This window comes from Kitasatospora sp. NPDC059160 (assembly GCF_042755465.1).
GTDB lineage: Bacteria > Actinomycetota > Actinomycetes > Streptomycetales > Streptomycetaceae > Kitasatospora.
The window spans coordinates 1-42397 of sequence record NZ_JBHZCN010000084.1; the positions used below are offsets into that span (position 1 = coordinate 1).

General features: G+C 73.4%; 49 protein-coding genes and 1 riboswitch. Of the genes, 25 read left to right on the plus strand and 24 right to left on the minus strand.

The window, feature by feature from the left end; genetic code table 11:
- The first annotated feature begins 210 nt into the window (after positions 1-210).
- Entirely contained in the window at positions 211-1050 is an 840-nt protein-coding gene (otsB, locus tag ACFXOZ_RS30225; protein ID WP_380593363.1) for a trehalose-phosphatase, read from the plus strand.
- Here otsB and ACFXOZ_RS30230 read toward each other — a convergent pair.
- A complete protein-coding gene (locus tag ACFXOZ_RS30230) occupies positions 1037-2503 on the minus strand; it encodes a trehalose-6-phosphate synthase (RefSeq protein ID WP_380593364.1) in 1467 nt (488 codons plus the stop codon). The two genes, otsB and ACFXOZ_RS30230, sit on opposite strands and share 14 nt — an antisense overlap.
- Positions 2504-2541: 38 nt before the next feature.
- Positions 2542-3546 carry a glucosyl-3-phosphoglycerate synthase gene (locus ACFXOZ_RS30235; protein WP_380593365.1) on the minus strand — a complete coding sequence of 335 codons (1005 nt, stop codon included), beginning with the start codon at positions 3544-3546 and terminating at the stop codon, positions 2542-2544.
- A 149-nt stretch (positions 3547-3695) separates the two neighbouring features.
- Positions 3696-3831, plus strand: a riboswitch (SAM riboswitch).
- A gap of 17 nt (positions 3832-3848) precedes the next feature.
- Between ACFXOZ_RS30235 and thrC the strand changes: the two genes are divergently transcribed.
- The 5 genes from thrC to ACFXOZ_RS30260 all read left to right on the plus strand — a co-directional run bounded on the left by thrC (position 3849) and on the right by ACFXOZ_RS30260 (position 8684).
- A complete protein-coding gene (thrC, locus tag ACFXOZ_RS30240; RefSeq protein WP_380530517.1) occupies positions 3849-5129 on the plus strand; it encodes a threonine synthase in 1281 nt (426 codons plus the stop codon).
- 27 nt (positions 5130-5156) lie between these two features.
- Positions 5157-5435: a MoaD/ThiS family protein gene (locus tag ACFXOZ_RS30245; RefSeq protein WP_375888691.1), complete on the plus strand. Its 279-nt coding sequence runs from the start codon at positions 5157-5159 to the stop codon at positions 5433-5435.
- A gap of 547 nt (positions 5436-5982) precedes the next feature.
- Positions 5983-6186: a cold-shock protein gene (locus ACFXOZ_RS30250; protein ID WP_030289665.1), complete on the plus strand. Its 204-nt coding sequence runs from the start codon at positions 5983-5985 to the stop codon at positions 6184-6186.
- Positions 6187-6542: 356 nt separating this feature from the next.
- Positions 6543-8165: a chaperonin GroEL gene (groL, locus tag ACFXOZ_RS30255; RefSeq protein WP_375888688.1), complete on the plus strand. Its 1623-nt coding sequence runs from the start codon at positions 6543-6545 to the stop codon at positions 8163-8165.
- A 162-nt stretch (positions 8166-8327) separates the two neighbouring features.
- Positions 8328-8684: a hypothetical protein gene (locus tag ACFXOZ_RS30260; RefSeq protein WP_380530512.1), complete on the plus strand. Its 357-nt coding sequence runs from the start codon at positions 8328-8330 to the stop codon at positions 8682-8684.
- 160 nt (positions 8685-8844) lie between these two features.
- Here the strand turns inward: ACFXOZ_RS30260 and ACFXOZ_RS30265 are convergent, their stop codons facing one another.
- Complete coding sequence (locus ACFXOZ_RS30265; protein WP_380526327.1) at positions 8845-9477, minus strand: hypothetical protein; 633 nt, start codon at positions 9475-9477, stop codon at positions 8845-8847.
- 106 nt (positions 9478-9583) lie between these two features.
- Between ACFXOZ_RS30265 and ACFXOZ_RS30270 the strand changes: the two genes are divergently transcribed.
- The 3 genes from ACFXOZ_RS30270 to ACFXOZ_RS30280 all read left to right on the plus strand — a co-directional run bounded on the left by ACFXOZ_RS30270 (position 9584) and on the right by ACFXOZ_RS30280 (position 11727).
- The gene (locus ACFXOZ_RS30270) at positions 9584-9961 is read left to right on the plus strand and encodes a PadR family transcriptional regulator (protein WP_375888681.1); all 378 of its coding nucleotides are present in this window, start codon (positions 9584-9586) and stop codon (positions 9959-9961) included.
- Positions 9958-10917 carry a hypothetical protein gene (locus tag ACFXOZ_RS30275; protein ID WP_375888679.1) on the plus strand — a complete coding sequence of 320 codons (960 nt, stop codon included), beginning with the start codon at positions 9958-9960 and terminating at the stop codon, positions 10915-10917. The genes ACFXOZ_RS30270 and ACFXOZ_RS30275 overlap by 4 nt, the downstream gene beginning before the upstream one ends.
- Before the next feature lie 123 nt (positions 10918-11040).
- Positions 11041-11727: a copper homeostasis protein CutC gene (locus tag ACFXOZ_RS30280; RefSeq protein ID WP_375888678.1), complete on the plus strand. Its 687-nt coding sequence runs from the start codon at positions 11041-11043 to the stop codon at positions 11725-11727.
- 62 nt (positions 11728-11789) lie between these two features.
- On the opposite strand, the gene ACFXOZ_RS30285 is transcribed toward ACFXOZ_RS30280, so the two are convergent.
- Positions 11790-13847, minus strand: a complete 2058-nt coding sequence (locus tag ACFXOZ_RS30285) for a HelD family protein (RefSeq protein WP_375888675.1) — start codon at positions 13845-13847, stop codon at positions 11790-11792.
- A 301-nt stretch (positions 13848-14148) separates the two neighbouring features.
- Between ACFXOZ_RS30285 and ACFXOZ_RS30290 the strand changes: the two genes are divergently transcribed.
- The gene (locus ACFXOZ_RS30290; RefSeq protein ID WP_375888673.1) at positions 14149-14310 is read left to right on the plus strand and encodes a hypothetical protein; all 162 of its coding nucleotides are present in this window, start codon (positions 14149-14151) and stop codon (positions 14308-14310) included.
- Positions 14311-14316: 6 nt separating this feature from the next.
- On the opposite strand, the gene ACFXOZ_RS30295 is transcribed toward ACFXOZ_RS30290, so the two are convergent.
- Both ACFXOZ_RS30295 and ACFXOZ_RS30300 read right to left on the minus strand, forming a co-directional pair.
- On the minus strand, positions 14317-15954 hold the full coding sequence (locus tag ACFXOZ_RS30295; RefSeq protein ID WP_375888672.1) for a DNA repair helicase XPB: 1638 nt from the start codon (positions 15952-15954) through the stop codon (positions 14317-14319).
- A gap of 91 nt (positions 15955-16045) precedes the next feature.
- On the minus strand, positions 16046-16447 hold the full coding sequence (locus ACFXOZ_RS30300; protein WP_375888670.1) for a hypothetical protein: 402 nt from the start codon (positions 16445-16447) through the stop codon (positions 16046-16048).
- 108 nt (positions 16448-16555) lie between these two features.
- On the opposite strand from ACFXOZ_RS30300, the gene ACFXOZ_RS30305 reads away from it, so the two are divergent.
- Positions 16556-16807 (plus strand): hypothetical protein, encoded by a 252-nt coding sequence (locus ACFXOZ_RS30305; protein ID WP_375888668.1) that lies wholly within the window; start codon positions 16556-16558, stop codon positions 16805-16807.
- Between the two features lie 33 nt (positions 16808-16840).
- On the opposite strand, the gene ACFXOZ_RS30310 is transcribed toward ACFXOZ_RS30305, so the two are convergent.
- Positions 16841-19342, minus strand: coding sequence for a helicase C-terminal domain-containing protein (locus ACFXOZ_RS30310; protein ID WP_380593366.1), 2502 nt, complete (start codon positions 19340-19342; stop codon positions 16841-16843).
- A 427-nt stretch (positions 19343-19769) separates the two neighbouring features.
- Here ACFXOZ_RS30310 and ACFXOZ_RS30315 point away from each other — a divergent pair, with 427 nt between their 5' ends.
- Positions 19770-20474: a hypothetical protein gene (locus tag ACFXOZ_RS30315; protein WP_380593367.1), complete on the plus strand. Its 705-nt coding sequence runs from the start codon at positions 19770-19772 to the stop codon at positions 20472-20474.
- 76 nt (positions 20475-20550) lie between these two features.
- Here the strand turns inward: ACFXOZ_RS30315 and ACFXOZ_RS30320 are convergent, their stop codons facing one another.
- Entirely contained in the window at positions 20551-21177 is a 627-nt protein-coding gene (locus tag ACFXOZ_RS30320; RefSeq protein WP_375888658.1) for a TetR/AcrR family transcriptional regulator, read from the minus strand.
- A 111-nt stretch (positions 21178-21288) separates the two neighbouring features.
- Between ACFXOZ_RS30320 and ACFXOZ_RS30325 the strand changes: the two genes are divergently transcribed.
- A complete protein-coding gene (locus ACFXOZ_RS30325; protein ID WP_375888656.1) occupies positions 21289-21966 on the plus strand; it encodes a hypothetical protein in 678 nt (225 codons plus the stop codon).
- 88 nt (positions 21967-22054) lie between these two features.
- A complete protein-coding gene (locus ACFXOZ_RS30330; RefSeq protein ID WP_380526315.1) occupies positions 22055-22561 on the plus strand; it encodes a hypothetical protein in 507 nt (168 codons plus the stop codon).
- Here the strand turns inward: ACFXOZ_RS30330 and ACFXOZ_RS30335 are convergent.
- A complete protein-coding gene (locus ACFXOZ_RS30335; protein ID WP_380526313.1) occupies positions 22554-23426 on the minus strand; it encodes an alpha/beta fold hydrolase in 873 nt (290 codons plus the stop codon). The genes ACFXOZ_RS30330 and ACFXOZ_RS30335 overlap by 8 nt on opposite strands.
- Positions 23427-23492: 66 nt before the next feature.
- Between ACFXOZ_RS30335 and ACFXOZ_RS30340 the strand changes: the two genes are divergently transcribed.
- Together ACFXOZ_RS30340 and ACFXOZ_RS30345 are read left to right on the plus strand one after the other, a co-directional pair.
- A complete protein-coding gene (locus ACFXOZ_RS30340; RefSeq protein WP_375888650.1) occupies positions 23493-24095 on the plus strand; it encodes a TetR/AcrR family transcriptional regulator in 603 nt (200 codons plus the stop codon).
- A gap of 124 nt (positions 24096-24219) precedes the next feature.
- Positions 24220-25287, plus strand: a complete 1068-nt coding sequence (locus ACFXOZ_RS30345; protein ID WP_380526309.1) for a fatty acid desaturase family protein — start codon at positions 24220-24222, stop codon at positions 25285-25287.
- Positions 25288-25364: 77 nt separating this feature from the next.
- Here the strand turns inward: ACFXOZ_RS30345 and ACFXOZ_RS30350 are convergent, their stop codons facing one another.
- Positions 25365-25820, minus strand: coding sequence for a hypothetical protein (locus ACFXOZ_RS30350; protein WP_380593368.1), 456 nt, complete (start codon positions 25818-25820; stop codon positions 25365-25367).
- Positions 25821-26030: 210 nt separating this feature from the next.
- Positions 26031-26738 carry a carbon-nitrogen hydrolase family protein gene (locus ACFXOZ_RS30355; protein ID WP_380593369.1) on the minus strand — a complete coding sequence of 236 codons (708 nt, stop codon included), beginning with the start codon at positions 26736-26738 and terminating at the stop codon, positions 26031-26033.
- A gap of 226 nt (positions 26739-26964) precedes the next feature.
- Here ACFXOZ_RS30355 and ACFXOZ_RS30360 point away from each other — a divergent pair, with 226 nt between their 5' ends.
- Both ACFXOZ_RS30360 and ACFXOZ_RS30365 read left to right on the plus strand, forming a co-directional pair.
- Entirely contained in the window at positions 26965-27447 is a 483-nt protein-coding gene (locus ACFXOZ_RS30360) for a hypothetical protein (RefSeq protein WP_380593370.1), read from the plus strand.
- 95 nt (positions 27448-27542) lie between these two features.
- Positions 27543-28349 carry a VanZ family protein gene (locus ACFXOZ_RS30365; RefSeq protein WP_380593371.1) on the plus strand — a complete coding sequence of 269 codons (807 nt, stop codon included), beginning with the start codon at positions 27543-27545 and terminating at the stop codon, positions 28347-28349.
- Positions 28350-28352: 3 nt separating this feature from the next.
- On the opposite strand, the gene ACFXOZ_RS30370 is transcribed toward ACFXOZ_RS30365, so the two are convergent.
- Genes ACFXOZ_RS30370 through ACFXOZ_RS30380 form a run of 3 tightly spaced genes read right to left on the minus strand, consistent with a single transcriptional unit; the run spans position 28353 to position 29740 of the window.
- Positions 28353-28634: a DUF397 domain-containing protein gene (locus tag ACFXOZ_RS30370; protein ID WP_380593372.1), complete on the minus strand. Its 282-nt coding sequence runs from the start codon at positions 28632-28634 to the stop codon at positions 28353-28355.
- Between the two features lie 58 nt (positions 28635-28692).
- On the minus strand, positions 28693-28902 hold the full coding sequence (locus ACFXOZ_RS30375) for a DUF397 domain-containing protein (RefSeq protein ID WP_380593373.1): 210 nt from the start codon (positions 28900-28902) through the stop codon (positions 28693-28695).
- A complete protein-coding gene (locus ACFXOZ_RS30380; RefSeq protein WP_380593374.1) occupies positions 28877-29740 on the minus strand; it encodes a helix-turn-helix domain-containing protein in 864 nt (287 codons plus the stop codon). The genes ACFXOZ_RS30375 and ACFXOZ_RS30380 overlap by 26 nt, the downstream gene beginning before the upstream one ends.
- A 235-nt stretch (positions 29741-29975) precedes the next feature.
- Here ACFXOZ_RS30380 and ACFXOZ_RS30385 point away from each other — a divergent pair, with 235 nt between their 5' ends.
- Together ACFXOZ_RS30385 and ACFXOZ_RS30390 are read left to right on the plus strand one after the other, a co-directional pair.
- On the plus strand, positions 29976-30341 hold the full coding sequence (locus ACFXOZ_RS30385; RefSeq protein ID WP_380526294.1) for an ATP-binding protein: 366 nt from the start codon (positions 29976-29978) through the stop codon (positions 30339-30341).
- An 11-nt stretch (positions 30342-30352) separates the two neighbouring features.
- Positions 30353-30610 carry a hypothetical protein gene (locus ACFXOZ_RS30390; RefSeq protein WP_380526292.1) on the plus strand — a complete coding sequence of 86 codons (258 nt, stop codon included), beginning with the start codon at positions 30353-30355 and terminating at the stop codon, positions 30608-30610.
- A 177-nt stretch (positions 30611-30787) separates the two neighbouring features.
- Here ACFXOZ_RS30390 and ACFXOZ_RS30395 read toward each other — a convergent pair whose 3' ends face one another.
- Positions 30788-31156, minus strand: coding sequence for a nuclear transport factor 2 family protein (locus tag ACFXOZ_RS30395; protein ID WP_380593375.1), 369 nt, complete (start codon positions 31154-31156; stop codon positions 30788-30790).
- Positions 31157-31226: 70 nt separating this feature from the next.
- Here ACFXOZ_RS30395 and ACFXOZ_RS30400 point away from each other — a divergent pair, with 70 nt between their 5' ends.
- Complete coding sequence (locus ACFXOZ_RS30400) at positions 31227-32102, plus strand: LysR family transcriptional regulator (RefSeq protein ID WP_380593376.1); 876 nt, start codon at positions 31227-31229, stop codon at positions 32100-32102.
- 25 nt (positions 32103-32127) lie between these two features.
- Positions 32128-32583: a nuclear transport factor 2 family protein gene (locus ACFXOZ_RS30405; protein WP_380593377.1), complete on the plus strand. Its 456-nt coding sequence runs from the start codon at positions 32128-32130 to the stop codon at positions 32581-32583.
- Positions 32584-32650: 67 nt separating this feature from the next.
- Here ACFXOZ_RS30405 and ACFXOZ_RS30410 read toward each other — a convergent pair whose 3' ends face one another.
- Positions 32651-33238, minus strand: a complete 588-nt coding sequence (locus ACFXOZ_RS30410; RefSeq protein WP_375888610.1) for a TIGR03086 family metal-binding protein — start codon at positions 33236-33238, stop codon at positions 32651-32653.
- A gap of 64 nt (positions 33239-33302) precedes the next feature.
- Between ACFXOZ_RS30410 and ACFXOZ_RS30415 the strand changes: the two genes are divergently transcribed.
- Complete coding sequence (locus ACFXOZ_RS30415) at positions 33303-34094, plus strand: DUF6597 domain-containing transcriptional factor (RefSeq protein WP_380526285.1); 792 nt, start codon at positions 33303-33305, stop codon at positions 34092-34094.
- A gap of 12 nt (positions 34095-34106) precedes the next feature.
- Here ACFXOZ_RS30415 and ACFXOZ_RS30420 read toward each other — a convergent pair whose 3' ends face one another.
- From ACFXOZ_RS30420 to ACFXOZ_RS30440, 5 genes are all read right to left on the minus strand, one after another.
- A complete protein-coding gene (locus ACFXOZ_RS30420; RefSeq protein ID WP_375888604.1) occupies positions 34107-34802 on the minus strand; it encodes a VC0807 family protein in 696 nt (231 codons plus the stop codon).
- Between the two features lie 162 nt (positions 34803-34964).
- Positions 34965-35954: an ABC transporter substrate-binding protein gene (locus ACFXOZ_RS30425; RefSeq protein ID WP_380526282.1), complete on the minus strand. Its 990-nt coding sequence runs from the start codon at positions 35952-35954 to the stop codon at positions 34965-34967.
- Positions 35955-36024: 70 nt separating this feature from the next.
- The gene (locus tag ACFXOZ_RS30430; RefSeq protein WP_375888600.1) at positions 36025-36876 is read right to left on the minus strand and encodes an ABC transporter ATP-binding protein; all 852 of its coding nucleotides are present in this window, start codon (positions 36874-36876) and stop codon (positions 36025-36027) included.
- Positions 36873-37922 (minus strand): FecCD family ABC transporter permease, encoded by a 1050-nt coding sequence (locus ACFXOZ_RS30435; RefSeq protein ID WP_380593378.1) that lies wholly within the window; start codon positions 37920-37922, stop codon positions 36873-36875. The genes ACFXOZ_RS30430 and ACFXOZ_RS30435 overlap by 4 nt, the downstream gene beginning before the upstream one ends.
- Positions 37923-37995: 73 nt before the next feature.
- A complete protein-coding gene (locus tag ACFXOZ_RS30440) occupies positions 37996-39048 on the minus strand; it encodes a FecCD family ABC transporter permease (protein WP_375888596.1) in 1053 nt (350 codons plus the stop codon).
- A 99-nt stretch (positions 39049-39147) separates the two neighbouring features.
- Between ACFXOZ_RS30440 and ACFXOZ_RS30445 the strand changes: the two genes are divergently transcribed.
- Positions 39148-39807 carry an HAD family hydrolase gene (locus ACFXOZ_RS30445; RefSeq protein ID WP_380593379.1) on the plus strand — a complete coding sequence of 220 codons (660 nt, stop codon included), beginning with the start codon at positions 39148-39150 and terminating at the stop codon, positions 39805-39807.
- Here the strand turns inward: ACFXOZ_RS30445 and ACFXOZ_RS30450 are convergent.
- Positions 39804-40043, minus strand: coding sequence for a hypothetical protein (locus ACFXOZ_RS30450; RefSeq protein ID WP_380399235.1), 240 nt, complete (start codon positions 40041-40043; stop codon positions 39804-39806). The two genes, ACFXOZ_RS30445 and ACFXOZ_RS30450, sit on opposite strands and share 4 nt — an antisense overlap.
- Before the next feature lie 498 nt (positions 40044-40541).
- Between ACFXOZ_RS30450 and ACFXOZ_RS30455 the strand changes: the two genes are divergently transcribed.
- A complete protein-coding gene (locus ACFXOZ_RS30455; RefSeq protein ID WP_350504961.1) occupies positions 40542-40925 on the plus strand; it encodes a cold-shock protein in 384 nt (127 codons plus the stop codon).
- A 13-nt stretch (positions 40926-40938) separates the two neighbouring features.
- Here ACFXOZ_RS30455 and ACFXOZ_RS30460 read toward each other — a convergent pair whose 3' ends face one another.
- Positions 40939-41790 (minus strand): menaquinone biosynthesis family protein, encoded by an 852-nt coding sequence (locus ACFXOZ_RS30460; RefSeq protein WP_380593380.1) that lies wholly within the window; start codon positions 41788-41790, stop codon positions 40939-40941.
- Complete coding sequence (locus tag ACFXOZ_RS30465; RefSeq protein WP_380593381.1) at positions 41783-42394, minus strand: futalosine hydrolase; 612 nt, start codon at positions 42392-42394, stop codon at positions 41783-41785. Before ACFXOZ_RS30465 ends, ACFXOZ_RS30460 begins: the two co-directional genes overlap by 8 nt.
- Positions 42395-42397 lie beyond the last annotated feature (3 nt).

Here is a 42397-nt window from a genome sequence, read left to right on the forward strand (position 1 = left end):
CGCCGACCCTCATCGAGGGGGGTTGAGACCGTTGGCGGTCTGAAAATCACCCGCAACGCCCCTCTCCGCACCCACCCCCTCCACCGCCCCCTCCCGCAGCGCGTCCCTCTCGCCTCGGTCGGGTGGGGAGGTGGGTGGGGGGTGGGTGTTGGTGGGGGCGCGGGTGTTGGTGGGTGGGTGCGTCCTTGGGGGCGGGGTATGGGTGTCGGTATGGGTCTTGACGAGATGGTGGTGCCGGCGAGCGAGGCCGGGCGGGACGGGTTGCGGGCGGTGCTGGCGGCGCCCGGTGAGGCGGTGGTCGCCCTGGACTTCGACGGGACGTTGGCGCCGATCGTGGCGGATCCCTCGCGGGCGCGGGCGCATCCGGGCGTGGTGGGGGCGTTGCGGGGGTTGGCGGCGGTGGTGGGGGCCGTCGTGGTCGTGACCGGGCGGCCGGCGGGGTTGGCGGCGGAGTACGGGGGGTTCGCCGGGGTGCCGGGGCTGGTGGTGCTGGGGCACTACGGGGCCGAGCGGTGGGAGGCGGGTGAGCTCTCGGCGCCGGAGGTGCATCCGGGGGTGGCGGGGGTGCGGGGCGCGTTGCCGGGGGTGTTGGAGCGGGTGGGGGCGCCCGAGGGGACGTGGGTGGAGGACAAGGGGCGCTCGGTGGCGGTGCACACGCGGCGTACGGCGGAGCCGGAGCGGGCGCTGGAGTCGTTGCGCGGGCCGGTGGGGGAGTTGGCGGCCGAGTACGGGCTGGTGGTGGAGCCCGGGCGGCTGGTGCTGGAGTTGCGGCCGCCGGGGGTGGACAAGGGGGCGGCGCTGACCGGGTTCCTGCGCGAGCGCGGGGCGCGGGCGGTGCTGTACGCGGGGGACGACCTGGGGGACGTGGCGGCGTTCCGGGCGGTGGAGGAGTTGCGGGGGCAGGGGCTGGCCGGGCTGTTGGTGTGTGCCGGCGCGGTGGGGGACGCGCCGGTGCGGGAGCTCGCCGACCTGGCGGACGTGGTGGTCGACGGGCCCGACGGGGTGGTGGAGCTGTTGGGGGCGCTGGGGGAGGCCCTCAGAGGGCGTTGAGCTGGTCGAGGAACCACTGCTGCGGGGGGAGCGCGGTGGCCGCGGCGGCCAGGCGCTTGGTGCGGTCGGCGCGTTCCCCGGGGCTCATGGTGAGGCCGGTGTGCAGGGCCTCGGCGGTGGCGATGACGTCGTACGGGTTGACGGTGAGGGCGTCGTCGCCGAGTTCGGCGTGGGCGCCGGCCTCGCGGGACAGGACGAGGGCGCAGCCGTGGTCGGAGACCACCGGGACCTCCTTGGCGACCAGGTTCATGCCGTCCCGGATCGGGTTGACGAGGGCCACGTCGGCGAGGCGGTAGGCGGCGAGGCTGCGCGGGAAGTCGTCGTTGACGTGCAGGATCAGGGGCTGCCAGGCGGGGGTGGCGAACTCGGCGTTGATGGCGGTCGCGAGGCGTTCGACGGCGGCGGTGTAGTCGCGGTACTCGGCGAGGTCGGTCCGGGACGGGTAGGCGAAGGCGATGTGGACCACCCGGTCGTGCCACTCGGGGCGGGTGCGGAGCAGGTGCCGGTAGGCCTGGAGGCCGCGGACGATGTTCTTGCTCAGCTCGGTGCGGTCGACCCGGACGATGGTGCGGCGGTCGCCGACGGCGGCCCGGAGGGCGGCGAGGCGTTCGTCGACGTCGGGGCGGTGGGCGCGTTCGCGCAGGAAGTCGGCGTCGGCGCCCAGGGCGTGCACACCCAGGTGGGTGGTGCGGCCCTCGTGGGTGACGGTGAGGGCGGCAGGGTCGAAGGCGGCGCCGAGCAGGTCCTCGCAGCAGGCGGCGAAGGCGCGGGCCCAGCGTTCGGTGAGGAAGCCGGCCCGGTCGGCGCCGAGGATGCCGGTCAGGACGGCCCGGGCGACGTCGTCGGGGAGCAGCCGGTAGTACTCGGGCGGCGCCCACGGGGTGTGGGAGAAGTGGCCGATCCGCAGGTCGGGGCGGGCTTCGCGGAGCAGCGCCGGGGTGAGGGAGAGGTGGTAGTCCTGGACCAGGACGGCGGCTCCCGGGGCGGCCTCGGCGGCGAGGGCGTCGGCGAAGGCGGCGTTGTACGCCCGGTAGGCGGCCCACTCGGTGCGGAAGCCGGCGTCGAAGGAGGGCGCGGTGGGGGTCGCGTAGAGCAGGTGGTGGACGAACCAGAGGGTGGAGTTGGCGACGCCGTTGTAGGCGCGGGCGAAGGTCTCCGGGTCGATGTCGAGCATCCGTACGGCCTGTCCGCCGACCTCGTGCCCGGCGAGGTCGAGGCGGCCGGCGGGGGCCTCCCGGGCGGCTCTGCGGTCGGCGTCGCTTAGCGCGGCGCAGACCCAGACGGCGGTGGGGTCGTCGATCGCGGACAGGCCGGAGACCAGGCCCCCGCCGCCGCGGCGCAGGGTCAGCGTGCCGTCGTCGGCGGTGCCGAAGGACACCGGTCCCCGGTTGGAGGCCACCAGGACGGGGGCGGTTCCGGTCGCACTCGAACGTTCGGTCGTGAGATCGCCCATGGTTGGGATGTTGCCGGGGGGTCGGGGCGGCAAACCCGTCAGCGGCGGGTGGCGTATTCCGGGACGGTGTGCATCGGGGGGCGTTCCAGGGCCGTCACGGGGTGGGTGTGGGCGGTGAAGGCGCGGGTGTGGGGGTCGCGGGTGAACTGGGTGAGGTGGGGGTGGACGAGGTCGGCGGAGGCCTTGAGGCGGTGGGAGCGGTCGAGGCGTTCCAGGGCGGTGCGGTAGATGGTGGCGGCCATCCGGCCGAGGGCCTGGCCGTCCTGGTGGCGGTGGTGCCGCACGCCGACGTCGACCTGGGCCAGCGCGTCGAGGCCGACCTGGTCCAGGGCGTCGACCAGGAGGCCGAGTTCGACGCCGTAGCCGGTGGGGAAGGGCAGCCGTTCGAGCAGTGAGCGGCGGGCCGCGTACTCGCCGCCGAGGGGCTGGACGAAGCCGGCGAGTTCCGGCCAGTGGAGGTTGAGCAGGGGGCGGGCGACGAGTTCGGTGACCCGGCCGCCGCCGGCCGGGACGATCGCGCCGCTTTCGGTCTCGAGCGGGCGGTCGTACATGGCCTTGACCAGGTGGATGTCGGGGTCGGTGAGCAGCGGGCCGACGATGCCGGAGACGAAGGCCGGGTCGAACTCGCGCAGGTCGGCGTCGATGAAGCAGACGATGTCGCCGTGGGTGACCAGCAGGGAGCGCCAGAGCACCTCGCCCTTGCCGGGGACGGCGGGCAGCCGGGGGAGGATCCGGTCGCGGTGTTCCACCCGGGCGCCGGCCTCGGCGGCGAAGGCGGCGGTGGCGTCGGTGGAGCCGGAGTCGACCACGACGAGTTCGTCGACGAGCGGGATCCGGTCCATGAGCTCGCGCCGGACGGTGCGGACGATGTCGCCGACGGTGGCCTCCTCGTCGAGGGCGGGGAGGACGACGCTGACCGTCCGGCCGGTGCGCCGTTTGGCGGCGAGGAGGGCGTCGACCGGCCGCTCGGCCGCGCTCCACGAGCGGCGGCGGAGCCAGGACGCCGCCTGTGGGAGGAGGGCGTGGGTCGGTTCGGCGGGCACGGTGACTCTCCTCGGCGGGATCGGGTGGGACGGGTCATCTCGCTTGGCGGACGGTCCCGTTCAGGGTTGGCGCCTTCGGATACAGTCTTCGTACAGCGGTCGGACCTTTGCACGCCGGGGTCGCCGCTGCGCACCACCACAATTTCACAAGCTCATCCAGAGGGACTGAGGGAACGGCCCGTTGACGTCCCGGCAACCTTCTCGCTCGGCTGTCGTTGACAGGCCCCGGCGGGACAGGTGCCAATTCCGGCCTGTGGCGCGACCGCGCCGCGGGGAAGATGAGGAGAGAGGCCTCCGCCATCATGGCTATCGACATCGCCGCACCTGTTTCCGTCGACCTCGGCCCCGCCGCCGCCCTGTCCTGTCGGGAGTGCGGAACCCGCTTCCCGCTCGGCCCCAGCTTCGCCTGTGTGGAGTGCTTCGGGCCGCTGGAGATCGCCTACGAGTTCGGCGGCGAGCGCGCCGAGGAGCTGCGCAGGCGGATCGAGTCCGGCCCCGCGTCCATCTGGCGGTACGCGCCGCTGCTGCCGGTGCCGGCCGACGTCGCCTCGAAGCCCAACCTGAACCCCGGCTGGACCCCGCTGGTGAAGGCGGACAACCTGGGCCGGGAGCTCGGGTTCACCGCGCAGCTGCACGTCAAGGACGACTCGGGCAACCCGACGCACTCGTTCAAGGACCGGGTGGTGGCCTGCGCGATCGAGGCGGCCCGGGCGTTCGGCTACACCACGCTGTCCTGCTCGTCGACCGGCAACCTGGCCGGTGCGGTGGGTGCGGCGGCGGCCCGGGCCGGGTTCCGCTCCTGCGTGTTCATCCCGCACGACCTGGAGCAGGGCAAGGTCGTGATGGCCGGGGTGTACGGCGGTGAGCTGGTCGGCATCGAGGGCAACTACGACGACGTGAACCGGTTCTGCTCGGAGCTGATCGGGGACCCGGCCGGCGAGGGCTGGGGCTTCGTCAACGTCAATCTGCGGCCGTACTACGGCGAGGGCTCCAAGACGCTGGCGTACGAGATCTGCGAGCAGCTCGGCTGGCGGCTGCCGGAGCAGATCGTCATCCCGATCGCCTCGGGCTCGCAGCTGACGAAGATCGACAAGGGTCTGCAGGAGCTGATCAAGCTGGGCCTGGTGGAGGACCGGCCGTACCGGATCTTCGGCGCCCAGGCGGAGGGCTGCTCGCCGGTGTCGGCGGCGTTCAAGGCCGGCCGGGACGTGATCAGGCCGGTGAAGCCGGACACCATCGCCAAGTCGCTGGCGATCGGCAACCCGGCGGACGGCCCGTACGTGCTGGACATCGCCCGCCGGACCGGCGGCGCGGTGGAGGACGTCACGGACGCGGAGGTGGTGGCGGCGATCCGGCTGCTGGCCCGGACCGAGGGGATCTTCGCGGAGACCGCGGGCGGGGTGACCGTCGGTGTGCTGAAGAAGCTCGTGGAGACCGGTCAGCTGGACCCGTCCAAGGAGACCGTCGCGATCAACACCGGGGACGGCCTGAAGACGCTGGACGCCGTCTCCGAGGCGGGCATGACCGCCGTCATCCGCCCGACGCTGGACTCCTTCCACGCCGCCGGCCTCGCGTCCGTCTGATCCACCCCCCACCCCGCTAGGAGAGTCATGAGCGCCAACGTCCGCATCCCCACCATCCTGCGCACCTACACCGGCGGTGCGGCCGAGGTGCCCGCCGAGGGGGCCACCCTGGGCGAGGTCATCGCCGACCTGGAGCGCAACCACGCGGGCATCGCGGCCCGGATCCTGGACGACACCGGCAAGCTGCGCCGCTTCGTCAACGTGTACGTGAACGACGACGACGTGCGGTTCGCCGAGGGCCTGGCGACCGGGATCGCGGACGGTGCGAGCGTTTCGATCATTCCGGCGGTGGCCGGCGGCTGCTGAGCCGTTCCCGCTTCCCGGCCGTCCGCGCGTACGGAATTCCGCTCTCCGTACGCGCGGACGGCCGTCGGCATTTCGGTGGGAATATTTTCGGTCCGAGTCGGAGTAGAGTGTGGCTCTGCTGGGAACAGGGCTTCCCCTTCCGGCGGTGGGTGCTTCGCCGGAGCCCGTCCGGGCGCTGAGACCGGCCCGGGGCCCGGGCGGTGAAACATGTCAGGCAGATGTCAGAATTCCTGCAGGCATTTGAGTAATTCGTCCGCTATGTCCGGCGCTAATTGCCGATTTCCTCCCGGTTTGTTCGCTCTTGTCTCTCGACGGGGCTGCGGAATTCCCGGCGGCGGACCCTGTTGCAGAGGGCGTCGATCCGGATACATTCAGCGGCGGTCGACGTAATCAACCGCTCACGGAAGCCGTCCGGCGCCCCCGTGCGGAGGATTGCGGCGTGCACGGCTGCGTCCAGGGGGGGTTCCCCGGGCCGGCCTTCAAACCAGACCCGGGCCCGCGACCTGCTGGCCCGTGAAGGGCCAGCACAGCACTAGGGGAGTTTGGAATGGCTCAGGGCACCGTCAAGTGGTTCAACGCGGAGAAGGGCTACGGCTTCATCGCGGTCGACGGTGGTGCGGACGTCTTCGTCCACTACAGCGCGATCCAGATGGACGGCTACCGCACCCTCGAGGAGGGCCAGCGGGTCGAGTTCGAGATCTCCCAGGGACAGAAGGGCCCGCAGGCGGACATGGTCCGCGCGGCGGTCTGACCTCTTCCGGAACCCAGGAGCTCGGCGCGGCCCACGGCTGGTGACCACTCGCTTCTCGACGGGCCCGTACGACACGCGTCGTACGGGCCCGTTCGCGTTCCCGCGCCGGGCCGTCCGGGGTGCCGGGCGGGGGCGGGCGGAGGTGGGCGGCGGCTCGCGGGTCGGCCGTGGGGCTTGCACTCGACCACCCGGAGTGCTAATCATTGGCGTTAGCACTCACAGTGTGAGAGTGACAGCGGACCGGGTCGGTGAGGCCCCCGGGAGCGGCAGGGGAATGGACCTCCGCACACCAGGGCCGTCCGTCGCGGGCACCCCTTGGTCCGAGCAGTCGACCGTGTCCCGGAGGACCACTTCTGATGGCCAAGATCATCGCCTTTGATGAGGAAGCTCGCCGCGGCCTTGAGCGTGGCATGAACCAGCTCGCCGACGCGGTGAAGGTCACGCTCGGCCCCAAGGGCCGCAACGTCGTGCTGGAGAAGAAGTGGGGCGCCCCCACGATCACCAACGACGGTGTCTCCATCGCCAAGGAGATCGAGCTCGAGGACCCCTACGAGAAGATCGGCGCGGAGCTCGTCAAGGAGGTCGCCAAGAAGACGGACGACGTCGCGGGTGACGGCACCACCACCGCCACCGTGCTCGCCCAGGCCCTGGTTCGCGAGGGTCTGCGCAACGTCGCCGCCGGCGCCAACCCGATGGCCCTCAAGCGCGGTATCGAGAAGGCCGTGGCCGCCGTCTCGGACCAGCTGCTGGCCCAGGCCAAGGACGTGGAGACCAAGGAGCAGATCGCCTCCACCGCCTCCATCTCCGCCGCTGACACCCAGATCGGCGAGCTCATCGCCGAGGCCATGGACAAGGTCGGCAAGGAAGGCGTCATCACCGTCGAGGAGAGCAACACCTTCGGTCTGGAGCTCGAGCTCACCGAGGGCATGCGCTTCGACAAGGGCTACATCTCCGCCTACTTCGCCACCGACCTGGAGCGCATGGAGGCGACGTTCGAGGACCCGTACATCCTCATCGCCAACTCCAAGATCGGCTCGGTCAAGGACCTGCTCCCGCTGCTGGAGAAGGTCATGCAGAGCGGCAAGCCGCTCGTCATCATCGCCGAGGACGTCGAGGGCGAGGCCCTGTCGACCCTGGTCGTGAACAAGATCCGCGGCACCTTCAAGTCCGTCGCCGTCAAGGCCCCGGGCTTCGGCGACCGCCGCAAGGCCATGCTCGGCGACATCGCCATCCTCACCGGTGGCACCGTGATCTCCGAGGAGGTCGGCCTCAAGCTGGAGAACGCCGGCATCGACCTGCTGGGCACCGCCCGCAAGGTGGTCATCACCAAGGACGAGACCACCATCGTCGACGGTGGCGGCGACAGCGACCAGGTCGCCGGCCGCGTGAACCAGATCCGCGCCGAGATCGAGAACAGCGACTCGGACTACGACCGCGAGAAGCTCCAGGAGCGCCTCGCCAAGCTGGCCGGCGGCGTGGCCGTCATCAAGGCCGGCGCGGCCACCGAGGTGGAGCTCAAGGAGCGCAAGCACCGCATCGAGGACGCCGTCCGCAACGCCAAGGCCGCCGTCGAGGAGGGCATCGTCGCCGGTGGTGGCGTCGCGCTGCTGCAGGCCGGTGTCGCCTTCGACAAGCTGGAGCTGGAGGGCGACGAGGCCACCGGTGCCAACATCGTCAAGGTCGCGCTGGAGGCCCCGATCAAGCAGATCGCGACCAACGCCGGCCTGGAGGGTGGCGTCGTGGTGGAGAAGGTGCGCAACCTCCCCGCCGGTCACGGCCTGAACGCCGCCACCAACGAGTACGTCGACCTGGTCGCCGCGGGCATCATCGACCCGGCCAAGGTCACCCGCTCCGCGCTGCAGAACGCCGCGTCCATCGCGGCGCTGTTCCTCACCACCGAGGCCGTCATCGCCGACAAGCCGGAGAAGGCCGCCGCGGCCGCCGGCGGCGGCATGCCGGGCGGTGACATGGACTTCTGATCCTGATCGGACTCCGATCGGATCGGCTGATCCTCGTCCGCGTGGGCGGTTCCCTTCGGGGGGCCGCCCACGCGGCGTTTCCGCCCCGGGGCGTTCCGGCTCCGGGGCGTTGCGGTCCCGGATCCGTTTTGAAGCCACGGGCGGGCCGCGGAGAATGGACGGATGGCTTCCGACGACATCGAGACCGCCCTGCACAACGCCCGGGCCCGGATCCTGGCCGACCTCACTGCGCGGGACGTGGCGGACGCCGCCGTCGTCTCGCTGGTGGAACAGGCCGTCACCCACCGCCGCTGGTGGCTGGAGCAGTGGCCGGACGGCACCGAGTACGTGCTCGGGCTGGTCGCCCAGGACGTCCAGGACGCGCTGCTGGAGGCGTACGGCCGGTGGCCGCTGTGCACCGGCTGCGCGGCCGACGGGGACCCGCACGCGCTGAGCGTGGAGCCCGAGCTGGGGCCGGAGCCGCACTGGGTGTGCGGCAAGCAGGGGGCCGTGGTGGCGCCGGTGGGGGAGCTGGGTTAGGGCCTGTCCGGCGGATCTTGGCAGATCAGCGCGCGGCGTTGGGCGCCCGGCTGGGCGTGCGCCCGAGTCGGCCTCGTACTGGACGTACTTGGGCGATTCGGGCGTGCGTCCAGGCGGGATGCCCGGCGTCGCGCGCCTGGCAAGATCCGCCGGACAGGCCCTAGTCCTCCAGGCGCTGGAGTTCGGTGGTGAGGTTGGTGCGGGCCGGTTCGGCGAGGCGCCGGTGGGCGTCGGGGGTGCGGTAGAGGGCCGGGAGCGCCAGCAGGTGGCGCAGGACGGCGGCGCGGCCGGTGCGGAAGTCCGGCTCGGGGACGAAGGCGTACTCCTCCCGAACGGCGGCCGCGTACGCCGCGTAGGCCTCGGGGGTGCCGCCGAGGACGGCGAGGTCCGCGTCGCAGAGCACCTCGCCGTCGCGGTCGCCGGGGGCCGGGGCGTGGCCGACGGTGAGCAGGACCAGCCGTTCGACCTCGGCGACGCGCTCGGCGGGCAGGCCGACGGCGGTCAGCGCGCGGACGGCGAGGGCGGCGCTGCGCTCCTCGTTCTCGGTGCGGTCGGGGCGGTACACGGCGTCGTGGAACCAGGCGGCGAGCCGGACGGTGTCGGGGTCGGCCGCGTGCCCGGCGAGCGCGTCGACGTGGCGCAGGACGGCGCGCAGGTGCTCGGCGGTGTGGTACCGGCGGCGCGGGTCCGACCAGCGGCGCAGCAGTTCGCGGCCGTACGGCTCGGGGTCGTCGGTGGCGCCGCAGCGGTGCAGCAGGGCGGTCCAGGCGGTGAGCAGGTCCTCGGTCGGCATGGGGCACATTGTGGCGGGTCGGGTCGGGGCGAGGCGGGTCGGACCGGATCGGATCGGCACGGGCCGGCGCTGGACCTATAGGTAGGTTGACGATATATGTAGTCGTATGACAGAACGCTCCATGCAGGAGCCCACGCTGCTGCTGCTCACCGCCCTGGCCGACCAGCCCAGACACGGCTACGCGCTGATCCAGGAGGTCGCCGCCATCTCGGACGGCCGGGTCAAGATGCGTACCGGCACCCTGTACGGCGCCCTCGACCGGCTGCTGGGCCAGGGCCTGATCGAGGTCGCCGCCGAAGAGGTGGTGGACGGCCGGGCCCGGCGCAGCTACGCGCTGACTGCGGCCGGCCGGGACGCGCTGGCCGCCGAGGCCGGGCGGTTGCGGGCCGTGGCCACCGAGGCGGAGCGGCGGCTGACCAGGATCCGGTCGATGCTGCCGGGCAGGGCCGGGGAACGGCCCGCGACGGGGGGAGGACTCTCATGACCATGCCGGTGATCGGCCCCGCGCCCTCGGCGGTGCTGCGGGCCGCGCTGCGGCTCTACCCGGCGCGCTACCGGCACGAGCGCGGCGAGGAACTGGCCGAGGTGTTCGCCGACACGACGGCGGCGGGCGGCCGGGTGGCCCTGGCCCGGGAGGTGCTCGGCCTGGCGGTGTACGGGCTGCGGGTGCGGCTGGGGCTGACCGGCGGGTCGGCGGCCGGACGGCTGCTCGCGCTGGTGGCGCCGATGATCGCCGGTGCGGCGGTCGGGGCCACCATGGTGCCCTGGGCCGCCCACCTGGAGCGGACCACCAGGTGGCTCGCCTGGGACGACTCCTTCGGCAACCACGTCCGGGCGTTCGCCCCGCCGGCGGCCGCGCTGCTGCTCGGGGTGGCGGCCCTGCTGGGGCGGTGGACGGCCGTCCGGGTCACCGCGCTGCTGCTGGGCGCCATCGGGCTGTACGACCTGGGCCGGGCCGTCTGGGAGCCGGGCGGCCTCGACGTCTGGTGGGTCGGCTACATCGGGATGGCCACGCTGCCGTTCGTGGTGGCCGCGCTGCTGCTGGCCGTCGCGCCGACCGACCTGCTGCCCCGGCCGAACCTGCGGACCGCCGCTCTGGTGCTGGCCTCGGCGGTCGTCGGCGGGGTGCTGGAGGTGGTCCAGGACTGGGACGACACCAGCTTCCGGCTGGACCTCCAGTGGTTCGTGGTGCTGCTGCTCGCCCCGACCCTGCTGACCTTCGCGGGGCTGCGCGGGCGGACGGGGCCGGCCGCGGTGGGGCTGGCGGTGCTGGTGCTGACCGGGCCCGGCAGCCTGTTCAACATCTGGCGGGAGGCCCGCGGGGTCTCGCACCTGTTGCCGGTGGCGGTGCCGGTGCTGGCCGTGCTGGTCCTGGTGGCGCTGGCGGAGCGGCGGTTCGGTCGGCAGGAGTCCTTCGGGATGGTGCCGGGACGGGTGTGACCGGCTCCACCACTGGCCTGCCGCGTCCCCGCCCCCCGGCGTGACCGCACCCCCGCTCCCGGCGTGACCGGAACGGGGGTGCGGGTCTCGCCGGGGGCGGGGGGATGTGGCAGGCTGTCTGATATGTCTAGACCAATTTTCGAAGTCATCGCGCTGACGCCCCAGGACGCCCAGGCAGCCGAGTCCGGCGGCGCCGACCGGCTCGAACTGGTCACCGACATGGCCGCCGACGGACTCACCCCCTCCGTCGAGGACTTCGCCCGGATCCGGGCCGCCGTCGACCTCCCGCTGCGCGTCATGCTCCGGATCCGGGACGGCTTCGCCCCCGGCGACCTCGACGAGCTGTGCGCCCGGGCCGCCGCGCTGCGGGCCGAGGGCGCCGAGGAGTTCGTGCTCGGCTTCCTGGACGCCGGGGGCGCCGTCGACCTGGCCGCCACCACGGCCGTCGCCGAGGCGATCGCCGGCTGCCGCTGGACCTTCCACCGGGCGATCGACCACAGCGCCGACCGGGCCGCGCTGCGCGCCGCCGTCGGGGCCCTGCCCGGGCTGGACACCTTCCTCACCTCCGGCGCGGCCGCCGGGGTGGACGCCGGCCGGGAGGTGCTGTCCGCCGAGCTGGCCCGGGCGGGCGAGCCCGGGTACGCCCAGCGGATCCTGATCGGCGGCGGCCTGCGGGCCGAGCACGTCGAGGGGCTGCGGGCGGAGGGCTTCGACGCCTTCCACGTCGGCGGCGCGGTGCGGGCCGACGGCTGGCTGACGCCGGTCGACGCGGCCAAGGTCGCCGAGTGGCGGGCGATGATCGACGCCTGAACCAGGCGCCCGACCCTGTCGGAGGGGCCGGTCCCGGTGCCGGGACCGGCCCCTTCCGCGCGTTACCCGAGCTGCTCCGGCAGCGGCTCGGCGTGCAGCACCGTCAGGCCGGAGACGGCACGGGTGAGCGCCACGTACAGCCGGCGCAGGCCGGTCCGCTCGTCCGGCTCGCCGGCCACCACCGCGGCCGGTTCGTCCAGCACCACGTAGTCGTACTCCAGACCCTTGGCCAGTGAGGCGGGGACGAGGGTCAGCCGGCTCTCGGCGCTGGTCTCGGTGCCGGGGGAGAGGTGCGCCAGTCCGGCGGCGGTGAGCAGTTCGGCGAGCCGGGGGATCCGGGCGTCGGCGGCGATCAGGCCGGTCGAGCCCTCGTGCTCCAGCGCCTCCCGGCAGGCCGCCAGGACGGCCGCGTCCAGGTCCGGCTCCGCGCCGTCGACCGGGCGGATCTCCAGGGCGCCGGGGGTGTCGCGGACGGAGGTCGCCGGGGCCAGGCCCGGGGCGATCGCGGGCAGCAGCCGGGAGGCGTAGGCGATGACCTCCTCGGGCACCCGGAAGCCCTTGGTCAGCTCCTCCACGTGCGCCTCGGGCTTGCCCAGGTGGTGCAGGGCGTCCGGCCAGCTCGCGGTCGCCCACGGGGTGGTGCCCTGGGCGAGGTCGCCGAGGACGGTCGCCGAGCCGGTGGTGCAGCGGCGGCCGACCGCGCGGTACTGCATGGGGGAGAGGTCCTGGGCCTCGTCCAGCACCACGTGCCCGAGCGAGGGCGTGCGCTGGACGAGGTCCGTCGCCTCGTCGACCAGGACGGCGTCGGCGGGGGTCCAGCGGGCGGTCTTCACCGAGCGGCCGGGCTTGGGCCAGAGCACCGCCCGCTGCTCCTCGGCGGTCAGCACGCCCTCGGCGCACGCGGCCAGGAACTCCGGGTCGGAGAGCAGCCGCAGCACCAGCTTGGCCGGGTCGACGGCCGGCCAGCACTCCTTGACCACGGCCTTGACGGCGGCGTTGCGGGCCACCGCGTCCTGCACCCGGTCGTCCGGGGCCTCGCCGCCCTGCTCCATCTTGAGCAGCACGGTGTGCGCGATGCGCTGCGGCAGGGCGTCCCGGGCGGCGCCGTAGCGGACCTCGCGGGCCTTCAACTCCTCGATGATCCCGATCAGTTCGTGTGCCGGGACACGCCAGCGGCGGGAGCCGCGGACCACCACGCAGGGTTCGGTGGGCAGCGTGATGCCCGCCCGTACGGCCCGGCGGAGCACCTCGGCCATCCGGGCGTCGCCCTTGAGCCGGGCCGCCTCCGGGTCGTCCTCGCCCCGCACCTCGACGTGGGCGACCAGCTGCTGCACGGTGGCCTGGGCGACCTCCAGCTCGCCGAGGGCCGGCAGGACCTGCTCGATGTAGGAGAGGAAGGCGTTGTTCGGCCCGATCACCAGGGTGCCGGTCCGGGCCAGCCGCTCGCGGTGGGCGTACAGCAGGTAGGCGACGCGGTGCAGGCCGACCGCGGTCTTCCCGGTGCCGGGCGCCCCCTGGACGCAGATGGTGCCCGTGATGTCGGAGCGGACGATCTCGTCCTGCTCGGGCTGGATGGTGGCGACGATGTCGCGCATCGGGCCGACGCGGGGCTTCTCGATCTCGGCCGCGAGCAGGGCGGAGGAGGTCTCCTGCTCGGCGGGGTCGGTGAGGTGCTCGTCCTCGTAGGCGGTGAGCTCGCCGCCGGTGTAGCCGAAGCGGCGGCGGCGCTCGACGTCCATCGGGTCCTTGCGGCTGGCCCGGTAGAACGGCTGGGAGACCGGGGCGCGCCAGTCGATCACCATCGGGTCGCCGTCGGCGTCGTGGACGTGCCGGCGGCCGATGTAGAAGTTCTCGCCCCCGCCGCCCTCGCTGAGTTCCTCGCTGACCGCGTGGAGGTAGTCGAGCCGGCCGAAGAACAGCGGGGTGTCGGAGAGGTCGGCCAGGGCGGCGATCCTGGCCTCGATCTGGTTCTGCAGGATGACGGCGGTGACCCAGGTGCCGGTCACGTCGCGGATGTCGAGGGACTGGACGTCCTCGCGCATCGCCCGCAGCGCGGACCGGGACGAGGCCAGGTGGTCGCGCTCGCGCTGGAGCGGGTCGGTGGTGGGGGTGGCGGGCACAGCGAACCTTCCCGGCTGCCCCGGAGGCGGGCGCAGCGGATCGATGGAGCTCACGGTGGGGTACAGCCGACCGGTTGCCGTGCGGTCGGCACCTCCCCCGGCTGCCGGCGGAAAACGCGCCAGGTACCACGGTTCGGGAGGGGGCAGACGGACGATCCTAGACCCGTGCGCCTCGGGGTTCCAGCCCCGCAGGTCTCAGGGGGTGCCGGGGGTCCCGTACACCCGCAGGAGGACGTCCGTCCTGGTGGGTACGGCCTTCGGAGTGATGCCCTGGGCCGTCCGGGTGCCTACCGTTGGAGACATGAGCACCGAGAACCGCAACCCCCGTACGGGCCCGGCCGGCGCGACCGCCGTCCAGGGCCGCCACCGCAACCCGCTGAGCACCGCCGTGCGCAACGTCGGGATCGCGCTGGACACCGCCGCGCGCGTGATCTTCCTCGGGCGCGACGGTGTCCGGTACTGAGGCCCGCTAGAGGACGTCGTCCGCGTCGATGATGCGGTAGGCGTAGCCCTGCTCGGCCAGGAAGCGCTGCCGGTGGGCGGCGAAGTCCTGGTCCACGGTGTCCCGGGCGACCACCGAGTAGAAGTGCGCCGAGTGCCCGTCCGCCTTGGGGCGCAGCACCCGGCCGAGGCGCTGGGCCTCCTCCTGGCGGGAGCCGAAGGTCCCGGAGACCTGGATGGCCACCGTGGCCTCGGGCAGGTCGATCGAGAAGTTCGCGACCTTGGAGACGACCAGGACGCCGATCTCCTTGTTCCGGAAGGCGTCGAAGAGCTTCTCGCGCTGGGCGTTGCTGGTCTCGCCCTTGATCACGGGCGCGTCCAGGGCCTCGCCGAGCTCGTCCAGCTGGTCGATGTACTGGCCGATGATCAGCGTCTGGTCCTTCTCGTGCTTCTTGACCAGGGCCTCCACCACCCGCCGCTTGGTCGCCGTGGTGGCGCAGAAGCGGTAGCGCTCCTCCGGCTCGGCGGTCGCGTAGGCGAGCCGCTCGGAGTCGGTCAGGGTGACCCGCACCTCGCAGCAGTCGGCGGGCGCGATGTAGCCCTGGGCCTCGATCTCCTTCCACGGGGCGTCGAAGCGCTTCGGGCCGATCAGGCTGAACACGTCGCCCTCGCGGCCGTCCTCGCGCACCAGGGTGGCGGTCAGGCCGAGCCGGCGGCGGGCCTGGAGGTCGGCGGTGAACTTGAACACCGGCGCGGGCAGCAGGTGCACCTCGTCGTAGACCACCAGGCCCCAGTTGCGGGCGTCGAACAGCTCCAGGTGGGCGTAGACGCCCTTCCGCTTGGTCGTCATCACCTGGTAGGTGGCGATGGTGACCGGGCGGATCTCCTTCCGGGTGCCGCTGTACTCGCCGATCTCGTCCTCGGTGAGCGAGGTGCGCTTGACCAGCTCGTGCTTCCACTGGCGGGCCGAGACGGTGTTGGTGACCAGGATCAGCGTGGTCGACTTGGCGTGGGCCATGGCGGCGGCGCCGACCAGCGTCTTGCCGGCGCCGCAGGGCAGCACCACGACGCCGGAGCCGCCGTGCCAGAAGCCCTCGACGGCCTGGGACTGGTACGGGCGCAGCTGCCAGCCGTCCTCGTCCAGGTCGATCGGGTGCGCCTCGCCGTCCACGTAGCCGGCGAAGTCCTCGGCGGGCCAGCCGAGTTTGAGCAGCACCTGCTTGATCTGGCCGCGTTCGGAGGGGTGCACCACCACGGTGTCGGGGTCGACCCGGGCGCCGACCAGCGGGACGATCTTCTTGGAGCGCAGCACCTCCTCCAGGACCGGGCGGTCGGTGGTGGTCAGCACCAGCCCGTGGGTGGGGTGCTTGGACAGCTGGAGCCGGCCGTAGCGGCCCATGGTGTCCGCCACGTCGACCAGCAGGGCGTGCGGCACCGGGTAGCGGGAGTACTTCACCAGGGCGTCGACGACCTGCTCGGCGTCGTGCCCGGCGGCCCGGGCGTTCCACAGCCCGAGCGGGGTCACCCGGTACGTGTGCACGTGCTCGGGCGCCCGCTCCAGCTCGGCGAACGGGGCGATGGCGCGGCGGCAGTCGGCGGCCTTGGGGTGGTCGATCTCCAGGAGGAGAGTCTTGTCGCTCTGGACGATGAGCGGTCCGTCGTTCACGCGGGGGAGCCCTCCACTGGCTGACAGGCTGACTGACTGGGTCTGACGCAGACCCTCCAGTGTCGCTCATTTCGCGCGGAACGTGGGCGGGCTACTTCCATTCGTAGAGCACGGCCCGGCCCGCGCCGGTGGGCTCGTTGTCGAACTCGAACAGGCCGACCAGGTCGTTGAGGCGCAGGAAGGCGTCGGCGGCGCTCTCGAAGTAGATGCTGCCGCGCCAGCTGACGGCCCCGCCCTGGGTGAAGTGGCCGATGCCGCTGCCGTGCCAGCTGTAGGTCTCGCCCTTGTCGGTCATGCCGACGCCCTGGCCCTCGCCGAACAGCGAGCCGTCGGGCCGCAGCTCGGACTCGTAGGTGACGAACTCCCGGACGGAGTGGCCGAGCACCTGGCCGACGCCGGTCATCGACACCTCCAGTGCGGGCCCGCCGACCGTGGCCAGCACCCGTCGGCCGCTCTCCGTGGTGGTCAACTCCGCGATCCGGTCACCGAGCATGGTGGGTGCCTCCTTGTCGAGAACCCCCTGTTCCCGGAGTACGCCCGTGGGCGCGGCCCGTCAACTGCTCCGAGTGACCACGGTGCGTGCTCGCTCGTTGAGCCGGGCATGAAGAACTCGAAGCGCGTTCTCACCGCCCTGGCCCTGATGGGCACGGCCTTCGCCGCCACCGCCTCCTCGGCCGGCTCCGCCCACGCCCTCGCGGGCATCGGGGAGGGGCCCGGCGGGCTGCTGGCCGCCCCCGGATTCCTGATCGCCGACCAGGTCGGCGGCGGCTCGCTGCCGGTCGGCCAGGGCCAGATCGGCAGCCTGGCGGACCAGGCCGTCAAGCAGAAGATGAAGGAGTCGCAGGGGCACTGACGCCCCTTCACCTCCCGTCCTGCTCGTCCCGCGCTACTCGTCCAGTTCCGCGACGCCGGTGATCCGGTGCAGGGCGAAGGTGCGGAGTTCGTCGGCGTGGTGGTCGAAGGCGGTGACGAAGCCGCCCTCGACCTTCACCGGGTCGATGATCCGCTGGCTGGCGATGCCCTCGGCGTTGAGGTAGCCGATCCACATCCGCTCGCCGAGCAGGACGGCGGTCTGGAGGGTGGCGAGGGTCTCGGCGGCGGCGGTGCGGGGGAGTTGGCGCGGGTCGGGGGTCGGCTCGCGGCGGCTTGCGGTGGCGGCGCGGTCGCCGGCCCGGACGGCCTTGATCGCGGCGGCGAGCAGGGTGTCGTCGGGGGTCGGCGGCCCGTCGGGGACGGGCGTGGGGGCGCTGCGGGGCGGGGTGCGGTGGCTGTCCGGCCGGGTGATCAGGACGTCGCCCTCGGCGGATTCGGCGGCCGGGGCGTAGCCCATGGTGCGCAGGGCGGCGAGCAGGACGTCCGGGGCGGCCTGGGCGGCGAGCACGGTGGGGGCGAGCAGGCGCAGCCGCAGGTCGGCGGCGCGGCGGTCGGCGAGCACCTCGTTCAACAGGGCCGGGTCGTCGCAGCGCAGGTACGAGGAGGCCGCGCCGACCCGCAGGATGCCGTGCCGCCGGGCGACGTCGTCGATCAGGTAGGCGAGCGGCTGGGGGACGGGCGTACGGCTGTGCTGGGCCAGGAAGGCCTGGAGGTCGGCGGCGGTGCGGCCGGCGTCGAGGGCGCGGCGTACGGAGGTCGGGGTGAAGCGGTAGACGGTGGCGCCGCCCTTGGACTCGATGTCGGCGCAGAGCGCGAGCGCCTGGGCGAGCGGGGTGAGCAGCGGGCCGGGGGCGATCGCGGTGAGGTCCGGCTGGAGGATCACGTGGTCCAGCGGCCGCGGGAGCAGCGGGGCGAGCACCTCGGCCGGGTCGGACTCGGCGGTGAGCAGGGCGCGGGCGGGGGCGCCGAGGGCGCCGCGGCCGGTGATGCCGAGCAGTTCGGCCTCGGCGAGGGTCCAGGTGGTGAGGTCGTCGCGCAGCTCGTGGCCGTCCGGGCCGGTGGGGCCGCCGCGCAGCGGGCGCTGCCAGCGCAGGGTGGGCAGCAGTTCCGCGGCGGTGGCCGGGGTGCCGGGCGGGAGTTCGGCGAGCAGGGCGAGGGCGGCCCGGCGTACGGACGGGGCGAGGGTGCGGTCGAGTTCGGGGCCGAGGGCGGCGCGCGGCTTGCCCTTGCCGTCCTGGGTGCCGGTGAGGGCGGGGACGCGGGTGGCGGTGAGCCAGGCGGCGGCCAGGACGGACCAGCGTTCGGCGGTGTCCAGTTGCAGCCAGCCGTCGTAGGCCGGGGTCGGCGCCCAGCATTCGTCGGCCTCGCCGTCGGGGGCCAGCAGCCCGGCGGTGTAGGCGAGTTCGAGCCAGAAGGCGGCCTGCTGCTCGGTGGCTTCCAGGGTCTGGGCGGCGCGCTTGAGGTCGCGTACGCCGAGGCCGCCGGCCCGCAGGGTGGGCGGCGGGGTGAGGCCCCAGGTGTCGAGGAGTTCCTCGACGGTCTTGACGGCGGTGTGCGCCTGGCCGGCGGCGGCGTTGTCCACGGTCTGTGGATCGCGCGGGGGCGCGGCGGGCGCGGGCTCGGGCTGGAGCGGTTCGACGGTGCGGTGGGTGCGGCCGCCGCGCAGGTGCAGGGCCAGTTCGCGGGGCAGCACCACGCTGCCCGGGCTGGTGGGCAGCAGCAGGCCGCGGGCCAGCAGCCATTCGACCGGGCTCTGCGCGTCCTCGGCGGTGACCGGGCGGGTGGCGTCCGGGACGGTGCCGGTGGGCGGTCCCCAGACCAGCCGGTCCAGCAGCCGCAGGGCCGGCTCGGGGGCGGTGTCCAGCAGGGCGGTGCAGCGGGCGCGGTCGGTGAGCAGGGCGGCCAGGGCCGCGACCGCGGTGACCGGGTCCGGGGTGGCGGGCTGCCCGGCGGAGGCGAGCAGTTGTTGCAGCCGGGCCGGGGACATGCCGGTGGTGGCGTCGGCGAGGGTCGGGCCGAGGCCGGTGCGGCCGGGGTTGGCGGCGGTCGGGGCGAGCGCCTCGCGGACGGCGAGCACCAGCCGCAGGCCGTTGTCGGGGCCCCAGAGCAGCGCCCGGTCGCGCAGGACGGCGACGGCGCGGGGGAGCGCGGCGGCGACGGCGGCGCGGTCGGCCGGGGTGAGCGGGGTAGCGCCCGGGTGCGGCTTGACCTTGGCCGGGCCGGTCAGCAGGGTGCGGACGGTGGCCAGGGAGGTGCCGTCCGGGGCGGTCGCCAGGGCCTCGGCGACCTGGAGGGTGAACCGGTCGAGCCGCTCCAGGGCGCGCAGCGCCGAGGCGCGCGAGGACAGCCGGGCGGAGAGCTGGGTGAGGTCGCCGGGGACGGGGTTCAGCAGGTCGGGGCGGGACCGGAGCAGGGCGGCGAGCGCGTCGTCCGGGCGGGCGCGCAGTTCCTCGGCGAGGGTGCGGGGGCCGGCGGGCGTCCTGCTCTGGCGTTGAGGGCCCTGCTGTGTGGTCATTCGACCTAGGTTAGTCGGGCGCGCCGACGGTGGGGTGTGCTCCTGCGGCGGGCCGGGGTCGGGCCGGGGTTGGGCCGGGTGGCCGGCCGGGGTCGGTGCGCTCGGGGGCGGCGGCGTGCGCGGCGGTGTGCGCGGCGGGTTCGTGGCGGGACTCGCGTCGGCGGGGCACGGTGGGTAGCGTCACCGCCGAGGGCGGTTCGGTGGGCGGTCGCCGCTGTTCGGCGGACGGCGTGGGCGAGGCGGGGTGTCGGTGATGACGGACGGCGAGTGGTGGCGCAAGAGCGGGCCGTGGAGCGAGCGGTCGGGGTCGTCGGGTGCGGCCGTGCCGTCGACGCCCGCCGCGCCGTCGACGCCTCCCCCGGCTGCTCCGCCGGCCGGTGCGTCCGAGGGGCCGGCGGCGGAGGACAGTGTGTACGGGCCCTCGGTCGTGTCCGGGTACACCGGGACGGGCGCCATCCCGAACGTGTCGCTGGACCTGCCGGGCGTCTCCTCGCCCGAGGCCGGTGCGGAGTCGATCCCGCCGCCGACGGTGCAGAGTTCGAGCCCGTGGACGATGACGATGCTCGACTTCTCGGACGCGCCGCGGCCGGTGCCGAAGCCGATCCCCGAGCAGCGCGCGGAGGAGGCGGCGCAGGACGCGGCGCAGGCCGGGGGACCGGCCGGACAGGCCGGTGGGCGGCCGGTGCGCCTGTCGAAGCGGCAGCGGAAGGCACAGGCCAAGGCCACGCAGGCGAAGGCCGCGAAGGCCGCCGCGGCCCAGGGGGCCCGCAGGCCGTCCCCGCTGATCCTGCTGTCCTGCGGGCTGTTGGTCGGCGGTGCGGTGTCCGGGTTCTTCCCGGCCATGCTGGCGGGCTGGGGGCTCGGCTACCTGTCCCGTCAACTCTCCGATCTGACGCGTAAGTTCGTGATCCTGGGGATCCCGCTGGTGACGATGAGCGCGACCGCGCTGTTCGCGATGCGAACGGCCAAGCAGGGGGCGGGCGGTGGCGGTGGCGGGGTGCAGACCGGTTCCCCGCTGGGGCAGTTCAGCTGGTCGATGGCTCCGGGCGTGTTGCGCACCGCGGCGGTGCTGACGGCGGTGGTGCTGTTGCTGCTGAGCATGCGCCGCCGGCCGCCGCAGCAGCAGGGCTGAGCCCTCGGGCCGTCCCCGTCCCCGTGCCCGTGCCCGTGCCCGCCCCCGCCCCCGGGCCCGGGGGCGGCCCGGCGGTTCAGCAGAGCGCCGTGAAGCCCGTGCAGAGCAGGCGGATGCTGCGGACGTACTTCTCGTCCTGGCCGATGCGCGGGATCAGGTCGCCCATGACCAGCGGGAACCGTTCGCACAGGTCGGCGTAGAGCTCGGCGGTGACGGTCGGCGGGGCGGCGGGCTGGTTCTGCTCCTGGAGCACGAAGCCGGTGACGTGGCTGAGCAGGGTGTCGGCGGCGGTGCCGCAGTGCTCGGCGGGCAGGCCGGCGTCGAGGAGGGTGCGCAGCAGGCGTTCCATCAGGGAGAGGCCGCCGGTGCTGAGCACGCCGGGGCTCTCGGCGAGGAGTTGGGCGCCGCCGGCGTGCTGTTTGATCTCGTGGCGCAGGGTGGTGGCCTGGGCCTCGACGCGGTCCTGCCAGCGGGCGTCGGGCGGGAGGGCGGCAAGGGCGGCGGTGCCCGCGTCGTAGGCGCGGCGGCTGATCCGGTCGGCCATCAGGGCGAGCAGTTCGTCCTTGCCGCGCACGTGGTAGTAGAGGCTGCCGGCGTGGGCGTCGAGGCGTTCGGCGACCTGGCGCATGGACAGGTTCTGGTAGCCGACCTCGGCGAACACGGCCATGCCGGCATCGACGATGCGCTCCTTGGTGAGCTTCATGCGGTCCACCGTACCTCGTTTTCCAACACTGTTCGAAAACTGTGCTAGCTTTGTCCCCATCAGGTTTTCGAACGGCGTTGGAAAACGTCCGAACCGGGGGGAGGGCCAGTCATGGACGCCATCGTCTTCAACGTGACCACGGCTGCGCTGATGGTCATGATGGTCAACTGCGGGCTCGGCGTGGTCGGCCGTGACACCCTGCGCGGACGGCCGCTCCCGTGGGCGGCGATCGCCCTGACCGCCGTCGCCGTCGGCGGGGTGCTGCTCCAGCTGGTGTGGTCCGGCGCCATGGACGCGCTGGACGCGGACCCGGCCCGGTCCGGCTGGTGGCGCGAGTACACCTCGGTGTTCATGCAGAACGGCGGCCTCTTCGGCGGCCTGTGGAACCTCGTCACCCTCGCCGCCGTCGCCGCGCTCGCCCAGTGGTACTGGGGCGGCACGCTCACCCTCGGCTTCTTCCTGGCCGGCATCCTGCTGCCCGGCCGGATCGACACCCTGCTCGGCATCGGCGGCGGCCCCAGCACCGACCCCCGCAACTTCGCGGGCAGCTCCGGCGCCACCTACTTCCTCGGCGCCACCCTGGCCCTCGCCTTCCTCACCCGCACCCGGCTCCCCAAGGAGCTCGCCCTGGCCGCCGGCGTCCCGGTGCTCGGCCTGGCGATGTGGTTCGCCCAGGAGAACGGCCACGGGCTGGTGTCGGTCTACGGCTTCGTGCTCGCCGGGGCGGTCTGGGCGGTCCGGCGGCAGGTGGTGGCGCGGCGCGGGGCGGCGGACCGGGCGGCGGCCTGACGGTAGCGCGGCCCCCGGGCCCGTCGCCCAACTCCCTTGCGGGGTACGGTGACGGGCCCGATCCCGTTCCGCGACCCGGAGGTGCCCGGTGGCCCGTCTGTACGTCCGTTCCGACCTCGACCCGAGCGACCGGGAGGCGCACGTCGCCGTCCTGGTCGTCGACCCCGACGGCACCCCGGGCGAACGGGCGCTGGACCGGCTCGGCTCGTACTGCTACGAGGGCGACCGGGCCTTCTTCCTGCTGGCGACGGACGGTTGGGCCGAGCAGAGCCGGGACGGCGACCGGTTGACGGTGTCGATCGCCGTCTACCCGTACGCCCTGGTGCAGGTGCGCGTCGACCCGTTCGACTTCCCGCTCCGTTCGGCCCTCGATCCGGAGGCCGCCGTGGTCCTCACCGCCGAGGTGACCGTCCCGGGCCTGCCGGCCCGGCTCTCCGAGGCCACCGCCGTGTTCACCGGGGCGGCCGACGTGCCCCTGGAGGTGCTGCTGGCCTCCGAGGACGACTGGCCGATGGTCCTCGCGCCCGGGCCGGCCGAGGACGAGGACGACGACGGGGCGGACGGGGCGTACGAGGGCGCCAGGGCGGTCAACTGACCTGCGAGGCGGCCATGGTGAGGATCCCGTCGAGGACTGCCGCCGGGTCGTCCGTGGTCAGCGAGTGCCCGGCGCCGGGCACGATCCGGACCCGGGCGGCCGGGGCGAGCCGGTGCAGCCGCTCGGCGACGGCCCGGGTGTCGTGCAGGGCGCTGCGCTCGCCGAGCAGGAAGAGCGCGGGCACGTCGAGGCGGGCCAGTTCGGCGTCGTCGAGGGTGGTGGCCAGCGGCAGGCGGCGGCGGAAGCCGGTCGAGGCGCGCATCAGGGTCATCAACTCGGCCTCCAGGATGGCGCTGTTGCCGACCGCCCGGGCCAGGCGGGGGCGGAGCGCGCGCGGGGCCAGGGCGGCGAGGCCGCCGAGGATCACCCAGGTGTAGAAGCGGCGGCCGACGTCGGCCAGGCCGGCCGGGTCGACCAGGGTGAGGGTGGCGGTCCGGCCGGGGTGGCGGAGCTGGTGGTGGAGGGCGATCCAGCCGCCGTAGGAGCAGCCGACCAGGTGGGCGGTGGGGACGTCGAGCGCGGCGAGGAGGTCCTCCAGCCAGTCGGCGGCGTCGTGGCCGTCCCTGATCGGGGTGGTCTGCACGCTGGCGCCCGGTTCGCCGACGGTGTCCACGGCGATGACGGGGTGCCGCTGGGCGAGGCGTTCGACGTACGCGTGCCACATCAGCGCGTTGCCGCCGGAGCCGGGGAGCAGGACGACCGGCTGTCCGTGGGCGGGGCCGGCGCGCAGGACGCGGGTGGCGCCGAAGGCGGTGGGCACGGTCGTCGCGGTGCGCTGCCCGGGCCAGAGGCGGGTCAGGGCGTGCTCGTAGGCGGTGCGGAAGCGGGCTTCGGCCTTGCCGTTCGTGAACTCGCTGATTCGCATGGTACATGTGTATCACATGCATGATACGTGTGTACCAATGTGCACCGGGACAAGGGAGGCCGAACCGTGGCCGAGAAGGTCGACCATGAGGAACGCCGACGGCAGATCGCCGAGGCCCTGCTGCGCATCGCCGACACCGAGGGCCTCCAGTCGGCCAGCATGCGGGCGGTCGCGACCGAGGCCGGCGTCTCGCTCCGGCTCGTCCAGTACTACTTCACGACCAAGCAGGGCCTGCTGCTGGACGCCCTGGCCCGGCTCGGCACCCAGCTCCAGGCCCGGATGGAGCGCTGGATCGGCGAGGCCCGCGCCCCGCGCGAGGTGGTGACCGCGATCCTCTCCTGCATCCTGCCGACCGACGCCGAGAGCCGCCGGATCACCCGGACGTACGCGGCGTACTACACGCTGGTGCTGGGCGACCCCGAGGTGCTGGAGCAGCGGGCCGCGCAGCCGCCCGTCGTCCTGGAGGGCTTCCTGGTCAAGCAGTTGCGCGCCGCCCAGGCGGCCGGAACGATCGCACCCGGGCGGGACGTCGGGATGGCCGCCGCCGGGCTGCTGGCGATGGTCAACGGGCTGGGGGCGAGCGTCCTCGGCGGCCAGCGCACCGGCGAGCAGGCGCTGGCCGTCCTCACCCACCACCTGGACGAGCTGTTCCTGGCGCCGCGCGGTTAGCGTCCCCGCTGCCCTCGGTGCCGCTCCGGCCTGCTGCCACCCCTCCGGCTGCGGGGGTTAACACCCGTACGGGAAGGGTGCTTTCCCCGTTCTGCGGCCGTGTCCGGCGCACCAGACTCGGGGCATGCCCACACAGCCCGTGACGATGACCAAGGCCGCGCCGGCTCCGGCGGCCGCCGCCCCGCAGCCGGAGGGCGGCGGCAGCGACTTCGCCCAGCTGAGCCGCCGGATCGCCGCCGAGGGCCTGCTGGACCGCCGTCCCGGCTACTACGCGGCCCGCATCGGGCTGGTGCTCTTCGCGTTCGTCGACGGCTGGTGCGCCCTGTACGCGATCGGCGACACCTGGTGGCAGCTCCTCCTGGCCGCCGTGATGGCCGTGGTCTTCGCCCAGGTCGCCCTGCTCTCGCACGACCTGGCGCACCGCCAGGTGTTCACCCGGCGGGCGCCCAGCGAGATCGGCGGCCGGATCGCCGCCAACCTGCTGATGGGCATGAGCTACGGCTGGTGGATGAACAAGCACACCCGCCACCACGCCAACCCCAACCACGAGGAGCGCGACCCGGACGTCTCGCCCGACCTCGTCGTCTGGTCCCAGCGGCAGGCCCGGCAGGCGAGCGGACTGGCCCGCTTCATCGGCCGCCGGCAGGCGTACCTGTTCTTCCCGCTGCTCCTGCTGGAGGGCCTCAACCTCAGCTTCAACAGCTTCCGGGCGCTGCGCGGCCCCGCGGTGAAGCGGCCGGTGCTGGAGGGCGTCCTGCTGGTCGTCCACTTCGCGGCCTACTTCGGCCTGGTCTTCGGCGCGTTGCCGTTCGGCAAGGCCGTGGCCTTCGTCGCCGTGCACCAGGCGCTGTTCGGCGTCTACCTGGGCTGCGTCTTCGCGCCGAACCACAAGGGCATGCTGATGGTGACGCCCGGGATGCGGCTCGACTTCCTGCGCCGCCAGGTGCTCACCTCGCGCAACGTCCGCGGCGGCCCGATCCTCGACGCGCTGATGGGCGGCCTCAACTACCAGGTGGAGCACCACCTGTTCCCCAGCATGCCGACCCCCGCGCTCGGGCGGGCCGCCCGGATCACCCGGGAGTTCTGCGCCGAGAAGGACATCCCGTACTACGAGGTCGGCCTGCTCCGCTCGTACCGGGAGATCCTCACCCACCTGCACCGGACCGGGGAGCCGATCCGTTCCGGGAGTTGAGGGGCCGCCGGGGCCGCCGGGGCCGGTACGGCGGGGATGCGCAGGAAGTCGGCGGGGCCGACTTCCTGCGCCGTGGGTTACTCCCGGCCGTTCCGGCCCGGGAGGGCACCGGGGCCGGGCGGAAGCTGGGGCGGCAGGCCGTCCCCGCCCGCGGTGAGGGTGTCCGGCATGGTGGCCGCGGTGCAGAAGCCGTACACGTACAGGTCGAACGGCTGCGAGCTGTTGTTCCGCCCGCCGGCCATCCACCCCCGGGGGCCGTGGTTCCACCAAGGCGTGCTGACGGTCATGGTGAAGTCGCCGGGGCCGGCACTCGACTGGACGCCGCCGCTGATGGCCATCTCACCGGCCGGGCACTGCCTGCTCAGCACCGTGGCCTCCTCTCCCGGCTGGAGGGTGAGGTAGTTCCCCACCGCGTGGAGCAGGAGCGGCTCGTCGGCGATCCGGGCGGGGCCGGCCTGCTCCGCGAAGGCGATGTCGGAGCCGACGGCGAGCGCCGCCAGGACCGACACGGCGATGACACGACTGCGTTTCACGAGGACCTCCCGTACGACCGATGCGTCGCGAGGCTCCATCACCGTTCCGCGGGCCTTCCACCGCCCCGTTCACCCGGAGGCCGCAAGAGGCAACGATTCTCCGCCGCCTCTTCGAGTGAGGTCAGGCGGCCCCCACCGGATGGCCGGGGTCGTCCAGCCACACCGCCTGGCCGTCCGGCGAGACGGTGAGCCCGGCGGGGGCCGTCTCCGCTACGGGATGTCGGCGACGGCGACCGTCGGCGTGTGGTCGTCGGCCTCGGCGAGGGGGGTGCCGTCGGGGGACCAGAGGGCGGCGCCGCCGCAGCCGGTCCAGGGGCCGGAGGGGCCGACGTGGTTGGCGAGGACGACGTGCATGCCGGTCTGCCGGGCGATGCCCGGGTAGACGGTGGCGCGTTCGTGGATGCCGCCGCCGGTGCCGTAGAGGGAGCTGGCGAGGTGGACGTCGCAGCCGTCGGTGCCGCCCCGGCCGGTGAGGTCGGGGAAGTGGTTGTCGAAGCAGGTGGCGAGGGCGAAGCGGAGGCCGCCGAGTTGGAAGCGGCCGTCCTGGTCGCCCGCGGTGAAGGTGCCCTGTTCGTTCTCGTAGAGGTGCTGCTTGAGGTAGGTGGTGATCAGTGTGCCGTCGGGCCCGTAGACGTAGGTGCCGATGGCGGGTCGGGGTCCGTCGGTGGGGACGGCGCAGTTGAGGACGACGGCGATGCCGGTGGCCCGGAGCGGGGCGAGGCGGGGGTCGTCCGGGGTGACCCAGAGGGTGGGGTCGGCGGCGAGGGCTTCGAGTTCGTAGCCGGTGAGGGAGAGTTCGGGGAAGACGATCAGTTCGGCGCCCTGGGCGCGGGCCTGCTCGGCGAGGGCGACGAGTTGCCGGACGTTGGCGGGGATGTCGGCGGGGGCGCAGGTCAGTTGGGCGGCAGCGATCTTCATGACGTTCAGCATCGCAGGAAGTCGGCCTGGTCGACTTCCTGTTTTCGGTGCCCCCGAAGCACTCCCGGGGGCACCTTCGGAGGTGCCTCCGGGAGTGCTTCGGGGGCCGGGGAGTGCCTCTCGACGTGACTAGATCAAATGTTCCTCAGATGAGCTCACGAACCGTCGAACCGCGACCCTAGAGTCGGTTCGCACACCCTCTGGTTCACAATTCCGATGGAGCATCATGACGTTGATACGCCTGGCAGCCCTCGCGGCATCCCTGCTGGTCGCCCCGGTCGCGGGCGCCACCACCGCCCAGGCCGTTCCGGCCGACCCGACCCCGCCCCTGAGACAGGTCTCGGTCGAGATCGACGACAGCGCCGCGCCCGTCGCGGCCGGGACGGTCTCCGCCTTCGCGGACACGAAGCTCAGCAGCGGGGTGCTGAGCTTCTGGGCGCAGAGAGGTAGCCAGGCGGGCGGCAGCTACTACTCGATGAACGCCGGGATCTCGTACAAGAAGGACAAGGGCGGCAAGATCAACGCCCGGTTCTTCTACGAGGAGGGCGGCAACAAGCACTGGGACCAGGGGGCGTTCGAGCAGAAGGCCGGCGAGACCAAGAGTTACGGCTGGGGCGGCGCCGCGCTGCCCGCGAACTGCAGCGCGGTCGGCGGCATGGAGGTCACGGGCCAGGGCACCTTCCTGACCCCGCCGGAGCACCCCTGCTGAGGGGCGTCCGGTGAGTGAGTGAGCAGGTCGGTGGGCGCTCGGGGGCGTCCACCGGCCCGCTGCGTTGTCCGAGAGAAGTGCTGCCGGAAGAGCCGATGATCGAAGCGAGTCTGTCCGCCGTTCCCGCCCTGCTGCCCGTGTTCGGGGTGGTGGCGTTGTTGTTCTGTTCCGTCGCCGTGTGGCTGGCCCGTCGGAAGGGGGCGCCGGTGGTGCCGGCCGGGCTGCTGGGGGTGTGCCTGGCGGGGGAACTGGCGGTGACCCTCACTCCGACGACCGGGGGAGCGTCGTCGCGGCCCAGCTGTTCGATCGGGCCGGAGGCGTGGGGGGAGGCGCTGTCCGAGCAGGGGGTGCTGAACGTCGGGCTGTACGTGCCGGTGGCATGGCTCGGGGTGCTGGTGTTCCGGCGGCCGGTGACGGTGCTGGCGGGCTGCGGGGTGCTGTCCGCGGTGACCGAGCTGAGCCAGACCCTGCTCGGGACGGGGCGGGCGTGTGACGCGGCGGACTTCGTCGACAACTCGGCGGGTGCGGTGCTGGGGGTGCTGCTCGGGGTCGCTTGGGTGCTGGTGCGGCGACGGGGGCTGCCGGAGCCGGTGCGGGACGTCCGGAACGGGGTGGTGCTGGGCGTGGTGGGGTCGGTGGCCGTGGGGCTGGCGCTGTATGTCGCCGTTCCGGTCTACCGGAATCCTGCGGGCTTCGTCCGGTCGGAGACGGAGGACATCGTGACGGTGACGGAGGACGCGAAGCGGTTGTTCGGGGCGGAGGTGAAGGTGCTGACCACCTCGTCGGGCGGCGCCGTGCTGAGCGTCGGCACGGACCGGGGCACCTTCGAGCTCGAACAGCCGGGCGGGCGGCTGGCCTTCGTGGATGCGCTCTCCGGGCAGGTCGTCGCACAGCAGGGCTGAGGGTTAGGCGTGGTGGTCGAACTCGCCGGCCTTGATGCCCTGAAGGAGCGCGGCGAGGGCGGCCGGTGTGGTGCGGAGGACGAGGTGGCCGTCGTCGGACTCGCGCAGTTCGACGGACCTGTCGGCCGCACGCACCTCCACGCACTCGTTGTTCGCGGCGCTGTAGCTCGCCTTCTGCCATTGATGCATTCTGGCCTCCGAGAGGTCGAGCTCGTTCATCCGGACCTCGACGCACGCGTTGTTCGCGCCGGAGTAGCTGGACTTCTGCCACATCGAGTCATGCATCCGCTCTCCGCAAGCTCGGTCGGCCCGTCGCGCGTTGGCCGCGCGACGGGCTGGGAGGTTAGGCGTGGTGGTCGAACTCCCCGGCCTTGATGCCCTGGAGGAGGGCGGCGAGGGCGGCCGGTGTGGTGCGGAGGGCGAGGTGGCCGTCGTCAGACTCGCGCAGTTCGACGGCCCCGTTGGCTATACGGACCTCCACGCACTCGTTCGAAGCCCCGCTGTAACTGGACTTCTGCCACATGGAGTCACGCATACTTGCCTCGCATCTCATACTCGATGGATCGAATGAACTCCCGCGACTTGGGCTCGGAGAGCGCAACGGAGTTTAGGCGTGCGAACACATCTCGATGGCGCGTCAGGCTCGGCTGGGCGTCGAAGTACATGCTGCCCATTGCAGTATCCATCTGGAGTGTGGCGAGTTCGGGTACGGGGCCCTCGATGAACATGATGTTCTCGCCGCCGCCGGGGAAGGTGTCGAGGTCGAAGGGCACTACGCGGACGGAGATTCGACCAGTCAGCGAGTCGTCGACGAGATGATTCAGCTGATCGGCGAGGACCCGGGGTCCTCCGAACTGCATTCGCAGCGCTGCTTCATGGATGAACGACGCGTACGGTGTTTTGCCATGTCGAACAGCCTCCTTCCGCTGCATGCGGAAGGACGTCCGTACGTCGAGGTCGTGGCTGGGAGGCGAAGGAGTGAAGCGTGAGAACATCGCAGCCGCGTAGTCCTCGGTCTGCTGCAGGCCCGGGACGTACGTCGTGGCCCAGGTCGAGATGCTGTGCGCGTTCGCCTCAAGCTCGGCGATCTCCAGAAAGTCCGTGGAAAGCGTCCCGCGATACTTCTCCCACCAGCCCTTCCCGCGCTCCGAGACCATGTCGGCCAAGGCATCGATCAGTGGCTGGTTGCCGCAGAGGCATGCCGCGGCTATGGTGCGCAGCCGCTCGACGCTGATGCCGCTCTTCCCGGTCTCCATCTGGGTGACCTGGGCGGCGTGGATGCCGAGTTCGCGTGCCAGCTGGTTGCCGCCGAGGCCGGCCTGCTCCCGCATCCTTCGCAGCTCAGTTCCCACTCGCCGTTGGCGCAGGGTTGGGTTCGGTCGAAGGGCCATGGCGTCCTCTCTGCGGGTGCTGCGACCAGTCTGCCCCACGTTAGAGGGAAGTTTTGCGCGAAGGTCTTAAGCGAAAGACTGTGTGCGCTATCGTCGTTCTCACTTCGATCCGACGGATCGTCAGTAACGCTTGCCAGCAAGCGCCGCAGAGCAGCCATGCCCATCTGCCTGGCCTGGCTCACGGCGACGTGTGTCCGCCGGATTCCCCCTCTCAACCACGCCCGGGAGAACTCCCATGCGTCACCTCAACACGCCCTCGCTCGCCCTTGGCCGCCAGTCCCTCCAGGACGCCATGGTCCGCCTCGGCTGGCCCGCCACCACCATCTTCGAGGCCGAACTCTGCCTCCACGAACTCCTCGTGAACGCCTGGCACCACGGCAAGACCCCCGCCCCCGTCGTCCAGATCCTCGCGATGACCCGCAACACCCTCCGGGTCTCCGTCTCCGACGAGAGTCCGCTCTTCCCCGACCTCCACGCCCCCTCCGTCCTCGCCGAGTCCGGGCGCGGGCTCCAGCTGGTCGAGGGCCTCACCACCCGCTGGGGCGTCGACCCCCGCGAGCACGGCAAGGTCGTCTGGTTCGAGCTGGACGGTGGCCAGTGAGCCGCCACCCCATGCAGCCGACCGATCCCCGGATCCGCGCTTTCACGGACGCCCACATCCGTACGCTCCTCGCCGAACTCGACGAGCGCGGGCGCAAGTTCGGCCTGATCTTCCCCTCGGTCGCCACCGACCGCACCCTCGACGGCCGCGTCCTGGTCTGCTTCAACACGGCCCCGGCGTCGACCCTGCTGAACCTCCTCACCCTCCTCCTCGACGCCGACCGCGACCGAGACCGAGACCGCGAGCGGAACACCCCGTGCGGTTCCTGATCGCCGCCGCCTTCGCGACGCTCCTCGCCCTCGCGATCGCCACGGTCGCCCTGGGCGTCGTCACCGCCCTCCGGGCGGCTCCGCCGGAGCCCGACGAGGAGGCCTGAGCGCGAACAGCCGAAGAGGGCCGCCACCGCCCCCGGCGATCACGGCCCCCTGCTGTTCTGCCCGCCCTGCTCAGGCCTTCTTCTCGAACCCCGCGATCAGTTCGCGCGGGTCGAAGGTGACCCGGATCCGCGCGATCTTCCCGTCCTCCACGTGCATCCAGTTCGCCGTCGGTGCCGGCGGCGCGATGCTGGTGTTCAGCTCGAACCAGGTGATGACCTCGTCGCCCTCCGCCACCCGCACCTTCACGTCGATCTTCTCCAGCGCCTGACCGAGCCCCCGCAGCCCGCCCAGCGCCTGGTCGATCCCGGCCGCCTTGCCGAGCGGGCCCACGAAGTCGACGTCCTCGGCCAGCAGGCCCCGGAGGGTGTCGAAGTCGCCTGCCTCCCAGGCGGTGAAGTAGGTCTCGGCCAGCTCTCGCGCGTTCTTCGTCGTCGTCATGCCTCCATCCTTCCGCCACCTCATCCATCCGTCCAACAGATAGATCCGATGCCAGTTATCATCATCAGTTATGGAGATGCACCAGCTGCGCTACTTCGCCGCCGTCGTCGACGAGGGTTCCTTCACGGCCGCCGCCGCCCGCCTGCACGTCAGCCAGTCCGGAGTGAGCACCCAAGTGGCCAAGCTGGAGAAGGAGTTGGGTCAGACCCTGCTCGACCGCAGCGGCCGCCGGGTCCACCTCACCCCGGTCGGCGAGGCCATCCTCCCGCTCGCCAAGAACGCGCTGGCCACCCTGGACGCCATCCAGCACACCGCCGCCGAGTTCGCCGACGCCGTACGCGGCCGGGTCCGGCTCGGCATGATCATGGGCTGCTCGATCCCGCCGTTCCTGGACACCGTGGCCGACCTCGGCCGCACCCACCCCGGTATCGAGCTGAGCCTCCACGAGGGGCACTCCGACCTGCTCCAGTCCCGGGTCCTGGCGGGCGCCCTCGACCTGGCCCTGATCGGCTACGCGGGCGAGGTGGCCCCCGGCCTGGAGGTCGGGGTGGTGGTCGACGACCCGATCGCCGCCGTCGTTCCCGTCGGCCACCCCCTCGACCGTCCGGGGCTGACCCTCGCCGACCTGCGCGGCGAGAAGATCCTCTGCCTCTCCCCGGGCACCGGGCTCCGTGCCGCCTACGACCGCTCCTGCGCCCAGCTCGGCCTCGACCCGCGCGTGGACATCGAGGCCAGCTCCCCGGCGGCGGTGCTCCGCCTGGCCGAGCGCGGCGCCGGGGTGGCCGTGCTCAGCGCCTCCGCCGTGGAGGGCGCCGGCCTGCGGGCCGTCCCGCTGACGGACGCCGCCACGAACGCCCGCCTCGGCCTGGTCGCCCGCCGCGACCAGCACTCCCCGGCCGTGCGCCTCCTCCACGGCAAGCTCACGGCGGCGATGCGGACCGACTGAACTGCCACTCCTGACAAGCGATGTGATGGAGTGGAACTCCGAGCCCGAGCCCGAGGAGGCCGTCGTGTCCCGCACGCCGCAGGAGATCTTCCAGAGCTACGTCTACGCCGGTGCGATGACCCGCAACGCCGACGCCCTCGCCGAGTGCTTCACCGAGGACGGCATCCTGGAGGCACCGCTGATGCCCGCCGGCGCCGCCTTCCCCCGGCGGCTGGTGGGTCGCGAGGAGATCCGCACCGTCATGGCCGCGTACTACGCACGGAGCGAGGCGAAGGCCGACCGCCCGCCGAACGTCGAGAAGTCCGCGTACGTGCTGCACACCACCGCCGACCCGGACGTGTTCATCGCCGAGATCGACACAGTCTTCGACGGGGACGAGGGCGAGGAGGACAGGGCCGTCTCCCTGGTGCAGATCGTCCGCGTCCGGGACGGCAGGATCGCCCGCCTCCGGGACTACTTCGCCCCCGACCTCATGAGCTGAACGGGCCGGCCGGCCCCTTCCATCGCCGGTCAGCCCGTGCAGCGCCGGCCGGCCTTTCCACCGCCGGTCAGCCCTTCCACCGCGGGTCACGCCCCGAGGCCGCCAACGCGCGCTCCCACGCCGAGGCGTCCTCGGGCACTGCCACCGGCTCCGCGAACCCGCCGTACTGCCGGAACAGTTCGGCGTTCTCCGCGACGATCCCGCCCACCAGCAGGGCCAGTTCCTCGTCCACCTCGATCGCGCCGCCGACGGCCCGCGCCACGTCCCAGCCGTGCAGCAGCAGCTCCAGGACCAGCATCCGGGCGATCCCCACCGCCGGGAACGGCGAGCCGCCGAGGTCGACGTCCCCCTCCCAGGCCGCCGGGTCGGCCCAGGCCGCCACCGCCCGCTCCAGCTGGGCCGCGTACCCGGCGCGCCAGTCCGGATCCGCCGTGAAGTCCCGCTCGACCAGTGCCGCGGGCAGTTCGAGGCGCCGGGCCCGGTGCTCCAGGCCGTGCGAGGTGTACAGCACCCAGTGGTTGATCAGCGTCCGGGTGTCGAACTCCCCGCAGGGCGTCGGCGCGTCCATCGAGGCCCCGGCCGGGACGCCGGCGGCGACCTCGGAGGCGACGGCGGCGGCACGGGCCAGGAAGGGGTGCAGGGGGTGGGCGTTCATGCCCCGATCGTGCGCCGGGGGGCGCCGCCCGGTCTTGAAGAAACGCGACGACTAGCCTGGCCCCATGGTTGCCCCCGACCCTCCCGACCTCGGGCGCGGCGTGCTCCACCCGGCCCGGGCCGCCGAGCTGATCAGCGTCGAACGGCTCGCCCCCGCGCCCGCCGTGGCGCGCTTCGTGGAGTTCTACTGGGTGGTCCGCTGGGACCTGGCCGGCCGGCCGCCGTACGAGCAGAAGGTGCTCGCCCACCCGAACGTCCACCTGGTCTTCGAGGCCCCGCGGGCCCGCGTCTACGGGGTGGACCGCTCGCTCTTCGTCCGCCGCCTCGAAGGCACCGGGCACGTGCTGGGCGTGAAGTTCCGGCCCGGCGCCTTCCGGCCCTTCGCGGGGCACGCGGTGAGCGCCCTCGCCGACCGGTCCGTCCCCGCCGCCGACTACTTCGGGCCGGGGGCGGACGAGGCCAACGCCCTGGTCCTGGACGGGCCGGGCGCCGCGCGGGCCGACGCCTTCCTGCTGCCGCGCCTGCCCGCGCCCGACCCGGTGGCCGAGGAGGTCGCCGCGATGGTGGAGCGGATCACCGGCTCCCCGGACCTGCGCCGGGTGGACGACCTGGCCCGCGAGCTGGGCCTGAGCGTCCGCCGTCTCCAGCGGCTGTTCGCCGAGTACATCGGCGCCTCCCCGAAGTGGGTGCTGCGCCGCGCCCGGCTCCACGAGGCCGCCGAACGGGCCGCGGCGGAAGGGGCGTTGGACCTGGCGGCGCTCGCCGTCGAACTCGGCTACGCCGACCAGGCCCATCTCACCCGGGACTTCACCGCGGCGGTCGGCACCTCCCCGGCCCGCTACGCGGGTTCGGGCTGAACATCAGGCGACTCAGGCGGCCGCCGTCGCCGCCGCGGCCGCCTCGGCGGCGGCCCGGCCACGGGCGCCGGCCCGCTTGGCGTAGGTGATGGTGAAGTAGATCAGCCCGCCGAGCACCGCGAACGGAAGGACGCTGTTGATGGTGACCACCGTGCCGTGCGAGAGCGTGTAGACGAACACGATCCGCAGCGCGGCCTCCAGGATGAACGCGGTGCCCCAGACGACGGTCAGGTTGCGCTGCACCAGCCGGAAGCCCGGGTACTGCCACATCGAGTTCCACCAGGAGACCATCTCCGGGGTGCCGTCGGTGGCGAACTTGCGGCCGAAGTAGAACATGATCGGCTTGGGCGCGGCCAGCGAGGCGAGGTAGAGCACGCCGAGCAGGCCCGAGACGAAGGAGTCCTTGGCCAGCAGCATCTTCGGGTCGGTCGGGCCGACCAGCGAGACCACCAGCGTCAGGGCGACGAAGACCAGCGAGACGACGGCGAACTCGTCGATCCGGCGGTGCCAGGCGAGGTAGATCACCGTGTCGAGCACCGGGCCGAGGCCGGAGAGCAGGATGGCGGTGGACTCGTTGTAGCCGTGGTCGTGCAGCTGGTTGTAGATCATGATCGGCGCGACCACGTTGAAGGCGATGCTGATCAGCCAGCCGAGCGCGGCGGCCTTGCCCTTGCGGGCAGGAGCGGTCGGAGCTACCGCAGTTGACATGGTGGTGTCCCCCGGACGAAACGGTGTGCATGGGCGGCGCCATTGTGGCGGAAGCGACGGTCGGCTGCACAACCCGACGATGTCGACTAATCGTCAGTGGGCTGACGAGGCCCGCCCGCGGCCCGGCCCCAGCCCCGGCCCCAACCCCGGCCCCAGCCCCGGCTACGCCCCGAGGAAGCGCTGAAGCTCGTCCAGTACGAAGTTCGCCCCGGTGTACCCGATCCCCTGGAACCACAGCTGGTCGTCCACCGGGAACGCCCGGTGCGCCTTGACCGCCCCGAGGCCCTGCCACCCCGGGCTCGCCAGCGCCGCCTCCTCGCCGGCCTTCTCCGGATCGCCGTAGGTCGCGTACAGCAGCAGGTCGCCGTCCGCCCTGCCGATCTGGTCGAGCGGGATCTCGAAGTCGGACTGGTCGACGTTCTGCGCGTCCGGCCGCCCCACCTCGGCGTCGGCCAGCACGCTGCCGGGGAAGCTCTGCCGCCCGAACAGCCGGATCCCGCCGCCCTCCGTGAACCGCACCAGGCTCACCTTGCGCCCGGACAGCTTCGCCGCCGCCAGCGCCCCCGCCACCTGCCCGGCGTGCTTCTGGTACGAGGCGACGAAGGCCGCCCCGGCCGCCACCCGGCTCAACGCCTGGGCGTGCAGCTGGAAGTTCGCCTTCCAGGGCGCCCCGGTGGTCTGGGTGAGCACGGTCGGGGCGATCGCCCGCAGCTGCTCGTACCGGTCGCCGTCGCGGGTCTGGTTGGAGAGGATCAGGTCCGGCCGCAGCGCCCGGAGGGCGGCGAGGTCGGGCGCGCCGGCCGGGCCGACCAGCCGGACGCCCGCCGTGCGGGAGGCCGGCCAGTAGGCGGGGAAGCCGGTGTCGGCGGCCGGGAGCGCGGCCCCGACCGGGGTGATGCCCAGGGTCAGCACGGAGTCGAGCACGTCGGTGTCCAGCACGACCACCCGCAGCGGCTCGCCCGGCACCTGCACCGGCCCGGTCGCGGCGTTCACCGTCACCGGGGGCGGCGGGGTGGGGGAGGGCGTGCCGCTCGCCTCGAAGTCCGCGGCCGGCGGCTGCGAGCCCCCGGAGCCGCTGCACGCCGTGAGCGCGGCGGCCCCGCCGAGTCCGCCGAGCCCGGCGAGGAACGTACGGCGGGAGATCCGGGGCATCGGCGGGTCCTCGGGCGGTGAGGCTGCGGTGGGCCCGTCGATTATGTCCGAAATGGTGGCTAAAAGGTCGTTAAGCGTCCACGGCACCGGCGGTTTCCGCCGCCACCGTCCACGGCGCCCCCGGCACGACCAGCGGAGTGCCCGTCACCGGGTCGGGCACCACCACCGAGTCCAGCCCGAACACCTCGCGCACCAGCTCCGCCGTCACCACCTCGCCCGGGGGGCCCTCGGCGACCACCCGGCCGTCCCGCATCGCCACCAGGTGGTCCGCGTACCGGGCCGCCTGGTTGAGGTCGTGCAGCACGGCGACGACCGTCCGGCCGCGCTCGACGTTCAGCCGGCGCACCAGGTCCAGCACCTCCACCTGGTGCGCGATGTCCAGGTAGGTGGTCGGCTCGTCCAGCAGCAGCACGTCGGTGCCCTGGGCGAGCGCCATCGCGATCCAGGCCCGCTGGCGCTGCCCGCCCGACAGCTCGTCCATGCTGCGCTCGGCCAGCTCCGCCGTCGAGGTGCGCTCCAGCGCCTCGGCGACGGCCGCCTCGTCCTCCGCCGACCACTGCTGCCACCAGCTCTGGTGCGGCTGGCGGCCGCGCGAGACCAGGTCCGCCACCGAGATGCCCTCCGGCGCGGTCGGCGACTGCGGCAGCAGGCCGAGCCGCTGGGCGATCCGCTTGGTCGGGATCCGGGCCAGCTCCTCGCCGTCGAGCAGCACCGCGCCGCGCACCGGCTTCAACAGCCGGCCCAGCGCCCGCAGCAGCGTCGACTTGCCGCAGGCGTTCGGGCCGACGATCACCGTCACCCGCCCGTCCGGGATGCCGACGTCCAGGCCCTCGACGACCGTGCGCGCCTCGTAGGCCAGGGTGAGGCCCCGGGCCTCCAGGCGGTGCGGGCCCGCCGTCGTACGGTGCGTGCTCGCGGTCATCGGGAACCTCCACGGCGGGATCGGATCAACAGCCACATCAGGTACGGCGCGCCGACCATGCCGGTCACCACGCCCACCGGCAGCTCGGTCGGGGCGAGCAGCCGCCGGGCGATCAGGTCCGCCAGGACCACCACCAGCGCCCCGGTCAGCGCCGAGCACAGCAGCGGCACCTGCGCCGAGCGGGCCAGCCGCAGCGCGATCTGCGGGGCCATCAGCGCCACGAAGTCCACCGGCCCGGCGGCGCCCGCCGCGCAGGAGGCCAGCACGATGCCCAGCAGCGCCATGCCCAGCCGGATCCGGTCCAGCCGCAGCCCGAGGCCCACGGCCGTCGCGTCGTCGAAGGAGATCGACCGCTGCGCCCGCGCCGCCCACAGCGCCACCGGCAGGGCCGCCAGCAGCACCCAGGCCAGCCACCCGGCCTGGTCGAAGCCGGTGCCGTTCAGGCTGCCCGTCATCCACACCTTCGCGGCCTGCGCCTGGAAGCCGTCGCCCTTGGTCAGGAAGACGGAGGTCAGCGAGGACAGCGCCACGCTGATCCCGATCCCGATCAGCACGAAGCGCTGGGCGTGCAGCCCCCGCCGCCAGGCCAGCGCGTACACCAGCAGCCCGGCCGCCAGCCCGCCGCCGACCGCCGCGTACGGCGCCTGCCCGGTCGAGCCGACCACCCCGTACGCCGTCAGCCCGACCACGGTGACGGTCGCGCCCCAGGTCACGCCCACCACGTCCGGGCTGGCCAGCGGATTGCGGGCCACCGTCTGCACCAGCGCCCCGGCCAGCCCGAGCGCCGCCCCGACCAGCAGCCCCACCACCACCCGCGGCAGCCGGAACTCCCCGACCACCAGCTCGTCCGGACTCGGCTGCCCCAGCACCACCTTGACCACCTCGCCCGGCGAGACGGTCGACTCACCCAGGCACAGCGAGGCCACCACCGTCGCCGCCAGCACGACCAGCAGCCCGGCGGCGGCCAGCGCCGACCGCCGGTGCAGCAGGAACGAGGCCCGCCCGGCCCGCACCACCGAGTAGCCCCGGAGCGAAACCGACGTCATGCGCCCACCTCGCTGCGCTCGGCAGGGGCATGCCCCAACGCGCGCCTCTCAACGGTTCCCTCGCTGCGCTCGCTCACGCCGCCACCACCTTCCGCCGCCGCACCAGGGCCACCAGCACCGGCACCCCCACCAGCGCCGTCATCACGCCCGCCGGGACCTCCGAGGGCGGGAACAGCACCCGGCCGAGGGTGTCCGCGAGCAGCAGCAGGGCCGGGCCGAGGACGGCCGAGAAGGCGAGGATCCAGCGGTGGTCGGCACCGGCCACCGCCCGGGCGGCGTGCGGCACGGCGAGGCCGATGAAGGCGATCGGGCCGGCCGCCGCGACCGCCGAGCCGGTCAGCACGGTGGCGCCCAGCGCGCCGACCGCCCGGACCAGGCCGGTCTTCGCGCCCAGCCCCTTCGCGGTGTCCTCGCCGAGTGCCAGCGCGTCCAGCCCGCGCGCCACCGCCACCACCAGCACGGTGCCGACGGCCAGGAACGGCAGCAGCTGCCAGGCCACGTCCGCCGTCCGGCCGGAGAGCGAGCCGACGTGCCAGAACCGGAACTGGTCCATGGTGGCCGCGTCGGTGGTCAGCACCAGGGTGTTCAAGGAGGCGATGAACGCGGACATCGCCGAGCCGGCCAGTGCCAGCTTGATCGGCGTCGCCCCGCCCCGGCCGCGCCCGGCCAGGCCGTACACCAGCACGGTGGCGATCACGGCGCCCGCGAAGCCGAACCAGACGTACCCGGTGAGGGTGGAGACCCCGAAGCCCGAGATGGCGACCACCACGCCCGCCGCCGCGCCCTGCGAGACCCCGAGGATGCCGGGGTCGGCGATCGGATTGCGGGTCAGGCCCTGCATCACCGCGCCGGCCAGCCCGAGCGCGGCGCCCACGGCCAGCCCGACCACCGTCCGGGGCACCCGCAGCTCGCGGATCACCACGGCGTCGGCGGAGCCGCCGCCGTGCAGCAGCGCGTCGACGGTCGCCGACAGCGGCACCGTGCGGCTGCCGACCGCCAGGCTCAGCAGCACCGCGACGGCCAGCACGGCCAGTGCGGCGGCGAGCCACAGTATTCGGTGACGGGGAGTCCGCCGTCTGCCCGGCGGTGCGGTGGTGGTGCCGGTCGGTGCGGTGGTGTCGGTCATGAGCCCTCTCCGCGGAAAACTCAGGTAAACCTAAGTTCCGCCTCGGAGGCGGGGCAAATCGCCTCGTCCCGGCCCGGGCCCGTTGGGTAGCCTGGCGGCATGCCCGCGACCCCGCCCGCCCCGCTCACCGTCGGCTTCGACCTGGACATGACGCTGCTGGACACCCGGCCCGGCATCCACGCCACCTACCGGGCGCTCTCCGCCGAGACCGGCGTCCCCGTCGACGCCGACCTGGTGGTCACCCGGCTCGGCCCGCCGCTGCTGGACGAGATCCGCAACTGGTTCCCGGCCGAGGAGGCCGAGCGGGCCGTCGCCCGCTACCGCGAGCTGTACCGCGAGCACGCCTTCGCCCCGACCGTGCCGCTGCCCGGCGCCCACGCCGCCGTCGAGGCGGTCCGCGCCCACGGCGGCCGGATCGCCGTGATCACCGGCAAGTACGAGCCGAACGCCCGCCTCCACCTGGAGCACGCCGGACTGGACGCGGACGTCCTGGTCGGCGACCTCTGGGCGGAGACCAAGGGCGAGGCGCTGCGCGCGCACGGCGCGAGCATCTACGTCGGCGACCACCTCGGCGACATCGTCGGCGCCCGGCACGCGGACGCCGTCGCGGTCGCCGTGGCCACCGGCCCGTACGACGCCGACCGGCTGCGCGAGGCCGGGGCGGACGTGGTGCTCACCGACCTCACCGGCTTCCCGGAGTGGCTCGACCGGCACCTCGGCCCGAACCAGGACTCCCGGGGCCAGGACTCCCGGGGCTAGGACTCCTGGGGCGCGATCCGGGCGCGCTGGGCCCGGGCGTTCAGGAACAGCCCGGTCAGCGCGGACAGGAAACCGGCCGGCATCAGCATGCTCAGCCAGTACATGGCCGTCGGCAGCGGCGTCAGGTGCAGGAACAGCGGGACGAAGGTGACCAGGGTGGCGAGCGCGCCGACGCCGAAGACCACCGTCCCGGCCTTGACGTACACGTCGCCGGGTTCGGCGCTCTGGCTGCTCACGTCCGCTCACTCCTCCGAGCCGCGCCGGGCCGCCCGTCCGGGGCCCGGTCCGCGCCCCAGTCTGGCAGAACCGCCCCCGCGGCGGCCCACCGGAGCGGCTCGGTCACGTTGCGCAGTTTCCCGGCAGCGATGCGTTTTGATCCCTGCTGGGCGAGGGTATGCAGGGGGTGCCGAGGGGCGCTACAGGTGCGTCCCGTGTCCTCAGACCCGGGGGTGTGAGCCGATGGACTGCGCAGAACCGCGCCCCGGCCGTGCCAGTACCGGGTCGTCCGTGACCGCGAGATCCCCGCGCGCCCGTCGGCCCCTCCGGCCCTCGGAACGCGGAGCGATCGCGGACCGCTGACGAGGCAGTGACGGACCATTAGTCTGCTCCTGACAACGCGCCGGCCGTGAGCGCCCACGGGCTCCGAGTCGAGGTCGGCCGTCTTTCTCCCCACACCACCCAGTGATCCCCGGCCAGGGCCGGGATCCCTCACACCCATTCGAGGACTGTTCGAGATGCCCACCGGCCAGGTCAAGTGGTTCAACGAGACGAAGGGCTTCGGCTTCCTGTCGCGCGACGACGGTGACGACGTCTTCGTCCACACCAAGGCGCTGCCCGCCGGTGTCACCGTGCTGAAGCCGGGCCAGCGGGTCGAGTTCGGCGTGGTCGCCGGGCACCGCGGGGACCAGGCGATGGCCGTGCAGCTGCTGGACGCGCTGCCGTCGGTGGCCGCCGCCCAGCGCCGCAGCGCCGACGACATGGCGCCGATCGTCCAGGACCTGATCACCACCCTGGACGCGGTGCTGCCCGGCCTCCAGCGCGGCCGCTACCCGGCCAAGCCGACCGGCCAGAAGCTGGCCGGTCTGCTGCGCGCGGTGGCCGACCAGTTCGACGTCTGAGGCCCCGAGGGGTCTAGAACGCGAGCGCACCCGGGTCGAGCGGGGGCACCAGCCCCTCCGCGGCGGCCCGGGTGAGCAGCGCGCGGACGGCCTGGTAGCCCTCCTCGCCGAGGTCGGCGGTGAACTCGTTGACGTACAGCCCGATGTGCTGGTCGGCCACGGCCGGGTCCATCTCCTGGGCGTGCGCCAGCACGTACTCCCGGCTGGCGGCCGGATCCGCCCAGGCCTGCCGGACGGACGCGCGGATCGTCGCGGCGAGCTCGCGCAGCCGCTCGGCGCCCAGCGAGCGCCGGGCCACGATCGCCCCCAGCGGGATCGGCAGGCCGGTCTCCGCCTCCCAGGCCTCGCCCATGTCGGCCAGGCTGTGCAGGCCGTACTGCTGGTACGTGAAGCGGGCCTCGTGGATCACCAGGCCGGCGTCCACCCGGCCGTCCCGGACGGCGGGCATGATCTCGTGGAACGGCAGGACGACGATCTCGCCGAAGCCGCCCGGCACCGCCTTCGCCGCCCAGAGCCGGAACAGCAGGTAGGCGGTGGAGCGCTCGGAGGGCACCGCGACGGTGCGCCCGGCCAGGTCCGCGGGCGAGGCCACGCCCGGCAGGGTGAGCACCAGCGGCCCGCAGCCGCGCCCCAGCGCGCCGCCGCAGGGCAGCAGGGCGTACTCCTCCAGGACCCACGGCAGCGCGCCGTAGCTGATCTTCAACACGTCCAGCTCGCCGCGCTCGGCCAGGCCGTTGGTGATGTCGATGTCGGCGAAGGTCACCTCGGGGGCGTCCGCCCCGGGGACGGCGCCGTGCGCCCAGGCGTGGAACACGAAGGTGTCGTTCGGGCAGGGCGAGTACGCGATGCTCAGCCGTTCAGCCACGGCCGGCCTCCTCGATCAGTTCTCGGACGGGAAGCGCGGCGAAGGCCCGCTCCAGGGCGGCCAGCGCCTCGCCGATCCGCCAGGCGGCCCGGTCGCGCGGGCCCACCGGGTTGGACACGGTGCGCAGCTCGAAGGCCGGCACGCCGAACCGGGCGGCGGCCTCGGCCACGCCGAAGCCCTCCATCGCCTCGGCCGCGGCCCCCGGGTGACGGGCGGCCAGCGCGGCGGCCCGCTCGGTGCTGCCGGTCACCGTGGAGACGGTCAGCACCGGGCCGGTCACGGCCCGGACGTCGCGGTCCGCCAGGGCCCGTTCGGCCAGGGCGACGACGGCCGGGGGAGGGGTGTGCCGGGTGGTGCCGAAGCCCAGCTCGGTGACGTCGGCGAAGCCCTCGGGGGTCTCGGCGCCGAGGTCGGCGGCCACGACCGCCGACGCCAGCACGGTCGCGCCGACCGGCGCGTGCGGGGCGAAGCCGCCGGCGATCCCGGCGGAGGCGACCAGGCCGTACGGGCCGGCCGCCAGCGCGGCGCCGGCGCCCGCCGCGGCTGCCGCCGGGCCGACGCCCGCGGCCAGCACGTCCACCGGCGCGCCCGCGCAGCGGTGCAGGGT

Bases quoted from the DNA above. Each gene is read 5' to 3' on its own strand.
- otsB (WP_380593363.1), top strand. From the start codon at position 211: ATGGGTCTTGACGAGATGGTGGTGCCGGCGAGCGAGGCCGGGCGGGAC.
- ACFXOZ_RS30230 (WP_380593364.1), bottom strand. From the start codon at position 2,503: ATGGGCGATCTCACGACCGAACGTTCGAGTGCGACCGGAACCGCCCCC.
- thrC (WP_380530517.1), top strand. From the start codon at position 3,849: ATGGCTATCGACATCGCCGCACCTGTTTCCGTCGACCTCGGCCCCGCC.
- ACFXOZ_RS30245 (WP_375888691.1), top strand. From the start codon at position 5,157: ATGAGCGCCAACGTCCGCATCCCCACCATCCTGCGCACCTACACCGGC.
- ACFXOZ_RS30250 (WP_030289665.1), top strand. From the start codon at position 5,983: ATGGCTCAGGGCACCGTCAAGTGGTTCAACGCGGAGAAGGGCTACGGC.
- groL (WP_375888688.1), top strand. From the start codon at position 6,543: ATGGCCAAGATCATCGCCTTTGATGAGGAAGCTCGCCGCGGCCTTGAG.
- ACFXOZ_RS30260 (WP_380530512.1), top strand. From the start codon at position 8,328: ATGGCTTCCGACGACATCGAGACCGCCCTGCACAACGCCCGGGCCCGG.
- ACFXOZ_RS30265 (WP_380526327.1), bottom strand. From the start codon at position 9,477: ATGCCGACCGAGGACCTGCTCACCGCCTGGACCGCCCTGCTGCACCGC.
- ACFXOZ_RS30270 (WP_375888681.1), top strand. From the start codon at position 9,584: ATGACAGAACGCTCCATGCAGGAGCCCACGCTGCTGCTGCTCACCGCC.
- ACFXOZ_RS30275 (WP_375888679.1), top strand. From the start codon at position 9,958: ATGACCATGCCGGTGATCGGCCCCGCGCCCTCGGCGGTGCTGCGGGCC.
- ACFXOZ_RS30280 (WP_375888678.1), top strand. From the start codon at position 11,041: ATGTCTAGACCAATTTTCGAAGTCATCGCGCTGACGCCCCAGGACGCC.
- ACFXOZ_RS30290 (WP_375888673.1), top strand. From the start codon at position 14,149: ATGAGCACCGAGAACCGCAACCCCCGTACGGGCCCGGCCGGCGCGACC.
- ACFXOZ_RS30300 (WP_375888670.1), bottom strand. From the start codon at position 16,447: ATGCTCGGTGACCGGATCGCGGAGTTGACCACCACGGAGAGCGGCCGA.
- ACFXOZ_RS30305 (WP_375888668.1), top strand. From the start codon at position 16,556: ATGAAGAACTCGAAGCGCGTTCTCACCGCCCTGGCCCTGATGGGCACG.
- ACFXOZ_RS30310 (WP_380593366.1), bottom strand. From the start codon at position 19,342: ATGACCACACAGCAGGGCCCTCAACGCCAGAGCAGGACGCCCGCCGGC.
- ACFXOZ_RS30320 (WP_375888658.1), bottom strand. From the start codon at position 21,177: ATGAAGCTCACCAAGGAGCGCATCGTCGATGCCGGCATGGCCGTGTTC.
- ACFXOZ_RS30325 (WP_375888656.1), top strand. From the start codon at position 21,289: ATGGACGCCATCGTCTTCAACGTGACCACGGCTGCGCTGATGGTCATG.
- ACFXOZ_RS30335 (WP_380526313.1), bottom strand. From the start codon at position 23,426: ATGCGAATCAGCGAGTTCACGAACGGCAAGGCCGAAGCCCGCTTCCGC.
- ACFXOZ_RS30345 (WP_380526309.1), top strand. From the start codon at position 24,220: ATGCCCACACAGCCCGTGACGATGACCAAGGCCGCGCCGGCTCCGGCG.
- ACFXOZ_RS30355 (WP_380593369.1), bottom strand. From the start codon at position 26,738: ATGAAGATCGCTGCCGCCCAACTGACCTGCGCCCCCGCCGACATCCCC.
- ACFXOZ_RS30360 (WP_380593370.1), top strand. From the start codon at position 26,965: ATGACGTTGATACGCCTGGCAGCCCTCGCGGCATCCCTGCTGGTCGCC.
- ACFXOZ_RS30365 (WP_380593371.1), top strand. From the start codon at position 27,543: ATGATCGAAGCGAGTCTGTCCGCCGTTCCCGCCCTGCTGCCCGTGTTC.
- ACFXOZ_RS30370 (WP_380593372.1), bottom strand. From the start codon at position 28,634: ATGCATGACTCGATGTGGCAGAAGTCCAGCTACTCCGGCGCGAACAAC.
- ACFXOZ_RS30375 (WP_380593373.1), bottom strand. From the start codon at position 28,902: ATGAGATGCGAGGCAAGTATGCGTGACTCCATGTGGCAGAAGTCCAGT.
- ACFXOZ_RS30380 (WP_380593374.1), bottom strand. From the start codon at position 29,740: ATGGCCCTTCGACCGAACCCAACCCTGCGCCAACGGCGAGTGGGAACT.
- ACFXOZ_RS30385 (WP_380526294.1), top strand. From the start codon at position 29,976: ATGCGTCACCTCAACACGCCCTCGCTCGCCCTTGGCCGCCAGTCCCTC.
- ACFXOZ_RS30390 (WP_380526292.1), top strand. From the start codon at position 30,353: ATGCAGCCGACCGATCCCCGGATCCGCGCTTTCACGGACGCCCACATC.
- ACFXOZ_RS30395 (WP_380593375.1), bottom strand. From the start codon at position 31,156: ATGACGACGACGAAGAACGCGCGAGAGCTGGCCGAGACCTACTTCACC.
- ACFXOZ_RS30400 (WP_380593376.1), top strand. From the start codon at position 31,227: ATGGAGATGCACCAGCTGCGCTACTTCGCCGCCGTCGTCGACGAGGGT.
- ACFXOZ_RS30405 (WP_380593377.1), top strand. From the start codon at position 32,128: ATGGAGTGGAACTCCGAGCCCGAGCCCGAGGAGGCCGTCGTGTCCCGC.
- ACFXOZ_RS30410 (WP_375888610.1), bottom strand. From the start codon at position 33,238: ATGAACGCCCACCCCCTGCACCCCTTCCTGGCCCGTGCCGCCGCCGTC.
- ACFXOZ_RS30415 (WP_380526285.1), top strand. From the start codon at position 33,303: ATGGTTGCCCCCGACCCTCCCGACCTCGGGCGCGGCGTGCTCCACCCG.
- ACFXOZ_RS30420 (WP_375888604.1), bottom strand. From the start codon at position 34,802: ATGTCAACTGCGGTAGCTCCGACCGCTCCTGCCCGCAAGGGCAAGGCC.
- ACFXOZ_RS30425 (WP_380526282.1), bottom strand. From the start codon at position 35,954: ATGCCCCGGATCTCCCGCCGTACGTTCCTCGCCGGGCTCGGCGGACTC.
- ACFXOZ_RS30430 (WP_375888600.1), bottom strand. From the start codon at position 36,876: ATGACCGCGAGCACGCACCGTACGACGGCGGGCCCGCACCGCCTGGAG.
- ACFXOZ_RS30435 (WP_380593378.1), bottom strand. From the start codon at position 37,922: ATGACGTCGGTTTCGCTCCGGGGCTACTCGGTGGTGCGGGCCGGGCGG.
- ACFXOZ_RS30440 (WP_375888596.1), bottom strand. From the start codon at position 39,048: ATGACCGACACCACCGCACCGACCGGCACCACCACCGCACCGCCGGGC.
- ACFXOZ_RS30445 (WP_380593379.1), top strand. From the start codon at position 39,148: ATGCCCGCGACCCCGCCCGCCCCGCTCACCGTCGGCTTCGACCTGGAC.
- ACFXOZ_RS30455 (WP_350504961.1), top strand. From the start codon at position 40,542: ATGCCCACCGGCCAGGTCAAGTGGTTCAACGAGACGAAGGGCTTCGGC.